General features: G+C 74.0%; 50 protein-coding genes (1 of these 50 only partly in view). 13 read left to right on the top strand and 37 right to left on the bottom strand.

Annotated elements, in window-relative coordinates:
• The 3 genes from ACIQUQ_RS29420 to ACIQUQ_RS29410 all read right to left on the bottom strand — a co-directional run.
• Positions 1-861: the 5' portion of a rhodanese-like domain-containing protein gene (locus ACIQUQ_RS29420; RefSeq protein ID WP_403981861.1), read on the bottom strand. Its footprint begins 489 nt before the window's first position; only the first 861 of its 1,350 coding nucleotides appear in the window; its start codon is at positions 859-861; the stop codon falls past the left edge of the window.
• A gap of 15 nt (positions 862-876) precedes the next feature.
• A complete protein-coding gene (locus ACIQUQ_RS29415) occupies positions 877-2,040 on the bottom strand; it encodes a sulfite oxidase (protein WP_403981859.1) in 1,164 nt (387 codons plus the stop codon).
• 577 nt (positions 2,041-2,617) lie between these two features.
• Positions 2,618-3,202 carry a TetR/AcrR family transcriptional regulator gene (locus ACIQUQ_RS29410; RefSeq protein WP_403981857.1) on the bottom strand — a complete coding sequence of 195 codons (585 nt, stop codon included), beginning with the start codon at positions 3,200-3,202 and terminating at the stop codon, positions 2,618-2,620.
• Between the two features lie 90 nt (positions 3,203-3,292).
• Here ACIQUQ_RS29410 and ACIQUQ_RS29405 point away from each other — a divergent pair, with 90 nt between their 5' ends.
• Positions 3,293-3,739 (top strand): anthrone oxygenase family protein, encoded by a 447-nt coding sequence (locus tag ACIQUQ_RS29405; protein WP_403981855.1) that lies wholly within the window; start codon positions 3,293-3,295, stop codon positions 3,737-3,739.
• Positions 3,740-3,795: 56 nt separating this feature from the next.
• On the opposite strand, the gene ACIQUQ_RS29400 is transcribed toward ACIQUQ_RS29405, so the two are convergent.
• Together ACIQUQ_RS29400 and ACIQUQ_RS29395 are read right to left on the bottom strand one after the other, a co-directional pair.
• Positions 3,796-4,977, bottom strand: coding sequence for an aromatic amino acid transaminase (locus tag ACIQUQ_RS29400; RefSeq protein ID WP_403981852.1), 1,182 nt, complete (start codon positions 4,975-4,977; stop codon positions 3,796-3,798).
• A complete protein-coding gene (locus ACIQUQ_RS29395) occupies positions 4,970-6,034 on the bottom strand; it encodes a DMT family transporter (protein ID WP_403981849.1) in 1,065 nt (354 codons plus the stop codon). Before ACIQUQ_RS29395 ends, ACIQUQ_RS29400 begins: the two co-directional genes overlap by 8 nt.
• A gap of 227 nt (positions 6,035-6,261) precedes the next feature.
• Between ACIQUQ_RS29395 and ACIQUQ_RS29390 the strand changes: the two genes are divergently transcribed.
• The 4 genes from ACIQUQ_RS29390 (at position 6,262) to ACIQUQ_RS29375 (ending at position 8,428) form a co-directional block, all read left to right on the top strand.
• A complete protein-coding gene (locus ACIQUQ_RS29390) occupies positions 6,262-6,744 on the top strand; it encodes an Lrp/AsnC family transcriptional regulator (RefSeq protein WP_403981846.1) in 483 nt (160 codons plus the stop codon).
• A gap of 84 nt (positions 6,745-6,828) precedes the next feature.
• Positions 6,829-7,443 (top strand): hypothetical protein, encoded by a 615-nt coding sequence (locus ACIQUQ_RS29385; protein WP_403981844.1) that lies wholly within the window; start codon positions 6,829-6,831, stop codon positions 7,441-7,443.
• Positions 7,440-7,706 (top strand): BON domain-containing protein, encoded by a 267-nt coding sequence (locus ACIQUQ_RS29380; RefSeq protein WP_403981841.1) that lies wholly within the window; start codon positions 7,440-7,442, stop codon positions 7,704-7,706. The genes ACIQUQ_RS29385 and ACIQUQ_RS29380 overlap by 4 nt, the downstream gene beginning before the upstream one ends.
• Positions 7,703-8,428 carry a metallophosphoesterase gene (locus tag ACIQUQ_RS29375; RefSeq protein ID WP_403981838.1) on the top strand — a complete coding sequence of 242 codons (726 nt, stop codon included), beginning with the start codon at positions 7,703-7,705 and terminating at the stop codon, positions 8,426-8,428. Before ACIQUQ_RS29380 ends, ACIQUQ_RS29375 begins: the two co-directional genes overlap by 4 nt.
• 133 nt (positions 8,429-8,561) lie before the next feature.
• Here the strand turns inward: ACIQUQ_RS29375 and ACIQUQ_RS29370 are convergent, their stop codons facing one another.
• The 11 genes from ACIQUQ_RS29370 to ggt form a co-directional block, all read right to left on the bottom strand.
• Entirely contained in the window at positions 8,562-8,756 is a 195-nt protein-coding gene (locus ACIQUQ_RS29370; RefSeq protein ID WP_403981835.1) for a CsbD family protein, read from the bottom strand.
• Between the two features lie 73 nt (positions 8,757-8,829).
• A complete protein-coding gene (locus ACIQUQ_RS29365) occupies positions 8,830-10,248 on the bottom strand; it encodes a phytoene desaturase family protein (RefSeq protein WP_403981832.1) in 1,419 nt (472 codons plus the stop codon).
• A 65-nt stretch (positions 10,249-10,313) separates the two neighbouring features.
• The gene (locus ACIQUQ_RS29360; protein ID WP_403981829.1) at positions 10,314-11,141 is read right to left on the bottom strand and encodes an inositol monophosphatase family protein; all 828 of its coding nucleotides are present in this window, start codon (positions 11,139-11,141) and stop codon (positions 10,314-10,316) included.
• 92 nt (positions 11,142-11,233) lie between these two features.
• Positions 11,234-12,790 carry an NCS1 family nucleobase:cation symporter-1 gene (locus ACIQUQ_RS29355; RefSeq protein WP_403981827.1) on the bottom strand — a complete coding sequence of 519 codons (1,557 nt, stop codon included), beginning with the start codon at positions 12,788-12,790 and terminating at the stop codon, positions 11,234-11,236.
• Between the two features lie 32 nt (positions 12,791-12,822).
• On the bottom strand, positions 12,823-13,839 hold the full coding sequence (locus ACIQUQ_RS29350; RefSeq protein WP_403981824.1) for a TIGR03842 family LLM class F420-dependent oxidoreductase: 1,017 nt from the start codon (positions 13,837-13,839) through the stop codon (positions 12,823-12,825).
• 60 nt (positions 13,840-13,899) lie between these two features.
• Entirely contained in the window at positions 13,900-15,300 is a 1,401-nt protein-coding gene (hydA, locus tag ACIQUQ_RS29345) for a dihydropyrimidinase (protein ID WP_403981822.1), read from the bottom strand.
• A 65-nt stretch (positions 15,301-15,365) separates the two neighbouring features.
• Positions 15,366-16,616, bottom strand: coding sequence for an aspartate aminotransferase family protein (locus ACIQUQ_RS29340; RefSeq protein WP_403981998.1), 1,251 nt, complete (start codon positions 16,614-16,616; stop codon positions 15,366-15,368).
• A gap of 38 nt (positions 16,617-16,654) precedes the next feature.
• Complete coding sequence (locus ACIQUQ_RS29335) at positions 16,655-17,497, bottom strand: nitrilase-related carbon-nitrogen hydrolase (protein WP_403981819.1); 843 nt, start codon at positions 17,495-17,497, stop codon at positions 16,655-16,657.
• Between the two features lie 1,401 nt (positions 17,498-18,898).
• Positions 18,899-21,451 (bottom strand): hypothetical protein, encoded by a 2,553-nt coding sequence (locus ACIQUQ_RS29330; protein ID WP_403981816.1) that lies wholly within the window; start codon positions 21,449-21,451, stop codon positions 18,899-18,901.
• Positions 21,452-21,613: 162 nt separating this feature from the next.
• Positions 21,614-22,780 carry an alginate lyase family protein gene (locus ACIQUQ_RS29325; RefSeq protein WP_403981996.1) on the bottom strand — a complete coding sequence of 389 codons (1,167 nt, stop codon included), beginning with the start codon at positions 22,778-22,780 and terminating at the stop codon, positions 21,614-21,616.
• A gap of 277 nt (positions 22,781-23,057) precedes the next feature.
• Entirely contained in the window at positions 23,058-24,950 is a 1,893-nt protein-coding gene (ggt, locus tag ACIQUQ_RS29320; RefSeq protein WP_403981813.1) for a gamma-glutamyltransferase, read from the bottom strand.
• A 111-nt stretch (positions 24,951-25,061) separates the two neighbouring features.
• Here ggt and ACIQUQ_RS29315 point away from each other — a divergent pair, with 111 nt between their 5' ends.
• Positions 25,062-25,787: a hypothetical protein gene (locus ACIQUQ_RS29315; protein WP_403981811.1), complete on the top strand. Its 726-nt coding sequence runs from the start codon at positions 25,062-25,064 to the stop codon at positions 25,785-25,787.
• On the opposite strand, the gene ACIQUQ_RS29310 is transcribed toward ACIQUQ_RS29315, so the two are convergent.
• The 6 genes from ACIQUQ_RS29310 to ACIQUQ_RS29285 all read right to left on the bottom strand — a co-directional run bounded on the left by ACIQUQ_RS29310 (position 25,747) and on the right by ACIQUQ_RS29285 (position 32,740).
• The gene (locus ACIQUQ_RS29310; RefSeq protein ID WP_403981808.1) at positions 25,747-27,012 is read right to left on the bottom strand and encodes a cytochrome P450; all 1,266 of its coding nucleotides are present in this window, start codon (positions 27,010-27,012) and stop codon (positions 25,747-25,749) included. The genes ACIQUQ_RS29315 and ACIQUQ_RS29310 overlap by 41 nt on opposite strands.
• 130 nt (positions 27,013-27,142) lie before the next feature.
• Positions 27,143-27,766 (bottom strand): hypothetical protein, encoded by a 624-nt coding sequence (locus ACIQUQ_RS29305; protein WP_403981806.1) that lies wholly within the window; start codon positions 27,764-27,766, stop codon positions 27,143-27,145.
• Positions 27,763-29,211 (bottom strand): ATP-binding protein, encoded by a 1,449-nt coding sequence (locus tag ACIQUQ_RS29300; RefSeq protein WP_403981803.1) that lies wholly within the window; start codon positions 29,209-29,211, stop codon positions 27,763-27,765. Before ACIQUQ_RS29300 ends, ACIQUQ_RS29305 begins: the two co-directional genes overlap by 4 nt.
• Positions 29,208-29,888 carry a response regulator gene (locus tag ACIQUQ_RS29295; RefSeq protein WP_403981800.1) on the bottom strand — a complete coding sequence of 227 codons (681 nt, stop codon included), beginning with the start codon at positions 29,886-29,888 and terminating at the stop codon, positions 29,208-29,210. The genes ACIQUQ_RS29300 and ACIQUQ_RS29295 overlap by 4 nt, the downstream gene beginning before the upstream one ends.
• 39 nt (positions 29,889-29,927) lie before the next feature.
• Positions 29,928-31,577, bottom strand: a complete 1,650-nt coding sequence (gene murJ, locus ACIQUQ_RS29290) for a murein biosynthesis integral membrane protein MurJ (protein WP_403981797.1) — start codon at positions 31,575-31,577, stop codon at positions 29,928-29,930.
• Entirely contained in the window at positions 31,574-32,740 is a 1,167-nt protein-coding gene (locus ACIQUQ_RS29285) for a lipid II:glycine glycyltransferase FemX (protein ID WP_403981795.1), read from the bottom strand. The genes murJ and ACIQUQ_RS29285 overlap by 4 nt, the downstream gene beginning before the upstream one ends.
• Before the next feature lie 213 nt (positions 32,741-32,953).
• Between ACIQUQ_RS29285 and ACIQUQ_RS29280 the strand changes: the two genes are divergently transcribed.
• Positions 32,954-34,177 (top strand): Ig-like domain-containing protein, encoded by a 1,224-nt coding sequence (locus tag ACIQUQ_RS29280; RefSeq protein WP_403981793.1) that lies wholly within the window; start codon positions 32,954-32,956, stop codon positions 34,175-34,177.
• A 260-nt stretch (positions 34,178-34,437) separates the two neighbouring features.
• Here ACIQUQ_RS29280 and ACIQUQ_RS29275 read toward each other — a convergent pair whose 3' ends face one another.
• From ACIQUQ_RS29275 to ACIQUQ_RS29240, 8 genes are all read right to left on the bottom strand, one after another.
• Positions 34,438-34,878: a DUF6278 family protein gene (locus tag ACIQUQ_RS29275; protein WP_403981790.1), complete on the bottom strand. Its 441-nt coding sequence runs from the start codon at positions 34,876-34,878 to the stop codon at positions 34,438-34,440.
• Positions 34,879-34,942: 64 nt separating this feature from the next.
• On the bottom strand, positions 34,943-35,722 hold the full coding sequence (locus ACIQUQ_RS29270; RefSeq protein WP_403981788.1) for an exodeoxyribonuclease III: 780 nt from the start codon (positions 35,720-35,722) through the stop codon (positions 34,943-34,945).
• A 71-nt stretch (positions 35,723-35,793) separates the two neighbouring features.
• Positions 35,794-36,426: an MBL fold metallo-hydrolase gene (locus ACIQUQ_RS29265; protein ID WP_403981786.1), complete on the bottom strand. Its 633-nt coding sequence runs from the start codon at positions 36,424-36,426 to the stop codon at positions 35,794-35,796.
• Between the two features lie 20 nt (positions 36,427-36,446).
• The gene (locus ACIQUQ_RS29260; protein WP_403981783.1) at positions 36,447-37,028 is read right to left on the bottom strand and encodes a hypothetical protein; all 582 of its coding nucleotides are present in this window, start codon (positions 37,026-37,028) and stop codon (positions 36,447-36,449) included.
• Positions 37,025-38,212, bottom strand: coding sequence for an ROK family glucokinase (locus ACIQUQ_RS29255; RefSeq protein WP_399940909.1), 1,188 nt, complete (start codon positions 38,210-38,212; stop codon positions 37,025-37,027). The genes ACIQUQ_RS29260 and ACIQUQ_RS29255 overlap by 4 nt, the downstream gene beginning before the upstream one ends.
• A gap of 16 nt (positions 38,213-38,228) precedes the next feature.
• Positions 38,229-39,089: an ATP-binding cassette domain-containing protein gene (locus tag ACIQUQ_RS29250; protein ID WP_403981779.1), complete on the bottom strand. Its 861-nt coding sequence runs from the start codon at positions 39,087-39,089 to the stop codon at positions 38,229-38,231.
• Positions 39,086-40,120, bottom strand: coding sequence for an ABC transporter permease (locus tag ACIQUQ_RS29245; protein WP_403981777.1), 1,035 nt, complete (start codon positions 40,118-40,120; stop codon positions 39,086-39,088). Before ACIQUQ_RS29245 ends, ACIQUQ_RS29250 begins: the two co-directional genes overlap by 4 nt.
• Positions 40,117-41,127 carry a sugar ABC transporter substrate-binding protein gene (locus ACIQUQ_RS29240; RefSeq protein ID WP_403981775.1) on the bottom strand — a complete coding sequence of 337 codons (1,011 nt, stop codon included), beginning with the start codon at positions 41,125-41,127 and terminating at the stop codon, positions 40,117-40,119. The genes ACIQUQ_RS29245 and ACIQUQ_RS29240 overlap by 4 nt, the downstream gene beginning before the upstream one ends.
• A gap of 223 nt (positions 41,128-41,350) precedes the next feature.
• Here ACIQUQ_RS29240 and ACIQUQ_RS29235 point away from each other — a divergent pair, with 223 nt between their 5' ends.
• Entirely contained in the window at positions 41,351-42,373 is a 1,023-nt protein-coding gene (locus ACIQUQ_RS29235) for a Gfo/Idh/MocA family oxidoreductase (protein ID WP_403981773.1), read from the top strand.
• Between the two features lie 159 nt (positions 42,374-42,532).
• Here the strand turns inward: ACIQUQ_RS29235 and ACIQUQ_RS29230 are convergent, their stop codons facing one another.
• The gene (locus tag ACIQUQ_RS29230) at positions 42,533-43,717 is read right to left on the bottom strand and encodes a cytochrome P450 (protein ID WP_403981770.1); all 1,185 of its coding nucleotides are present in this window, start codon (positions 43,715-43,717) and stop codon (positions 42,533-42,535) included.
• Between the two features lie 77 nt (positions 43,718-43,794).
• Positions 43,795-44,724 carry a DMT family transporter gene (locus ACIQUQ_RS29225; protein WP_403981767.1) on the bottom strand — a complete coding sequence of 310 codons (930 nt, stop codon included), beginning with the start codon at positions 44,722-44,724 and terminating at the stop codon, positions 43,795-43,797.
• 261 nt (positions 44,725-44,985) lie between these two features.
• Here ACIQUQ_RS29225 and ACIQUQ_RS29220 point away from each other — a divergent pair, with 261 nt between their 5' ends.
• The gene (locus ACIQUQ_RS29220; protein WP_403981765.1) at positions 44,986-45,837 is read left to right on the top strand and encodes an SDR family oxidoreductase; all 852 of its coding nucleotides are present in this window, start codon (positions 44,986-44,988) and stop codon (positions 45,835-45,837) included.
• A 259-nt stretch (positions 45,838-46,096) separates the two neighbouring features.
• Here the strand turns inward: ACIQUQ_RS29220 and alc are convergent, their stop codons facing one another.
• A complete protein-coding gene (gene alc / locus ACIQUQ_RS29215) occupies positions 46,097-47,215 on the bottom strand; it encodes an allantoicase (protein ID WP_403981763.1) in 1,119 nt (372 codons plus the stop codon).
• Between the two features lie 2 nt (positions 47,216-47,217).
• Positions 47,218-48,573, bottom strand: a complete 1,356-nt coding sequence (allB, locus tag ACIQUQ_RS29210) for an allantoinase AllB (RefSeq protein WP_403981761.1) — start codon at positions 48,571-48,573, stop codon at positions 47,218-47,220.
• A gap of 314 nt (positions 48,574-48,887) precedes the next feature.
• Between allB and ACIQUQ_RS29205 the strand changes: the two genes are divergently transcribed.
• Positions 48,888-49,691, top strand: coding sequence for an IclR family transcriptional regulator (locus ACIQUQ_RS29205; RefSeq protein ID WP_399940884.1), 804 nt, complete (start codon positions 48,888-48,890; stop codon positions 49,689-49,691).
• Positions 49,692-49,846: 155 nt separating this feature from the next.
• Here ACIQUQ_RS29205 and ACIQUQ_RS29200 read toward each other — a convergent pair whose 3' ends face one another.
• Positions 49,847-50,545 (bottom strand): ABC transporter ATP-binding protein, encoded by a 699-nt coding sequence (locus tag ACIQUQ_RS29200; RefSeq protein WP_403981758.1) that lies wholly within the window; start codon positions 50,543-50,545, stop codon positions 49,847-49,849.
• Positions 50,542-51,621, bottom strand: coding sequence for an ABC transporter permease (locus ACIQUQ_RS29195; protein WP_403981756.1), 1,080 nt, complete (start codon positions 51,619-51,621; stop codon positions 50,542-50,544). Before ACIQUQ_RS29195 ends, ACIQUQ_RS29200 begins: the two co-directional genes overlap by 4 nt.
• Before the next feature lie 135 nt (positions 51,622-51,756).
• Between ACIQUQ_RS29195 and ACIQUQ_RS29190 the strand changes: the two genes are divergently transcribed.
• Together ACIQUQ_RS29190 and ACIQUQ_RS29185 are read left to right on the top strand one after the other, a co-directional pair.
• Positions 51,757-52,908, top strand: coding sequence for a sensor histidine kinase (locus ACIQUQ_RS29190; protein WP_403981753.1), 1,152 nt, complete (start codon positions 51,757-51,759; stop codon positions 52,906-52,908).
• Positions 52,905-53,543 carry a response regulator gene (locus ACIQUQ_RS29185; protein WP_403981750.1) on the top strand — a complete coding sequence of 213 codons (639 nt, stop codon included), beginning with the start codon at positions 52,905-52,907 and terminating at the stop codon, positions 53,541-53,543. Before ACIQUQ_RS29190 ends, ACIQUQ_RS29185 begins: the two co-directional genes overlap by 4 nt.
• Before the next feature lie 118 nt (positions 53,544-53,661).
• Here ACIQUQ_RS29185 and ACIQUQ_RS29180 read toward each other — a convergent pair whose 3' ends face one another.
• Entirely contained in the window at positions 53,662-55,137 is a 1,476-nt protein-coding gene (locus ACIQUQ_RS29180) for a PLP-dependent aminotransferase family protein (protein WP_403981747.1), read from the bottom strand.
• An 87-nt stretch (positions 55,138-55,224) separates the two neighbouring features.
• Here ACIQUQ_RS29180 and ACIQUQ_RS29175 point away from each other — a divergent pair, with 87 nt between their 5' ends.
• Positions 55,225-55,401 (top strand): hypothetical protein, encoded by a 177-nt coding sequence (locus tag ACIQUQ_RS29175; RefSeq protein ID WP_403981743.1) that lies wholly within the window; start codon positions 55,225-55,227, stop codon positions 55,399-55,401.
• The last annotated feature ends 726 nt before the right edge of the window (positions 55,402-56,127 follow it).

Here is a 56,127-nt window from a genome sequence, read left to right as displayed (position 1 = left end):
GGGCAGGTGGGCGGCGGCGAAGGCGGCCCGGTCGCGGCCGTCGACGACCTGCGCGCCGCCGCCGACCAGCCCCTCGACCACCGATGGGGTGAGCGGCCTGGGCGCGGGCGGGCCACCGAGCACCGGGGGTCCCTGCCGGTTCACGGGTGCCATGTAGTGGTAGTAGGCGGGGTACGGCGGGAGGCCGAGCCGGTCCCGTACGAAGTGCTCCTCGTCCCGGGCGGTGAGCGCCGGGTTGCCGTGCCGCTCGGCGCCGACGGTGGTGGTGCGCTCCGCCGCGGCGGGGCCGGCGGAGCAGGAGCTGCCGGCGCCGTGGGTGGGCAGGACGCGGGTGGCGTCGGGCAGCAGGGCGAGGCGGCGCAGGGAGCGGTACTGGGCGCGGGCGAGTTCCTCGGTGTGCGAGGCGCCGGAGAGGTCGGTGCGGCCGGCGGTGCCGACGAGGAGGCTGCCGCCGGTGAAGACGGCGGTGGGTGCCGGGCCCGCGCCGTCGTGGTCCTCGTAGACGAGGTAGGCGGTGTGCTCGGCGGTGTGTCCGGGGGTTTCCATGGCGCGGACGGTGACGTCGCCGACGCGGATCTCGTCGTCCTCCGCCAGGCCGAGGTGCTCGAAGGCGTACGGGGCGCGGGCGGGCCCCGCGATGGTGGCGCCTGTGGCGGCGCGGACCTCCAGGGCGCCGGAGAGGTAGTCGTTGTGGACGTGCGTTTCGAGGGCGTACCGGATCCGTACGCCGCCGGCGGCGCAGGCGGCCAGCATCTCCCAGCTGTCGCGCTGGGGGTCGACCACCGCGGCCTCGTCACCGCTGACGAGGAGGTAGCTGGTGTCGCCGAGGGAGGCGGTGGTCATGATCTCGATCTGGCTCATCGCGGCACCGGGCTTTCATACGACGACCACGTCCACGCCCGCCACCGGGTTGCAGCCGTAGCCGTGGGCGTTCCAGGGGGCGTGCGGCGGCTGGGTGTGGCCGTCCGAGTCGGTGGCGCGGGACTGGAGCCGGTACGGGCCGGGCCGCTCGGGCGTCCAGCGGTGGGTCCAGCCGGTCCAGGCGTAGGGGCCGGCGGGCGGGTCGAGGACGGCCTCGTGCCAGGGGGCGGCGCCGTCGGCGCGGGACGGGCCGGTGGCGTCGGGCGGTTCGGGCGGTTCGGGCGGTTCGGGCGGTTCGGGCGGGGCGTCGGCGTCCTCCAGGGGGACGGCCCGTACCTCGACGCGGCGGACGGGGACGCCGCCGCCGGTCCAGGCGCGGCCCGTGACGAGGACCTGGCGGCCGCGGCGCAGGGCGGTGTCCGGTTCCGGGGTGGTGATGAGGGACTTCACGCGCAGGGTGGTCACGGGGCCTTCGGGGGTGCCGCGGGAGGCGGTGTACACGTACTCCTCCGCCTGGAAGACGCCGGTGAACGGCTCGGTCACGGCCCGCGCGCCGGCCAGCCACTTGACGTCGGCGACGGCGTACCGGCCGGGGACGACCAGGCGTACGGGGGCGCCGTGCTCGGGGGTGAGGGGCTCGCCGTTCATGCGGGTGGCGAGGAGGGTGTCGGGGTGCAGGGCGACGGCGAGCGGGAGGCTGCGCTCGAAGGCGGTGCGGCGGCCGTGGACGGTGCCGGAGTCCGCGCCGGTGAAGACGATCTCGACGGTGCGGGGGTCGATGCCGGCCCGGGCGGCGAGGGTGGCGAAGGGGACGCCGGCGAAGCGGGCACAGCCGACGGCCCGCTGGCCCCAGGGGAGGCCGGGCGGGAGGGGGCTCATGAGGGTGCGGCCGTTGCCGGCGCACTCCAGGAGCACGTCGAGTTCGCGGTGCGGGAGGGCGAGCAGGTCGGCGTGACCGATGGCGAGGGGGTGGGCCACGGCGCCGCCGAGGTGCAGCCGCCAGGCGGCGGGGTCGGTGCGGGGGACGCCGAAGTGTTCGCGTACGAAGAGGGCGTCGGCCGGTGTCAGCGGCTCGGCCAGCGCGGCCGCGGGGGTCTCGGCGTTGTACGGGGCGTCCGTGACCGTCTCCGGTGCCCAGACGGTGGCACCGGACCCGAGGGGAACAGGGCGTGCCGTCATGGCGGCGCCTCCCGTAGGCCCGACTGCGGGTGGGACGCGGATCCCTCCCAGTTTACGTCCGGGGGACTGCGGGGGCCGCCGGGGCGGCCTGCCTCCCGCCCCCCTGGGGGCCGCCTCGCCCGCCCCCGGAGTCGGCGGGCGGGGAAGCCGGCCGGGGCCGGCACCCCACCGCTCCCCCAGCCCGCCGGGCACCCGCCCAACAACCGGAACAAATCACCCCAAACCCCTTGACTCGGCCCGGATCCGGAGGACACTCGTCATTACACCGGAATACCGGATAGAGCCACACCGCCTGCTGGAGACGTCCAGTGGCCCGCGTGACTTTCTTCCAGGCTCTGGCCAGGCCCCCGGCAGACGCTGCCGACCACGGGAGCCATCGGCGACGGCGGATGGCTCATGGTCCGACAAACCTGCCGGGGACTGCCTTGCCGCCGGAAGCTCATCCGGCCGACGCCCCCTAGCCGAGCCCCGTCGACGGTTGCCCGCGCCACGGCGGGCGAACGGTGAGCCGCCGCTGCAGCGGAGTCATCCCGCGTGAGACGCCACCCGCCGCGCCGGAGCGAAGTCGGCCGGACCGTCAGAGCACCGCCAGGCGGTTGACCAGGAGTTGGATGCGGGGCTCCGTGTCGTGCGGGGGGAGGCGGCCGGCTCTGGTGAGGGTGGCCAGGCCGTGGAGGGACGCCCAGAACAGTTCGGTGAAGAGGCCGGGGTGGATGCCTTCTCCGGCCACCTCTCCGAGGCTTTCCAGCAGCGCCGCGAAGGCGTCCTTCAGCGGCTCGGGGGTGTCCTCGTGCGCGAAGGCCAGGCCGTTGTCGAGCTGGAACAGGGCGTCGTAGACCGCCGGGTTGCGGGCGGCGAAGTCGAGGTAGGTGCGGGCGAGGGCGGTGACCCGGGCACGGGGGCCGTCCGCTGCGGCGGCCGCGGCCGCGGCCCGCAGCTCCACCGCCATCTCGGCGGCGCCTTGGAGCGCCACGGCGCCGATGATCTCCCGCTTGCCGCGGAAGTGGCTGTAGAGGACCGGCTGGCTGTACTCGATGCGCTCGGCGAGCCGCCGCGTGGTGACCGCGTCCCAGCCCTGCTGCTCGGCGAGTTCGCGGGCCGTCGCCACGATGAGGCGCTCGCGCTCCGCCCGTTCGCGCTGCTTGCGTTCCTGTACCGACATGCCTTGATGCTAGCACCGCTAGACAATCAAGCGGCGGCAGTCTAGCGTTGAACCATCAGCTAGCAACGCTAGATGCCAGGAGGGGTCGTCATGCTCAGCGCACTCGAGGTGTTCACCACCGTGGTCGTCGGCCTGATGGTGGGGGTGGAGTTCTCCGTCGCCTTCGTCGTCAACCGGATCCTCAACGCACTCCCGGAAGACAGCGGCCAGCTCGGCCGCGCCCACGGCGGCCGGATGCTCGGCGCCCTGATGCCGGTCTGGTACATCGGCTCGCTCGTCCTCGTCGCGGTCTGGGCCGTCGCCGGCCGGGACCACCACGGCGCAGGCCTCGTCGTCACCGCCGGGGCCCTGTTGATCGTCAGCGTGATCATGTCGGTGCTGCTGCTCGTACCGATCAACAACCGCGGCAAGACGTGGACCCCCGAGAACCGGCCCGCGGACTGGAAGGAGCAGATGAACCGCTGGGACCGGTACCACTACGTCCGCGTGGCCGTCATCATCGCCGCCTTCGCCCTGCTGGTCGTCGCCCTCGTCTGACCGGCGGCCCCGAGGGCCGTGGGTGTCAGGAGCCCGTGGCCGCCCGGTCGGACTCGCTACTCGGAGACCGCCGCGATGCCGCGGGCCAGGCACGGGATGCGGTGGGCCGGGAGGCCGGCGATGTTGAGGCGGCCGCCCGTGGTGCCGTAGACGGCGAACTCGCCGCGCAGCCGCCGCATCTGGTCCGGCGTGAACGGCAGCATCGAGAACATGCCGCGCTGCCGGCCGAGGGTGGCCGCCAGGGACTCGCGGCCCAGGGAGCCCAGCTGGGCGGCCAGGTCGGCGCGGTTGGCGGTGATCCGGCCGCGCATGGCGTCCAGTTCGGCCCGCCAGGCGACACGCAGACCCGGGTCCTCCAGGACCGTCGTCACCACGGCCGCACCGTGCTCCGGCGGCATCGAGTACAGCGTGCGGGCGGCGTTCTGCAGGGCCGTCTCGGCGTGCCGGACCGCGGGGGCGGAGGCGCCGAGGACGATGGCGCAGCCGGTGCGGTCGGCGTAGAGGCCGAAGTTCTTGGAGCAGCTGACGGCGATCAGCATCTCCGGCACCCGCGAGGCCAGCAGCCGGGTGGCCCGGAGGTCCTCCTCCAGGCCGTCGCCGAGACCGTGGTACGCGAGGTCGACGAAGGGCACCCAGCCCTCCCGCACGGCGAGCACCGCCAGCTCCTCCCAGGCCTCCGGGGCCGGGTCGACGCCGGTGGGGTTGTGGCAGCAGCCCTGGAGGAGGACGAGGTCGTCGCGGCGCGCCTCCGCGAGGTCGGCGAGCATGGCGGCCGTGTCGAAGCCGCTCCCCGAGTCGTGCCAGCGGTACGTACGGACCTTCAGCCCGGCGGCCTCGAGGATCGGCCGGTGGTTGACGTACGCGGGGTCGCTGATCCACACGGTGCCGCCCGGGCGGCTCCGGCCGGCCAGGTCGGCCAGCAGCCGCAGGGCGCCGGTGCCGGCCACGGTCTGCACCGCGGCGGCCCGCTCCCGGGGGCCCTCGGCGCCGAGCACCATGGTCAGCAGGGCGCGGTTGAAGGCGAGGTTGCCGGAGAGGCCGCGGTACTCCTTGGACTCCGACCGCTCGGCCAGCCGTATCTCGGCCTGGCGGACGGCGGTCATCACGGGCGTGGCGCCGGTGTGGTCGCGGTAGACGCCGAGGACCAGGTTGAGGCGCTCGGGCCGGCTGTCGGCGCCGAACTCGGCGGTCAGGTCCCACAGCGGGTCGACGGGCGGCGGCGGGAGGAGCTCAAGCATCTGCGGAAACCTTGCTTCGCTGGGGCCGGTTGGCGAGGATGACGCCGGCGGTGATCAGGGGGACGCCGGCCAGGACGGCGACGGTCGGGGCCTCGCCCAGCAGCGGGATGGCGAGCAGGACGACGGCCACCGGGCTGAGGCTGCCGACGACCGAGGCGCGCTCGGCGCCCAGCCTGCGGATCGCATAGGCGTACGTGAGGCCCGCGCACAGGCCGACACCGAGGCCCTGCACCACCAGGAACAGCGCGATGTCGCCGCCGGTGGCGTGGGCGAGGCCGGTGGGCAGCACCCCGGTGAGGACCAGCAGGCCGATCACCACGAAGGAGGGCACGCAGAGCAGCCCGATCGAGCCGACCGGGTCGAGGTCCACGTCGCGCAGGCCCACCGTGTACAGCGCCCACAGGCCGCTTGCCACGAGCAGTGTGCCCGCGCCCTCCAGCACCTCGGGGTCGACGGGGACGACGTACCGCCAGACCAGGGCCGCCACCCCGGCGACGATCAGCGCCAGTCCGGCAGCCTGGCTGCCGCGGGGCAGACCACGGCCGCGGGCGGCCATCAGCGCGCTCACGAAGAGCGGGACCATGCCGGGTACGAGCGAGCCGACGAAGGCCGCGGAGGTGAGGGCGCCGCCGTGCATCGCGGCCAGGAAGAACGGCACCCCGGCACCGCACGCGATCTTCGCGGCGGCCGCCGGCCGCACCGCGGCGATGCGGTGGCGCCGCCGCCACAGGGCGGGGGCGAGCAGCAGCGGCGGGAGGCCGAAGCGCAGCAGCGCGGCGTCGGCGGGGAGCAGGGACGAGGCGCTGAGGGCGCGGGCACTGAGCGCGAAGGCGGCCCAGATCGCGACGGTGACCAGCAGTGCGGCCATGCCGCGCGCCTGCGGCGACAGCCGCGTGCGGCGGGCGGCACCGGCGTCGGCGGGGGCCGGAGCGGCACCGGCGGCACCGGCGGCGCCGGTGTCCGTACCCGGAGCCTGGGCATCGGCATCGGCGACAGCCGGGCCGGTTGCCGGAACGCCGGCGCCGGCCGGTCCCCGCAAGGTGTTCGTCGCGACCAAGGAAGGCTGCTCCCGCCTCGTAGAGCGTGGTTTCTCCGTACCCGGCAACGCTAGGGCCTGGGGCGGGGCAGGCGATTGCCAGTTCTGCCCCTCGGACGTACGTTTGGGGCAGGATCTGCCAAGGATCCGCCGGGGAGCGGCCGGGATCGCCCCGAAAAACCGCCGGAACCACCGCAGACCCCCCGCACACCTCCCGAAAGCCCCCGAAGTCCCGCCGAGGAGCCACGATGGACGCGGTCGACCTCCAGATCATCCGGGAGCTGCAGGCCGACGGCCGGCTCTCCAACCAGGACCTCGCCGACCGGGTGCGCCTCTCCCCCTCCCCCTGCCTGCGCCGGGTGCGCCGCCTGGAGGAGGCGGGCCTGATCCGCGGCTACACGGCCGTGGTCGACCAGGTCTCCTTCGGGCTCCCGATCACCGTCTTCGTCCGCATCCGCCTGGAGCGGCACACGGCGGAGGCGGTCCGCACCTTCGAGGAGCACGTCTCGGTCATCGAGCACATCCAGGACTGCTACCTGATGGCCGGGAGCAGCGACTACCTGCTGCGCGTGGTGATCGAGGACCTGGAGGCGTACGAGTCCCTGGTGCGGCACCGGATCCACGCCATCCCCGGCATCGCCTCGATCGAGTCGAGCTTCGCCTACGGCAGCGTGAAGCGGTCCCTCACCTACCCCAAGCCCGCGCCGGGCCCGGCCGCCCGGCCACGCTGAAGCGGCGTTTCAGGGCCCGCCCGCCGGGCAGACGCGGCGTGTGATCTTCCACCTGTCGACGGCCCGGCGACGAGGAGGCGGGGCATGAAGGAGCGAACCGCGTCCCCGGCCTCCGTCGGGAACCCCCTGCCGCGCGACCACACCCAGGCGATCCTGGAGATCACCAAACATGTGGCCGCCCTGCTGAAGGGCACGGAAAAGCCGTTCGCGCTGGCCGGCAGCGTCGCCGCCTTCGCGCACGGCGTCCCCGCGAACTTCCAGCACGACACCGACTTCTGCCTCCGCCGCGCCGACGCCGACGCCGCGATCGAGGCCCTGGAGTCCGGGGGCATCGAGATGCGCCGGGCCGCCGAGGACTGGCTGGTGAAGGGCCGGGCCGGCGGCGAGGAGATCGACCTGATCTTCGAGCTCGCCCGGCGGCCGGTGAGCACCGAGCTGCTGGAGCGGGCCGAGGTGCGCTCGGTGGACTCGGTGTGGATGCCGGTCCTGTCCCCCACCGACCTGATGGACAGCCGGCTCGCCGCGCTGACGGAGCACTACTGCGACTTCGGCGACCTGCTCCCGATGGCGCGCACCCTGCGCGAGCGCATCGACTGGCCGCTGCTCGACCGGGCGCACCGGGACTCGCCGCTCGCCGACGCCTTCCTCTACCTGCTGGAACGCCTGGACGTCATCGGACCGAGGAGCACGACGACATGAACGGGTTCGACCCGGCGGGCCTGCTGGGCTACCGCATGGAACACCTGCGGGACCGGCTGGCCCACGAGGAGATCGCCGAGCTCGGCGTGCGCGTCGAGCAGCACGGTGGCGGGGTGCTGCTGTGGGGCGTCGTCACGACGGAGGCCTGCCGGGAGGTCGTCCTCTGCCTCGCGGCCGAGGAGCTCGCCGGCCTGCCCTGGCGGCACGACCTGCGGACCGCCTGCGCCGACGGGCCCGCCCACCGGCCCGAGGAGCTGCAGTGATCCGGGTGGCGGCGGTCGGCGACATCCACCTCGCACCGGGTGCCGAGGGGCTGCTCCGGCCCGCCTTCGAGACCCTGGGCACGCAGGCCGACGTACTGCTCCTGGCCGGTGACCTGACCCGGCACGGCACCGAGGAGGAGGCCCGGGTGGTGGCCGGGGAGGTGTCCGGGCTGCCGGTCCCGGTGGTCGCCGTACTGGGCAACCACGACTACCAGAGCGACGCCCAGGACGAGGTGTCCCGGGTGCTGACGGAGGCCGGGGTACGCGTGCTGGAGGGCGACTGGGTACGGCTGGAGGCCGACGGCACGACGGTCGGCATCGCCGGCACGAAGGGGTTCGGCGGCGGCTTCGCGGGCCGCTGTGGCAGCGACTTCGGGGAACCCGAGATGAAGTCCTTCATGCGGTACACGCGGAGCTGCGCCCAGTCCCTGCACCGCTCGCTGAGCGAACTGGAGGAGGAGGGCTGCGGCGTACGGATCGCGCTGACCCACTACGCGCCGGTGCCGGACACGCTGGCCGGCGAGCCCCCGGAGATCTTCCCGTTCCTCGGCAGCTACCTGCTCGCCGAGGCCATGGACGGGGCGGGCGCGGATCTCGCGGTCCACGGCCACGCCCACCTGGGCACCGAGCACGGGATGACGGAGGGCGGGGTGCGGGTGCGCAACGTGGCGATGCCGGTGATCGGCGGCGCCTTCGCCGTCTACCACCTGCACACGCCCTGACCGACGGGCACCCCGAGCCACCGGGACCCGGCCCCACCCGGGCCGCTCACCCCGACCGGCGGCAAAGCGAGGCGGCAAAGCGAGGACCCGCGCACCACGCGGCACGCGGGTCCCCGTCCCCCTCGCACAGGGGTCAGTGGCCGGCCTTCCGGATCCGCTCCATGGCCTCCGCGGCCGACTCGTGCGTCTTGCCGGACATCTCCTCGGCCTTGCCGGCCACCTTCTCGGAGGTGCCCTCCGCCTGCATCTTCTTGTCGTCCATGACGTTGCCGGCGGTTTCCTTCATCTGTCCCTTGGCCTGCTTGGCCTTCGCCTTCGCCTTGCCCATGGCCGGTCCTTCCGGTGCGGGTGTTCCGTCCCCGCGCGCCTGCCCCGCGAGGGCCCGGGTATGCCTGCGCCGCTCAGCCGGCGCTGCGGAGGTGACGCCAGACGGCCTTGGCCGCGTTGTGGCCGGACATGCCGTGGACGCCGGGGCCGGGTGGGGTCGCGGAGGAGCAGAGGAAGACCGCAGGGTGCGGGGTGGCGTACGGGCGGAGCGAGAGCTTCGGGCGGAGCAGGAGCTGGAGGCCCGAGGCGGCGCCGCAGGCGATGTCGCCGCCCACGTAGTTGGGGTTGCGGGCGGCCAGGACGGCCGGGCCGGCCGTGGCGCGGGCCAGGACCAGGTCGCGGAAGCCGGGCGCGAAGCGTTCGAGCTGCTTCTCGACGGCGCCGGTGAGGTCGCCGTCCCAGCCGTGCGGGACGTGCCCGTACGCCCAGAAGACGTGCTTGCCCTCCGGGGCCCTGGTGGGGTCGACCAGGCTGGGCTGGGCGGTGATCAGGAAGGGGGTGGCGGGTGCGGTGCCGGCGGTCGCCTGGCGCAGGGCCGTGCCGATCTCCCCGCTGGTCGGGCCGATCTGTACGGTGCCGGCGCGGCGGGGCTGCTCGGCGGTCCAGGGCACCGGACCGTCCAGCGCGTAGTCGATCTTGAAGGCTGCGGCGCCGTAGCGGTAGTGCTCGTAGACCCGCCCCAGCCGCGCGATCCGGGCCAGCGCCGTCGGCGAGGTGTCGAAGACGTACGCGCGGGCGGGCGGCAGGTCGTCGAGGCGCTTGACGTCGTACCCGGTGTGCACGACCCCGCCCAGGTCCTTCAGGTAGGCGGTCAGCGCGTCCGGGATCGCCTGCGAGCCGCCGCGGGGCATCGGCCAGCCGCGCTCGTGGGCGGCCAGGGCGAAGACCAGGCCGACGGCCGAGGTGGCCAACCCGCCGAGCGGCGCGATGACATGGGCGACGAGCCCCGCGAACAGCGCCCGCGCCCGCTCGTCCCGGAACCGCCGCAGCAGCCAGGTCGAGGGCGGCAGGCCCTGCAGCCCGAAGCGCCCCAGCAGCACCGGGTCGCGCGGCAGCGCGGTCGAGGGCAGGGACATGAAGTCCCGTACGAGCGTGTCCCAGTGGCCCAGGAACGGGGTGACCAGCCGCCGGTACGCCCCGGCGTCGCGCGCCCCGAAGGAGGCCGCGGTCTCGGCGACCGAGCGGGACAGCACGGCCGCGGTGCCGTCGTCGAAGGGGTGCGCCATCGGCAGCTCGGGGTGCAGCCACTCCAGCCCGTACCGCTCCAGCGGCATCGTCCCGAACACCGGCGAACCGACGCCGAGCGGATGCACCGCGGAGCACGGGTCGTGACGGAAACCGGGGAGCGTGAGCTCCTCGGTGCGGGCCCCGCCGCCCACGGTCGTCCCGGCCTCGAACACGGCCACGGAGAAGCCCCGCCTGGCCAGTTCGACGGCGGCCGTCAGCCCGTTGGGCCCCGCTCCCACGACCACGGCATCGAGAATCGACGGCACCTCGGACTCCTCACGTCACGCGGCAGTGCCTTCCAGGATATTCCGGCGCACCAGGGCGCCCGGCGTCACTCCCCGCCGCGCAGCAGGTCGCGGATGCGGACCGCGGTGGCCTCGTCACGGGCGACGGCGAACGGCAGCTCGTTGTCCCGGTCCACCCGGAAGGGCTCACCGCCGACGGTGTACTGCGCCCCGCCGGCCTCCCCGACCAGCAGCAGCCCGGCCGCGTGGTCCCACGCCGAGGGCCAGCTGAAGGCGAGCGCATCCACTTCACCGCGGGCGACCCGCAGATACTCCAGCCCGGCCGAGCCGCACGGCCGGGGGCTCACGCCCTCGACGTTCAGCCGCCCCAGCACCGCCTTGGTCTCGGGGCTGGTGTAGTCCGGGTGCGCGGTGGCCACCCGCAACGACGCCCCCGGCTCCGGCGAACCGCACTCCAGCCGCACCCCGTTGAGGTACGCCCCCTTGCCCCGCACGGCCGTCGCCAGCTCCCCCAACGCCGGCGCGTACGTCCAGGAGGCGAGGATCTCACCGTGCTGGGCCAGCGCCACCAGGGTGCAGAAATGGGGATCGCCGTGCACGAACTGACGCGTGCCGTCGACCGGGTCGACGATCCACACCGGCGCGTCGCCGCGCAGCGCCCCGTACACGCCGGGATCCAAGTGCACCGCCTCCTCCCCCACCACGGCCGAGCCGGGGAGCAGCTTGGTCAGCGATGCGGTGAGGTGCTCCTCGGCCAGGCGGTCGGCAACGGTGACGAGGTCGTGGGGACCGGTCTTGGACTCCACCTCGTGGTCGGCGAGCTGCCGGAACCGCGGGGTGATCTCGGCCGCGGCGGCCTCGCGCACCGCGTCCTCGACGGCGTCCAGGCCGTGGGTCAGGAAGTCTTCGATCATGCCCCCAGCAAAGCACGCCCCGCCGACATTCCCCACCACTGCGCATGGACGCCCGATGAAGACGCGCTGTGGCGGATCTCCGCGCCCTGCCCCTACTCCCCGCCCCCCGCGCGCCCGGACCGCCGCATGAGCAGCACGTACAACAGCAGCGAAGCCCCCAGCCCCACCGCCCAGCCGTAGTCGGCGAGCGGTTTGAGGAACGGGATCAGGCCCTCCTCGGGGAAGGGGCCCTTGCCGGGGGCGGAGTGCGAGCCGCCCACGGCGAGCACGCCGCCCAGGACGAAGGCGGACAGCGCGGCCGGGTTCCAGCCGCCCCGGTACCAGTAGCGGCCGTCGGGCCGGTACAGCTCCGCGAGCTCCAGCCGGGTGCGGCGGACCAGCCAGTAGTCGGCGATCAGGATGCCGGCGACGGTGCCCAGCAGGCCGCCCACCAGGCCGAGCCAGGTGAAGATGTACAGCTCGGGGGTGGAGGTCAGCTTCCACGGCATGCACAGCACGCCGACCACCCCGGTGATCAGTGCCCCGCGGCGGAAGTCGATGTGCCGCGGAGCCAGGTTGGCCAGGTCGTAGGCGGGCGAGACGACGTTGGCCGCGATGTTCACCGAGATCGTCGCGACCAGGACGGTGACCAGCGCGAACAGCAGTCCGAAGACGCTGTCGGCCTTGGCGGCGAGCTGTACCGGGTCCCACACCGGCGCCCCGTACACGGCCTGCGAGCCGGAGGTGACCAGCACCGACAGCAGCGCGAACAGCGTCATCGTCGTGGGCAGGCCCAGGGTCTGGCCGTAGACCTGGGCGCGCTGTCCGGCACCGAAGCGGGTGAAGTCGGGGATGTTGAGGGACAGGGTGGCCCAGAAGGCGATCATGCCCATCAGCGCGGGGAAGAAGACCTGCCAGAAGTCGGCGCCCCAGCCGAGCTGCGAGGGCTGGTCGAGCAGGGGGCCGAGGCCGCCCGCCTTGGCGGCGATCCAGCCCAGGAGCACCAGCGCGCCGACGATGACGAAGGGCGCGGCCCAGTTCTCGAAGCGCCGCAGGGTCTCCATGCCCCGGTGGATGATGGCGAGTTCCAGGGCCCAGAACAGCAGGAAGCAGACCCAGAGGGCCCAGGGCTGGCCCGCGATGTGCGCGCCGCCCGACCAGCCGCCGAAGAGGGTGCCGAGCAGGACGAAGATGCCGGAGCCGCCGATCCAGGTCTGGATGCCGAACCAGGCGCAGGCCACGCCGGCCCGGATGAGCGCCGGCAGGTTGGCGCCGCGCAGTCCGAAGGACGCGCGGGCGAGGACGGGGAAGGGGATGCCGTACTTGGGTCCGGCGTGGCCGGTGAGCAGCATCGGGACCAGGACGATGAGGTTGGCGGCGGCGATGGTGAGCACCGCCTGCCGCCAGTCCATGCCGAGGGCGATGAGGCCCGAGGCGAGCATCCAGGAGGGGATGTTGTGTGCCATGCCGACCCAGAGGGCGGCGAAGTTGTACGTGGTCCAGCGGCGTTGGGCCACCGGCACCGGCAGCAGGTCGGCGTTGACGAACCGGCCGTCGGAGGGCGTCTCGGCGGGCCCGAGCTCGACGCGGTCCGCACCTCCGTCGGGTATCCGGTCACGCAGGGGGCCGCTCCCCGCGGGTCTGTTGCCTTCGGCACTGGCTCCGTTCATGGCGACACCTGGCCCTTCGGTCGGATGACACGTCAGGAATTGAGCGCCGGGATGACCTGCTGCCCGTAGGCGTCGATGGTGGCTTCCCGGGCGTCGTGCATGTCGTAGACGGCGAACTGGTGGACGCCGAGGCCCTTCAGGTGGCGGAGCTTCTCGACGTGGGCCTCGGCGGGTCCCAGGAGGCAGAAGCGGTCGACGATCTCGTCCGGCACGAAGTCCGTCGAGGGGTTCCCGGCGCGGCCGTGGTGGCTGTAGTCGTAGCCCTGCCGGGCCTTGATGTACTCGGTCAGCGCCTCGGGGACCAGGCCGGAGTGCTCTCCGTAGCGGGCGACGAGGTCGGCGACGTGGTTGCCGACCATGCCGCCGAACCAGCGGCACTGGTCGCGGGCGTGGGCGAGGGCTTCGGGGGAGCCGTCGGCCGTCACGTACGCGGGGGCGGCGACGCAGATGTAGACGGACTCGGGGTCGCGGCCGGCCTTGGCGGCGGCTTCCCTGACGGCGTGCACCATCCATTCCGTCAGGAAGGGGTCGGCGAGCTGGAGGATGAACCCGTCGGCCTTCTCCCCGGCGAGGGCGAGCGCCTTGGGCCCGTACGCGGCCATCCAGACGGGCAGCCGGCCGTCCTTGATCCAGGGGATGCGGACCGGGTTGCCGTCCACGAGGGCCTCGCGGCCCTCGGCCAGGTCCCGGATGACGTCGATGGCCTCGCCGAGCCGGGCCAGGGTGTTGGGCCGGCGGCCGGCCACGCGCATGGCGGAGTCGCCGCGGCCGATGCCGCACACCGTGCGGTTGCCGTACATGTCGTTGAGGGTGGCGAAGGTGGAGGCGGTCACCTCCCAGGTGCGTGTGCCCGGGTTGGTCACCATGGGCCCGACGTGCATCTTCTGGGTGTTGGCGAGGATCTGGCTGTAGATGACGAACGGTTCCTGCCACAGGACGGCCGAGTCGAAGGTCCAGCCGTAGCGGAAGCCGTGGCGCTCGGCGCGCCTCATGAGGCTGACCACCTGGGAGGCGGGCGGGTCGGTCTGCAGGACGAGCCCGAAGTCCATGCGTTGCTCCTTGCGGGGGCGGGGCGTGCGGGCGCCGGGGCGTTTCGGGCCCCGGCGCCCTCAGAGGTACTGGCAGGTGGAGCGGGGGATGAAGGCGCCGTGGCCGGCCCGGCCGGTGTACTCCCGCCGGTCGATGACCGTTTCGCCGCGGGAGAGGACGGTCTCGACGCGTCCGGTGATCCGCTTGCCCTCGTACGCCGAGTAGTCCACGTTCATGTGGTGCGTCCCGGCGGAGATGACCTGCTCGGCGTGCGGATCGTAGATGACGACGTCGGCGTCGGAGCCGGGCGCGAGGGTGCCCTTCTTCGGGTAGAGGCCGAACATCCGGGCCGGGGTCGCGCAGGCGATCTCGATCCAGCGGCGGCGGCTGATGTGCCCGTCGACGACGGCCTGGTGGAGGAGGTCCATCCGGTTCTCGACGCCGGGCAGGCCGTTGGGGATCTTCGAGAAGTCCCCGCGGCCCAGGTCCTTCTGGCCGGTGAAGCAGAACGGGCAGTGGTCGGTGGAGACCACCTGGAGGTCGTTGGTCCGCAGCCCCCGCCACAGCGCTGCCTGGTGCTCGCGCGGCCGCAGGGGCGTGGAGCAGACGTACTTGGCGCCCTCGAAGCCGGGCTCGGCGAGGTTGTCGGTGGACAGGAACAGGTACTGCGGACAGGTCTCGCCGAAGACCGGAAGCCCCTTGTCCCTGGCCGCGGCGAGCTCCGCGACGGCCTCCTCCGCCGAGACGTGCACGACGTACAGGGGTGCGCCGGCGACGCGGGCGAGCTGGATGGCGCGGTGGGTGGCCTCGGCCTCCAGCAGGGCCTTGCGGACCTCGCCGTGGTAGCGGGGGTCGGTCTCGCCGCGGGCGAGGGCCTGCTCGACGAGGACGTCGATGGCGATGCCGTTCTCCGCGTGCATCATGATCAGTCCGCCGTTGGCGGCGGAGCGCTGCATGGCGCGCAGGATCCTGCCGTCGTCGCTGTAGAAGACGCCGGGGTAGGCCATGAAGAGCTTGAAGGACGTGATGCCCTCCTCGACGAGGAGGTCCATCTCCTTCAGGGTGCCCTCGTTCACGTCCGAGAGGATCATGTGGAAGGCGTAGTCGACGGCGCAGTTGCCGTCGGCCTTGGCGTACCAGGTGTCGAGGCCCTCGCGCAGGGAGTGGCCGACGCTCTGGACGGCGAAGTCCACGATGGTGGTGGTGCCGCCCCAGGCCGCGGCGCGGGTGCCGGTCTCGAAGGTGTCGGAGGCGAAGGTGCCGCCGAAGGGCAGCTCCATGTGGGTGTGGCAGTCGACGCCGCCCGGGATGACGTACTTCCCGGTGGCGTCGATCGTACGGTCGGCGGTCCAGCTCGCGGCGGCCGCCGAGCCGTGGGCGGCCAGGGCCGCGACGCGGCCGTCCTCGATCAGGACGTCCGCATGGACCTCGTCGGCGGCGGTGACGACCAGTCCGCCGCGGATCAGGGTGCGGGAACTCATCGGGGTCTCCTCCCCCAGCTGAAGGGTGCGCGGGGCCCGTTGCCGATGTGGCGCAGGGCCCGCTGCTACAGGGCGCGCAGGGCCCGTTCGAGGATCTCGGCGCCTTCCTCGGCCTCGCCGACGGTGAGGCTGAGCGGGGGCGCGATGCGGATCACGCTGGTGTTGTGTCCGCCGCCCTTGCCGAGCAGGAGTCCGTCGGCACGGGCCGCCTCCAGAACGGTCGCCGCGGCCTCGGGCCAGGCCTGGTCGGTGCCGGCGCGGGTGAGTTCGATGCCGGCCATCAGTCCGCGGCCGCGGACCTCGCGGACGGCCGGGATGCCGGCGCCGATGGCGCGCAGGCGTTCCAGCAGCAGGCCGCCGACGCGGCGGGCGTTGCCCTGGAGGTCGTGTTCCAGCAGGTAGCCGAGGTTGGCGAGGCCGGCGGCCATGGTGACCGGGGAGCCGCCGAAGGTGGAGATGGAGTTGGCGTCGAGGCAGTTCATGACCTCGGCACGGGCCACGACGCCGCCGATGGACATGCCGTTGCCGATGCCCTTGGCGAAGGTGAGGATGTCCGGCGGGCCGTTCTGGGCGTGGGCCTGCCAGCCCCAGAAGTGGTCGCCGGTACGGCCCCAGCCGGTCTGCACCTCGTCGCTGATCCAGAGGATGCCGTGGCGGTCGAGCACGCGGCGGAAGGCGGCGTACAGACCGTCGGGCGGTGAGGTGAACCCGCCCACGCCCTGGACGGGTTCGGCGATCAGGGCGGCGACCGAGCCGCGGGCCTGGCCGAGGATGTCTTCCAGGTCGGCGAGGGCGGCCTCGGTGAAGGCCTCGTCGGTCAGCTCGGCGAAGGGGCCCCGGCCGCGGACCGCGCCGTGCACGTACAGGGTCTGGAGCGGGGAGAGGCTGGTCGGGGACCAGCTTCGGTTGCCGGTGACGGAGACGGTGGAGAAGGACCGGCCGTGGTAGCTGTTCCGCATCGCCAGGATCTGGTTGGAGCGGCGGTACGTGGTCGCGAGCAGCAGGGCCGTGTCGTTGGCCTCGGTGCCGGAGGTGGTGAAGAAGACCCGGGCGTCGGGGATGCCGGAGAGGGCGGCGATCCGTTCTGCCAGCTCCACCATGGGGCGGTTGAGGTAGAGGGTGGACGAGTGGATGATCCGCCCGGCCTGGTCGGCGACGGCCTTGGTGACCTCGGGGAGGGCGTGGGCGGTCATGGTGGTGAGGATGCCGCCGAAGAAGTCGAGGTAGCGGTTGCCCTCGGCGTCCCAGACGTGCCGGCCCTCGCCGTGGGTGAGTTCGACGGGGCGGTCGTAGTAGAGGGTGAGCCAGTCGGGCATGACGGTCCGGTGGCGCTGGTGCAGGCTGAGGGGGGAGATCACGGCTGAACCAGTCCTCCGTAGGCGTCGGGGCGCCGGTCGCGGTAGAAGGCCCACTGGGTGCGGACCTCGTCGATGAGGTCGAAGTCGAGGTCGCGGACGAGGAGTTCCTCCTCCTTGTCGCCGGCGGTGTCGCCGACGAACTTGCCGCGGGGGTCCACGAAGTAGCTGGTGCCGTAGAAGTCGTTGTCGCCGTACTCCTCCTGGCCGACGCGGTTGATCGCGGCGACGAAGTACTCGTTGGCGACGGCGGCGGCGGGCTGTTCCAGCTGCCAGAGGTGGGCGGAGAGGCCGCGGTGGGTGGCGGAGGGGTTGTACACCAGCTGGGCGCCGGCGAGACCGAGCTGGCGCCAGCCCTCGGGGAAGTGGCGGTCGTAGCAGATGTACACGCCGACCCTGCCGACGGCGGTGTCGAAGACGGGCCAGCCGAGGTTGCCGGGGCGGAAGTAGTACTTCTCCCAGAAGCCCTTGACCTGGGGGATGTGGTGCTTGCGGTACTTGCCGAGGTAGCTGCCGTCGGCGTCGATGACGGCGGCGGTGTTGTAGTAGAAGCCCTGGCTCTCGATCTCGAAGACCGGTACGACGATCACCATGCCGGTCTCTCTGGCGAGCGCCTGCATCCGCTGGACGGTGGGGCCGTCCGGGACGGGCTCGGCCCAGCGGTAGTGCTCCGGCTCCTGGACCTGGCAGAAGTACGGGGCGTTGAACACCTCCTGGAACCCGATGATCTTCGCACCCTGCGCGGCTGCGGCGCGGGCGTGCTCCTCGTGTTTGGCGATCATGGATTCGGTGTCGCCGGTCCAGGTGGCCTGGACGAGTGCGGCGCGGACGACGTGAGCCATGAGCTGCTCCTTCGACGGGACGTCAGAGAGCCTCTACGCACGTAGACGGAATGCGTAGGTACGTGACCGTAAGCCCCGTCACACTCCGGGGCAAGACCATCTCCGTCAACCGGCAGAGTCGATCATGTTTCGCATTTCGCCGGTCGTTTTCGACCGCCCGACGAACAAGGGCGGGCGGGGGGGGTGGGGGTGCCGGGGCGCCGCTTGGATGGGCGCGGAGGAGGGGGCTGGTGGGCGCGGCCGGGTGTGCGGGGCGCCGGGTGCGGGGTGCGGGGTGCGGGGTGCCGGGGGCGGGGCGCGGTGGTGCGCGGGCAGGCAGGGCGGGCAGGGCGGGCCCTGACGGCGCGGACCGCGGGCGGCCGGCAGGGCTGGGACGCCGGCCAGGGCCACCAGCCACGGCAGGCCAGGCCGGCTCACTGCGTCGCGGCACGAGCGTAGGCAGAGGCTGGGGCCGGCCGGCGGACCAGCGCGCGGAGCGGGAAGTTGGGCGGGGGGCGCTGGACGGCGGCACGGGCCGCCGGCGGGCTGGGGCTGACGCGGCGCGGCGCGCCGGGCGCAGCGGCACGAGCCACGAGCGGCCGGGGGGCCAGGCGCAGCCCGGCCGGCACCCGCCGCCGCCGGCCGGCGCTGACACGACGCGGCGCGCCGGGCGCAGCGACACGAACCACCACCAGCCGGGAGACCACTCGCAGCCCGTTCGGCACCCGCCGCCGACCGGCGGCCTGACACGACGCAGTAGGGCACAGCGGCACGAGCCACCACCGGCCAGGAGACGAGGCGCAGCCCGGTTGGTACCCGCCGCCGGCCGGCTGGGGCTGACGCGACGCGCCGAGCGCAGCCGCACGAGTCACCACCAGCCGGAGACCAGGCGCAGCCCGGTCGGCACCGGCGGCCGGCCGGCGCTGACACGACGCGGCGCGCCGGGCGCAGCGACACGAACCGCCACCGCCGCGAGGCCAGGCACGGCCGGTCGGCACCCACCACCGGCCGGCCGGGGCTGACGCGACGCGGCAGGGCACAACGGCACAAGCCAGAAGACCAGGCACGGCCCGGCGGCACCCGCCGTCGGCCGGCCGGGGGTGACGCGACGCGCCGGGCGCAGCGGCACGAGCCACCACCGGCCGCGAGGCCAGGCACGGCCCGGTGAGTACCCGCCACCGGCCGGCCGGCGGCGCTGACACGACGCAGCGAGCGCAGCGACACGAACCACGCCGGCCAGGAGGCCCGGCGCGCACGGGCCGCGGCCGGGCACTTGTGCGGTGGTTGGTGCGGGCTGGTGGGATGGGCTGCGTTCGAAGCGGGGAGCCCCGTCGTGGGCATGGGCATGGGCATGGGCAGGGGTCGGCGGCGGCGCGTGCCGGCCGGCGGCTCCCGGGGCGGGTCCGCGGAGGTGGGCTGGGGTCAACGGAGGGGGACGCCGGCTACTCGGAGGGCGTGGAGCAGGTCGCGGTGGCGGCTGTCGGAGACGGCCCGGGCGGCCGCCAGCAGTCGGGGGGCGAGGCGGGGCGGGTCGGTACGGGCGAGCCGTGCGGCCTCCTCGGGGGCCCGGACCCGTACGAACGCCCCCAGCAGCGCACCGGCCTCCTGGTCCCGGCCGTCGGCGGCCAGCGCCAGCGCCGCGTCGGCGATCTCGGCGGCCGGCCGGGAGACGCCCTGGCGCAGCAGCTGGACGCAGTCGGCGGCCCGGCCGGCGGCGCTGAGCGCGGCGGCGGCCGCGGCGAGCCGGGCCGGCGGCAGGGAGGCGGCCTCCCACAACAAGGTGGCCCAGTCCGCGGCGAGCCCGGCGCGCTCCAGCTCCCCGGCGAGGGCGGGCAGCCGCTCCGGGGACCAGCCGGCAGCCTCGCAGAGCAGCGCGTGCGCCTCGCCGGAGCGGCCCTGGGCGCGGAGGCCGATCAGTTCCTCCACCAGCTTCGCCACGGCCTGCCGGGCGGGTGCGGGAGCCGGTCGCCCCGCCTCCGTGTCCGTCCGCTCCGGCTCCGCGGCCGGCTCCGGCACCGGCTCCTCGGGGGCGCCGCCGAAGCGGGCTCCGCGCGGGGCCGGCGCCGCGGCCATGCCGGCCGGGAAGGGAGTGGGGGCGGGCCCCGCGTCCTCGCCCTCGGGGGCCCCGGCGAACCTGGCCCCGCGTTGCCGGGGCACCTTCCCCCCGGGCGTCCCGGCCGGCCGCCCGGACCGGAACCACCTCCCGAAGGCGGGCCCGGCGGCGTCGGGCCGCCGTTCCCCGGCCGCGTGCCCCTCCGGGTCCGGAGCACCCTCGCTGCCGGGCCCGATCGGGTCACCCGGCGTGGCTACGTCCGGGCCGGCCGGGTCACCCGGCGTTCCGGCGTACGAGCCGGAGCCGGCCATGTCACTAGGCGTGCCGGCGTACGGGCCCGTCGGGTCACCCGGGGGGCCGGCGTAGGGGCCGGCCGGTTCACCCGGCGTGCCGGCGTACGGGCCCGTCGGGTCACCCGGGGGGCCGGCGTAGGGGCCGGCCGGTTCACCCGGCGTGCCGGCGTACGGGCCCGTCGGGTCACCCGGGGTGCCGGCGTGCGGGCCGGGCGGGTCACCCGGGGTGCCGGCGTGCGGGCCGGGCGGGACGCCCGTTCCGGATGTCCCACCCTGCCTGGCCGGCGCGCCCCGGCCCTCCGGTTCACGTCGGCGGGCCGCTCCGGCCCGTCCCGGTGGGACGCCCGGTTCCAGCGGGCCCGCACCGGCGCCCTGTGTTCCGGCTGCCGTGAAGGCGGGGCGGGGCGGGGTGTGCGCGGTGCCCTGCGGCGTGGCGGGCCCCCACCCGGCGCCGCTGCGGGGCGTGAAGACGTCGGGCTCCGTCCACGGGTACGACCCCCCGGGCTCGGAGGCGCCGGGAGGCGCGGGCGGGGTGCCGGCAGCGGCGGCGGGGCGTGGGCCGGCATACGACGCGGCAGCTCCGGAGGCTCCGAGGTGCGGAGCAGGAACCGCCGCCGGGTCCCCGTACGCCCCGGCGGCCGATGCCGACGAGCCCGCAGCGCCCTGACCAGTACCGGCCGCCCCGTACGCCCCGGCCGCGGCGCCGGCCGACGCGCGCCGGGCGCCCCCTCGCTCGTCCGGCCCCGGAAGCCACGGGTGCCGAGCAGGAACCGCCGCCGGGTCCCCGTACGCCCCGGCGGCCGGTGCCGACGAGCCCGCAGCGCCCTGACCGGTACCGGCCGCCCCGTACGCCTCACCCGCGGCGCCGGCCGGCGCGGGCCGGGCGGGCCCTCGCTCGTCCGGCCCCGGAAGCCACGGGTGCGGGGCGGGAGCCGGCGCCGGGTCCCCGTAGGCCCCGGCGGGCGGCGTCGGCGAGCCCGCAGCAGCGTGACCGGTACCGGGCCCGGCGGGCGGCGCGGGCAAGGCTCCCGCGGCGGGCGGTGCGTACGCCTCGGCCGTACGGGCGGGACGGGGCGCGGGGCGGGGGTGCCCGGCCGGCACCGCCGGGCCCCCCGCGCCGGTGCCCGCGGGCGGTACCGCGGCCAGGCGGGTCGCGAAGTCCCCGCAGCGGGCGGCGGCGCGGGCGTGGTCGTCACGGGTCCAGGAGAGTTCGCGGGTGAGGCGCTCCGCCTCGGCCGGCGGCGGGGCCGCGCGCAGGCGGTCCCTGAGCGTGCCCAGTGCCGCCTCGGCCGCGGCGCGCTGCGCCTCCGCGCCCGCCAGCTGGTCCCGCAACTCCCCCGCGCCGCCCGGCCGCCGGTCGTACGCGGTCACCGCGGCACCCCGCAGCCGGGCCGCCTCCGCCGTCCAGGCGCGGGCGGACTCCTCGCCCCGCACGGCCGCGAGGTCGGCCAGCAGGGAGGCGAGCACGTCCCACGGCGGAACGGCCGCGCCGTCCAGACAGGCCCGCACCCCTTCGGGATCCCGCCGCAGGAACTCCGCGTACCACCCCGTTCCCGGATCGAGAAGGGCGACCAACTCGCCCATCAGGTCAGCGAGTTGACGTACAGCACCGATTCCGACCCTGTCCATGGCCCGCATTGCATCGCACCAGTGTTACGGGCGCGCTACGGGAGTCTCAAAGCTTGACGGCTTTCCCGCGGCCACGACCCGGGCCCCGCGCGCCCTCGCGCCCCCTGCGCCCGTCCCCGCGCCCTCCCCCGCGCCCGCCCCGCGGCCGGCCCTCCGCCGCCCCTACGCCGGCCCGTGCTTCTCCGCGTGCGTGAGGGTCTCCCAGGCCACGAACAGCTCGTCCGTGCCCGCCGGCCTGGCGCGGTCCACCAGCCGCCGGGTGTACGGCAGCCGGGCGCCCGAGCGGCCCTCGTAGTGGGCCAGGGCCACCTCCAGGTCGGGACCCATCGAGCGCTCGACGCGGCCCCCGCAGAGCCAGCCCGGGGGCTTGTCGCCGAGCTGGTAGCGGGAGTGGAACTCCAGGGCGGCCTTGAGCCGTTCGGCCTCCTCGCCGTACAGGTCGACGCCCTGGTGCCAGGCGGTCTCGGCGATGTGCGCGGTGGCGGCCAGCGAGTAGCCGACGTGCTTGAGGTTGCGGCAGGTCTCCTGGCCGAGCCCGTCCACGTACGTGCCCTGTCCGAACCAGTACGCCCTGACCTTCTCCCCCGTGTCCAGCGCGGTCCGGGCCGGCACCCGGGGACGCTCCCCGTCGGACCTGAGGTAGAAGTACGCCGGCACGCGCGCCCGGAAGCGGTCCAGCGCCTCCCCGAAGACCGTCTGGTCCTCCAGGAACACGGCGATCGCGATGGACGCGTCGGTCATCGCCAGCTCCCAGTTGCCGTTGAAGCCCGGCACCTGGTCGCGGACGGTCGTCAGGTACGCCTTGCGCAGCATCCACTTGAAGCGCTGCACCCGGGGGCCGGGCCAGCCCGGGTACCCCGCGTGCACGATGTCGGCGGCGCGGGCCCAGGTGGAGCCGGCCCAGGCCGCCTGGAGTCCGGCGTTGTCGTCGGTGTGCCGTTTCATGACGGCCGACCAGGCGTCCATGATCTCGGCGGACTTCCGCGCGTACACGGGCTTGCCGGTGACGCCCCAGAGCAGGGCGTGCGTGTACGCGGCGATCGCGTCCTGCCGCTCGGCCACGCAGGCCGGGGGGCCGCCGTCGAAGGGGCACGCGACGGTCTCGGCGGGGTGCGGCACGTACTCCAGGGAGGCGTACGGGCTCTTCAGCACCGCCTCGTAGGCCGAGTTCCAGGGTTCCTCGCCCTGGGCGACCATGGCCCTGGCCCGGTCGAGCTGGGTGCGGCTGACGACCACCCCGGGATGGTGGAAGACCACGGCAGTGGGAGCCTCCGCGGCAGGGTCCTCGGGGGCCGCGCAGGCGGCCAGCAGCAGGCCCGCCGCGAGCAGGCCGCCGAGCAGGCCGAGGCCCAGGGCCTGCCGGCCGGACCGTGCCGGGCCCGCGGCCGGCCCGCGCCGCTTGGGTGCGTTCTGTGCAGACACGCTTTCACGGTTGCCCGGCGCCCGGCGCGCCGCACCGCTGGTTGCGCCGAACGGCCGCCGATCCCGCCCCGGGTGCCGGGTCGGCCGCACTGCACGTGGGCCCCGCCCCTGGACTCCCGGCCCCCCGGACCCCCGGCGTCCCGCCCCCGCCACATTGCGGCGGGGGCGGGAGGCCGGGGTCCCGTCACGGCGTGCCGGAGGGCCGTACGACCATGGCCGAGCCTCCGCCCCGCCGGGTGGTCTCGGCGGCGGCGAGCCAGCGGCCGTCGGGCAGCCGCTGCACACCGGTCGCCGCGCCGATCTCCGGGTTCTGCCGGAAGCCGTGGCCCAGCGCCTGGAGCTCGGCCCGCAGCGGGCTGTTCCACAGGCCGGGCTCCAGCTCGGTCGTGGTCTGGTTGCGCTGGCTGGCGCGCGGCGCCGCGATGGCGTCGACCAGCGGCAGGCCACGGTCGAGGTGGCCGATCAGGGTCTGGAGCACGGTGGTGATGATGGTGGCGCCGCCCGGCGACCCGACGGCGAGCACCGGCCGGCCGTCGTCCAGCACGATGGTCGGGGACATCGAGGAGCGCGGGCGCTTGCCCGGCCCGGGCAGGTTCGGGTCGGGCACGGACGGGCTGGCCGGCGCGAAGGAGAAGTCGGTCAGCTCGTTGTTGAGCAGGAAGCCGCGGCCCGGGACGGTGATGGCGCTGCCGCCGGTGGACTCGATGGTGAGGGTGTAGGACACGACGTTGCCCCAGCGGTCGGCGACCGTCAGGTGCGTGGTGTTCTCGCCCTCGTACGTGGTGGGGGCGGCCCGGCCCGAGGTGCCGCAGTCGGCGGGGTCGTCGGGGTCCCCGGGGGCGAGCGGGCTGGTGAGCACCGCGTCGTCCTTGATCAGGCAGCCGCGCGAGTCGGCGAACCGCTGGGAGAGCAGCCCGCGGGTGGGCACGTCCTCGAAGGCGGGGTCGCCGACCCAGCGGCCCCGGTCGGCGAAGGAGATCCGGGACGCCTCGATGAAGCGGTGCAGGTACTGCGCCTCGCTCAGCTCGCCCACGTCGGAGCGCTCCAGGATGTTGAGGGCCTCGCCGACGGTGGTGCCGCCGGAGGAGGAGGGCGCCATGCTGTAGACGTCCAGGCCCCGGTAGCGGACCCGGGTGGGGGTCTGCGCCTTGGTGCGGTACGCGCGGAGGTCCCCGGCCGTCATGTCGCCGGCCCGGACCTTGCGGGTGGCGGCGGGGTCGACGGGGGGCTTGCGCACGGCCTCGACGATGTCGTCGGCGATCGGGCCGCGGTAGAGGGCGCCGGTGCCCTTGCGGGCGAGTTCGGCGTACGTGTCGGCGAGGTCGGGGTTCTTGAAGACGGTGCCCACGACGGGCGAGTCGCCGCCGGGCAGGAAGAGCTCGGCGGTGGCCGGGAAGTCCTTGAAGCGGGCCTTGTTGGCCTCGGTCTGGGCGCGGAAGGTGGCGTCCACGGTGAAGCCGTCGCGGGCGAGCCTCTCGGCGGGGGCGAGGAGCCGGCCGAGGGAGCGGGTGCCCCAGGCGTCGAGGGCGGACTTCCAGGTGGCGGGGGTGCCCGGGACGCCGACGCCGAGGCCGCTGGTCTGGCCCTCGGCGAACGGGATGGGCGTGCCGTTCTCCTGGAAGAGGTGCTGGTCGGCGGTCCGCGGGGCGGTCTCGCGTCCGTCGATGGTGTGCACCCTGCGTTGTCCGGCGTCGTAGTAGACGAAGTACCCGCCGCCGCCGATGCCGGCCGAGTAGGGCTCGGTGACGCCGAGGGCGGCCGCGGTCGCGACGGCGGCGTCGACGGCGTTGCCGCCGGATCTGAGCACGGCGATGCCGGCCGCGGAGGCGTCCGCGTCCACGCTGGCGACGGCGCCGCCGTACCCGGCGGCCACCGGGACCTTCTCCGGGGTGCCGGCGGCGGCCCGTACCGGGGTGGCGTCCGCGTCCCGGACCGCGGTGCCGGCGGCGGCCCCGCCTCCCGGCGCGCGGTCGGGGCCCGCCGTGCCGGCCGCGACGACCGGGGCCGCGGCGGCCGCTCCGGTCAGGGCGGTGGCCAGGGCGAGCAGGGCTAACGTCCGTGCGGCGGACCGGGGCATCCGTACCTCCACTCAACGGGGTTTGGCGCAGCGTAACTTCACCATGTCCATCGCGTCAGGACGGCAACCCGCCAGGGTCCGGCCGGGTCGTCAGGCAATACCATCCCGCGCATGAACGATGACGTGCGCAACATCGTGCTCGGCGTGGCGGCGACCGCGCTGAGCGGTGGTCTCGGCTGGTTCGGGCGTACCTACCTGTGGCGGCGCAGGCTCCGCCGGAAGCAGGCCTTCTTCGGGCTGCCCACGGGGGCCGACTGCCTGTTCGTCGTCAACCGGCAGATGGGCGGCACCGACAGTTCGGTGCACCGGCACGACGCGTTCGCGCTGCTGGAGATATCGGCACTGATCAAGGACTGCGGGGCGACGGTGCAGATCGTCACCCACGACGGCGCGCGGCAGGGCTTCGGCGAGCGCACCGAGTTCTGCGTGGGCGGGCCGGTGTCCAACGCCCGCACCACCGCGCACCTGGCGTCCATGCTGCCGGGGGTGGAGGTGGACCAGTCGGCCGAGGAGGGCCCGGACCGGGGGGCGATCCGGGTCGGGGGCGAGACGTACCGGTGGGAGAAGAACACGTCCGAGTACGTGCTGCTCGCCCGGCTGACCACGCCCGAGGGCACCCGTCCGGTGTTCCTGATCAGCGGTCAGACGGCGGTCAGCAACCAGGCGGCGGCCCGCTACCTGGCCCGGCACCACGAGGCGCTGGCCCGCAAGCACGGCAACCGGCCGTTCTGCCTGGTGCTGAAGGTGGTCAACTCGGCCGCGTACGGTCCGGACGTGACGGAGCTGGTCGCGGACGTCACGCAGCCCGCGCGGACACCCGCAGCGGCAGTCGCGTGATCCCGTTGATGAAGTTGGACACCAGGCGGCGGGGCGGGCCGGTGAGTTCGGGCGCCGGCATGGCGGCGGCCCACTCCTCGTAGAGGACGCGCAGCTGGAGGCGGGCGAAGTGCGCGCCGAGGCAGACGTGCGGCCCGTCGCCGAAGGAGACGTGGGGGTTGGGCCGGCGGCCCAGGTCGAGCCGGTGGGGTGCGGCGAAGACCCGCTCGTCGTGGTTGGCGGAGGCGTGGAAGACGACCACCTTCTGCCCGGCCCGGATGGTGGTGCCGGCGAGTTCGGTGTCGGTGGCTGCGGTGCGGCGGAAGCTGAGCACCGGCGGGTGGACGCGCAGCAGTTCGTCCACGGCGGTGGCCGGGTCGGCCGCGCCGGAGCGCAGCCGTTCGTACTCGGCGGGGTGTTCGGCGAGGGCGAGCAGTCCGCCGGGGGCGGCGCTGCGGACGGTGTCGTTGCCCGCGACGGTCAGCAGGAAGAAGAACATCTCCAGCTCGGGCTCGTCGAGGCCGGCCTCGGCGAGGGCGGTCATCAGGTCGTCGCCGGGGTGCCTGCGCTTGTGGGCGGCGAGTTCGCGGGCGTACGCGAACATCTCGGCGAGGAGGGCGGGCGAGCGCGGGTTGAGGGGCTTGCCGTCGGGGCCGAGGAGCGGGGCGGGGGTCTCGTCGGGGTCCTGGTACCCGATGACGCGTACGGTCCACTCCAGCAGCAGGCCCCGGTCCGCGGCCGGTACGCCCATCAGGTCCGCGAGGTTCAGCAGGGCGTACTCGTCGGTGACGGCGCGGACCAGGTCGGCGGTGCCGTCCTCGGCGTCCTCCCGGGCCCGGCGCAGCAGGCCGGCGGCGCGTGCGCGGACCCGGCCGGCGAAGGCGTCGACGCGGGCGGGGGTGAAGGCCCGGGAGACGACGCGGCGGAGCGTGCCGTGGCCCGGAGGGTCCTGGTTGAGCATGGTGCGGCGGATGAAGGGCAGGTCGGCCGGGTCGGGGTCGCGGATCTGGGTGGCGCCGAGGTACGAGGAGTAGGTGCGGGCGTCCTTGAGTACGCGGACCAGGTCGGCGTGCCGGGTGACCGCCCAGAAGCCGGGCCCGGCGGGCCAGCCGAGGACCTCGGGCTCGGGCTGCCAGGCGACCGGGTGGTGGTCGCGCAGGGTCCGGTAGGCCGCGTGGGGCGGTCCGGCGGCGTAGACGCGCGGGTCGAACACGTCGGGCAGGTCGGCACGGCCGGGCAGGTCCACGCGGGCTCCGTTCACGAGGCGGGGAGAGGGAGTCCGCCTCTGGTCCGCCGGACTCCCCCTGGTGACCACCGTGGCCGGAGAGGGGCCGTGGGGCAAGGGTGCGGGGCGGGTCCGCCGCGCGCTCCCGCGGTCAGTACGAGGAGCGCCGTACCCGGCAGGATTCCGCCTCCAGCGTGCCGTCGGTGCCGGACAGGGTGACGGTGGCCTCGCGGCCCTGGGCCAGGTCCGTGGCGAGGGTGCACACCAGTTGCTGGCGGGCGGCCGCCGACAGCGGCCGGACCTGGATGCCGAGCGTCAGCCGGATGGAGGTGGTCTCCGGCTCGCTCTCGCTGCCGTCCTGGCCGGCACCGGTGCCGTCCTGGTCGATCTGCAGGCCCTCCAGCCGTTTGACGACCGGCAGCCCGGTGGTGAGCCCGGCGCCCTTCTCCCCGTCGGTGGGCCCGGCCATCAGCAGCCTGACCAGCGGGTCGGGCCCCAGCTTGTACTCGGCCCGGCTCGCGTCCATCCCGAAGGGGTTGGAGCGGATGACCGGCGTCAGCTCCCCGCGCGGGCCGAGCAGGTACAGCAGGGGCCAGGTTCCGCGCGCGTCCGCGACGCCGATGCCCGCGGGGGCGCCGGCCTCGATGACGTCCGTGCCCTGGATCCCGCAGCCCGCGGCCAGCACGGCGCAGGCCCCGGCCGCCAGCGCGGCCCGCAGCCGCCCGGCCGCCCGGAGCCGTCCCGTCCGGATCCTCGGTGTGCGGCGTTCCCTCACGCGCCCGCCTCCAGCGGCATCTCGACGGTGAACACGGCCCCGCCGGAGAGGGCGTTGGCCACCCGGACCGTCCCGCCGTGCAGCCGTACGTTCTCCATCGTGATGGCCAGTCCCAGGCCGCTGCCCGCGGACCGGGTACGGGCCGAGTCCGCCTTGAAGAAGCGGTCGAAGATGTGCGGCAGCACCTCGGGGGCGATGCCGGGCCCGCTGTCGGCGACCTCCGTGACCAGCCACGTGCCGTCCTCGCGGGCCTCCGGGTACGCGCGGACGCGGACCGGCGCCCCGCCGTGCCGCAGGGCGTTGCCCACCAGGTTGGCGAGGACCACGTCGAAGCGGCGCGGGTCGAGCCGGGCCCGTACGCCGGGTGCGAGCTCGGTGTAGACCTGGGCGGGGTCGGTCCAGTGCCGGCGCCGGAGCGTGGCGTGGATGGCCTCGGCCACGTCGACGGTGTCGGGGTTGAGCTCGGCGGCGCGGGCGTCGAAGCGGGAGATCTCCATCAGGTCCTCGACGAGCACGGCCAGCTTGCCCGTCTCGGTGCTGACCAGGCGGACCGCGGCTGCGGTGTCGGGGTCGAGGTGTTCGGCGTCCTCGTCGAGCACCTCGGTGACGGCGAGCATGCCGGCCAGCGGGGTGCGCAGTTCGTGGGAGACGTCGGCGGCGAACCGGCGGGCCCTGGCCTCGGCCCGCTGGAGCTCCTCCACGGAGCGTTCGAGCTCGACGGCGGTCTCGTTGAAGGTGTGCGCGAGGTCGGCGATTTCGTCGCTGCCCCTGACCTCGATGCGGGTGTCCAGCTTGCCGCGGCCCAGGTGGCGGGCGGCCTGGCGCAGGTCGCGGACCGGGCGCAGCACGCCGCGGGCGGCGAGCAGGGCCGGTACGACGGCGATGGCGAGGGCGGGTACGGCGCCGTCGCGGGCGGCGCCGACCATCGCGGCGACCGTGCTCTCCTCGACGGAGAGCGGCATGGTGGCGTAGAAGACGAGGCCGGTGTCCTGCTGGACGCCGCTGTGACCGAAGACGGCGGGCATGGCGACCGCCAGCATGGGGTGGCCGTCCTGGACGACCCGCTGGAAGGCGCCGTGCGGATGGGCCCTGACCTGGTCGCGGAGGGTGTCGGTGACGACCGTGGAGGTCTGTCCGTCGCCGTTGGAGGAGACGGTGAGGTCGCCGTACTCGGCGAAGACGGTCCAGGGGTGGGGCTTGCCCTTGCGGGCGATCTCCTGGACGACCGACTGGAGTGCGGGGAGCCTCGGAGGCAGCGTGGTGGTGAGGGCCTCCACCTGGTCGCGCAGGGTGGCGACGGCGGTGTCCTGGGTCTGTTTGAGGACGGCCGTGCGCGCCTGCCGGTAGGTGAGTGCGGCGGTGGTGCCGGCGCTGATCGCGGCCACCAGCAGGAACGCGGCGATGAGACGGGTGCGCAGGCCCAGTCTGCCGGTCAGTCTCCTCACAGGGGGCCGAACCGGTATCCGAAGCCGCGCACGGTCTGTATGTAGCGGGGGCTGCCGGACGCGTCCTCGATCTTGTTGCGGAGGCGGCGTACGCAGGCGTCGACCAGCCGGGCGTCGGCGTGGTAGCTGTGCTCCCAGACGTACTCCAGGAGCTGCTGGCGGCTGAAGACCTGCTCGGGCGAGGCGGACAGGTGGAGCAGCAGCTTGAGTTCGCTGGGGGCGAGCGGGAGGCGTTCGCCGTTCTTGGCGACGGTCAGGCCGGCCCGGTCGATGGCCAGCTCGCCGTGGAAGTCGGTCTCGACGCGGGCCGCGGGGTCGTTGAGGCGGCGGAGCACGGCGCGGATGCGGGCCTCGATGACCTCGGTCCTGGCGGGCTTGACGATGTAGTCGTCGGCACCGGCCTCCAGTCCGATGACGACGTCGAAGTCGTCGCCGCGTGCGGTGAGCATGATGATCGGCAGCTGGCTGGTCTCGCGGATCCGGCGGCAGACCTGCACCCCGTTCATGCCGGGCAGCATCAGGTCGAGGAGCACGAGGTCGGGACGGAACTCGCCGAGGGCGGCGAGGCCGCCCTCGCCGGTCTCGGCGGCCCGGACCTCGTGGCCGCGGCGGCGCAGTCCGAGGCCGACCCCTTCCCGTACGGACGGGTCGTCCTCGATCAGCAGTACGCGTGGCATGGCGTCAGTATCCCAAGCGGTCGGGTGGCAGACGTCCGCCTATCGGCGGAGACGCCTGCGGGCGGAGTCGAGCAGGTCGGTGATCGCGGTCACGCCCATGGGACGGGCGACCACGACGAGGGCGGCGCAGAAGGCGAGGGTTCCCGCGGCGAGGGCCGCGACGTCGCCGAACCGCTCGGCGCCGCGGGCGGCCCAGGCGCCGGCGGCGGCGACGAGCACGCAGGCGGCGGCCAGGCGCAGGTGTACGGCGAGGGTGGGCGAGCGGAGCACGCCGCGCCCGCCGAGCCGCCGGGAGAGGGTGTACCCGGTGACCGCGAAGCCGGCGAAGAGCGCGACGGAGTACGCCGCGGCCATGCCGGTGACCGCCCAGCGGGGCGGCAGCAGCAGGTAGGCGGCGGCGGACAGGCCGGCGTTCCCGGCGGCGATGACGAGGTTGAGGAAGAAGGGGGTGCGGGTGTCGGAGAGGGCGTAGAAGCCGCGGGAGAGCACGTACTGGCCGGAGAAGGCGATCAGTCCGGGCGCGAAGGCGGTCATGATGCCCGCCATCACCGCGATGTCGTCGGGTCCGGTGCGGCCGTACCCGAAGACGCTGCCCATGATCCACGGGGCGAGGGAGCCGAGCAGGAAGGCCGCGGGGACGATCACGGCCGCGCTGGAGCGCAGGGCGTACCCGACGTCGCGGCGGACGGCGGCGAGGTCGCCGTCGGCGGCGGCGGAGCTCATCCGCGGCATCAGGGCGGTGACCAGGGAGACGGTGACGATGCCCTGGGGGACCATCCAGATCAGGTAGGCGTTGCTGTACGCGGTGTAGCCCGCGCCGCCCGCGACGCCCTCGGCGACGGCCCGTACCCCGGTGGTGGTGGAGAGGCGGGTGACCACCCAGTAGGCGAGCTGGTTGGTGAGGACGAGCAGCACCAGCCAGCCGGCGTTGCGCAGGGGACGGGCCAGGCCGCTGCCGCGCCAGTCGAACCGGGGCCGGAAGCGGAAGCCGGAGCGGCGCAGGGAGGGCAGCAGCGCGAGGGCCTGGACCACGATGCCGGCGGTGGTGCCCCAGCCCAGCAGGCGCAGCTCGGCGGCGGACAGGCCGGCGTCGGCGTCGTGGGCGACGGTGAGGTAGAGCCCGAAGACGGCGATCACGACGATGTTGTTGAGGACCGGGGTCCACATCATGGCGCCGAACCGGCCGCGGGCGTTGAGCACCTGCCCGAGGAGGGTGAAGAGGCCGTAGAAGAGGATCTGCGGCAGGCAGTAGCGGGCGAGGGCGACGGTGAGGTCGGCCTGGGCGCCGGAGTAGTCGGCGTACGCCGCCACGAGCGCGGGTGCCGCGAGCACGGCGGCGGCGGTGAGGACGAGCAGTGCGGCGGTGCAGGCCGTCAGCAGCCGGTCGGTGTAGGCGGTCCCGCCGTCCTCGTGCTCCTTGGCGGCCCGGACCAGCTCCGGGACGAAGACCGCGTTGAGGGCGCCGCCGATGAGGAGGATGTAGAGGATGTTCGGGACCGTGTTGGCCACCGCGTAGCCGTCGCCGAGCAGGCCGGTGCCGAGGGCGGCGACGACGACCGCGGAGCGGACGAAGCCCGTGGCGCGGGACACGACGGAGCCCGCGGCCATGAGCGCGCCGCTGCGCAGCACCGAGCCCTTGCGGGGCGCGGCGTGGGCGGGACCTCCCGGTCTGGTGACGGTGGCGCTCACCGGCGGGCCAGGTACGCCTGGAAGGCGCGGTACAGCGCGTGGTTGGCGGCTCCGGCCACGGGGATCTCCCACTCTCCGAGGGTTTCGACGACGTGTCCGCCGGTGCCGAGCTTCCAGCGCAGCAGCCCGAAGGAGCGGTCGTCGGGGTCGAGGGTGGAGGGTACCCCGCGCATGTCGTATTCGTCCGCTCCGAGGGCATGTGCGTCGCACAGCATGCGCCACTGCAGGGCGTTGCTGGGCCGCACCTCGCGCCGGTGGTCGGCGGAGGCGCCGGTCTGGTACCAGACCCGGCCGCCGGCCACGATCATGGTGTGGGCGGCGAGCACCTCACCCTGGTGGACGGCGAGGTAGAGGCGCATGCGGCCGGATTCCTCGGCGTTCAGGACCTCGTACTGGCGCTGGTAGTAGGCGAGGGAGCGGCCGAGACGGAAGCCGTCGCGGCTTTCCGTGATCTCCAGCAGCCGGTAGAACTCGGGCAGGTCCCCGGCGGTGCCGGTGACGGTCTGGACGCCGGCCTTGCCTGCCTTGCGGACGTTGCGGCGCCATTCCTGGTTGAGCCCGGACCACAGGTCGTCGAGGGAGCGGCCCTTGAGGGGGACGCGGAAGACGTGGCGGGGCTGGGCGTCGCCGTCGCTCTCCCCGCCGCAGCGCTGCCAGCCGCGGGAGCGGAGCCGGTCGGCGAGTGCGGCGCCGAGGGGGTCGACCTCGGTGGCGAGCACGTCGGATATCCGGCGGCCGGGTCCGGTGGCGGATTTGAGCGCGGCGGCGTCCCAGCGGCGGTAGGCGGGGCTGGGGCCCATGCGGACCGCGAACGCGCCCTGCCGGCGGAGGTGGCGCATCAGGGGGTCGAGCCAGCGGTCGATCGCGGGGTCGGCCCAGTCGGCCACCGGCCCTTCCGGCAGGTACGCGAAGTATTTGCGGGTGCCGGGGAATTGGCGATAGAGAACGAGCGCGGCGCCCACGATCTCGCCCGAGGGCAAGTGCCATCCGACCTTTTCCGAGCGCCATTGGTCCTTGACGTCCGCCCATGACGGGTACTGGAGGAAACTCGCGTCGCGGCGCGTGGCGAGGAACCACTGGTACTCGTCCGCGGTGAGGGTCCGGATCCGGAGTTCCCCGTTCTGCTGCCGCGGGTCGTCCGTGGTGACGAGCAGAGCGCACACGGCGGATTCCTTCCTCTGTGCCAAAGGTGAACACACAGGACTCTCACAGGAGTCCGTGACCGGACCGCGCGGCGAATGTGACCGGACGATGACCGTTCTGCTGCGGTCGACGTCACAACCGAAAGACCGATTTTTTCGGCGGAATCGGCAACCTAAAGTGCCTGAAGTCCGCTCTTCGTTTGCGGACATACACACCTGGGAGGGGTTTCCACCTTGAGCCGCACACGCCGTACCGCATCCCTGACGCGCCGCCACGTCCCGTTCGCGCGCGGCCGCCGGGCCGCGATCGCGGGGACCGCCGTCCTCGCCGCCGCGCTGACCGCCTGTTCGGGCGGCGCGGACGCCGGCGGTTCGGGCAAGGCCGCGATGAAGGAGAAGGCCCCGATGGCCATCACGGTCAACCTGACCGGCGCCAAGGCCAAGGCGGGCGAGCCGGTCACCGTGAAGGTGGCGGAGGGCCGGCTGACCTCGGTGAAGGTGACGGACGCCAAGGGCGGGGAGCTGACGGGGCAGATCGCCGCGGACGGCCGGAGCTGGACCTCGCAGCGCAATGCGTCGCCGGGCACCTCGTACAAGGTCGAGGCGAAGAACGACGCGAACGGCACGGCGGGGGCGCAGTTCACCACCGCGGAGGCCGACAAGGTCAACAAGATCACCATCTCGCCCCAGAAGGGCGGCACGTACGGCATCGCGCAGCCGATCTCACTGGTCTTCGACAACCCGGTGAAGAACAAGGCCGAGGTGGAGAAGCAGCTGAAGGTCACCACCTCGAACGACACCGAGGGGTCCTGGGGCTGGATGAAGGACTACTCGGGGCAGGACCGGGTGGACTGGCGGCCCAAGGAGTACTGGAAGCCGGGCACCGAGGTGAAGCTCCAGATGAACCTGAACGGGGTGGACTCGGGCCAGGGCGGCGGCTACTTCGTGCGCGACTACAACACGAACTTCTCCATCGGCAAGGACCAGCGGATCAAGGTGTCCCTGGACGACCACCAGCTGACCATGACCCGCGACGGCAGCGAGATCAAGCAGATCCCGATCTCGGCCGGCACTCCGGGCGGCAAGAAGGCGTCCTGGCAGGGCAAGCTGGTGGTGATGGCGAAGGAGGGCACCATCCGGATGGACTCCCAGACGGTGGGCCTGGGCGACGCCTACGACAAGATGGTCGACTACTCGATGCGGCTGACCTGGTCGGGCATGTACGCACACGCCGCGCCGTGGAACTCCGCCAACTTCGGCCGCGCCAACACCAGCTCGGGCTGCGTGGGCATGAGCAACGCCAACGCAGCCGACTTCTACGCGGCCGTGCAGCCCGGCGACCCGTTCGAGGTGGTGGGCAGCGGTTCCAAGGGCAAGCCGGAGATCGGCAACGGGTACGGCGAGTGGAACGAGTCCTGGTCCGAGTGGACCGCCCGGAGCGCCCTCCACGGCTCCTGACGCACCCGGCCCGCGCCGTCAGCCCCACGGGCGCGCAGCTGACCTTCTCCTCACCCGGGGCCGAACCCTCGTACGTCTCGGTCCCGCTGCGCGAGCAGTGATCGCGGCTGGCGCCGGTGCGGCGAGGCCATCTGCCCATGTCCTCCTGACGTGTGGCGCATCAGGGCCCAGCGCAAACTATCCAGCCCGGCACGGGACTTCGACTCAGACACGCATAAACGAGACATAAAGGAGACATTGACCCTGCGGGGTGCCTCCGGTCAGCCCTCGGAGGCCTCCGCGTACGCCTGGGACAGCTCGGGGGACCCCGTCATCGCCCAGGCGATCCCCGACTCGACCACGTTCAGCTCGCGCCCCGAGGCCAGCCGGATCACCGGCTGACCGCTGGGCCAGATACGCCAGCCGGCGCCCGGCACGGTACGGATGATCACCGTGCCGAGGTAGAGCCCCGCGTCGTTGCCGAGCCAGGGCGCCGCCTCCGGATCCCGGCGCCAGCGGGGCATCAGCTGGTCCAGCGCCTCCAACGACGCCGGGGTCTCGTCCAGTTCGAGCCCCGCGGAGCCCGCCTGCGCGCGCAGCAGTTCGCACTCCGAGAGCAGCTCGACCACCCCCTCCGGGTCGCCCGCCAGGGCGGTCGCCAGGGCCGAGCCCTGTCCGGTTTCGTGTCGCTTTCGCCAGTTGTCCAGGAAGGGGATGTTCATACCGCCCAGCGTCGCACCCGTGTCCGCCCGTAGGCCATAGGCGCGCCTGAGCCACCGCGCCCCGCTACACGTCGAGGTCGACCACCACCGGAGCGTGGTCGGACGCGCCCTTGCCCTTGCGCTCCTCGCGGTCCACGTACGCGTCCTTGACCGCTCCGGCGAAGGCCGCGTTGCCGTACACCAGGTCGATGCGCATGCCGCGGTTCTTGGGGAACGCCAGCTGGCGGTAGTCCCAGTAGGTGTACGGGCGGTCGTACTTGAGCGGGCGCGGCACGACGTCCGAGAGGCCGGCGGCACGCAGTGCCTCCAGCGCGGCGCGCTCCGGCGGGGTGACGTGGGTGAGGCCGACGAAGGCCGCCGGGTCGAAGACGTCCTCGTCGGTCGGCGCGACGTTGAAGTCGCCCATCACCGCGAACGGCCGCTCCCCCGCCGCGTCTTGGGCCACGGCGGTGGTCAGCGCACGGAACCAGTCGAGCTTGTAGCCGTAGTGGTCGTGCTCGGGCTCCCGGCCGTTGGGCACGTACACCGACCAGACGCGGACGCCGCCGCAGGTGGCGGAGAGTGCGCGGGGCTCCTGGACGCCCTCGTAGTCGGGTCCGTCGGCCAGCCCGGCCACCACGTCCTCCATGCCGACCTTGGAGAGCAGGGCCACGCCGTTCCACCGGCCGGTGGCGTTCACCGCGGAGTCGTAGCCCAGTTCCCGCAGCTCGTCGTGCGGGAACTGGTCGGCGGAGCACTTGGTCTCCTGGATGCACAGCACGTCGGTGCCGCTGCTCTCCAGCCAGGCCAGCAGCCGGGGCAGCCGAGCGGTGATCGAGTTCACGTTCCAGGTGGCGATGCGCATGTACCCCAACCTACCGCCCGGCTCCGACAGTCACCTTCCGGCGCGGGCCGGTCACGGCCCGCGCGGGCCGGTCAGAGCTCGGTCGTGCCGCCCGGGCCGAGCCGCGAGTGGTCCGCGCCGCCCAGGGCGCCGATCTGGCCGTCGTAGATCGGGCGGGCGAGGTCCGCGAGGTAGGCGTCGTGGATGTCGATGGCCCGGCGCGGCTTCACCTCCCGCACGTAGTCGATCACTTCGGCGATCTTGTTCCAGGGGGCGTGGACCGGGAGCATCAGCGTGTCGACGGGCCGGTCCGGCACGGTCAGGGCGTCACCGGGGTGGAAGAGGGAGCCGTCCACCAGGAAGCCGATGTTGGTGATCCGCGGGATGTCCGGGTGGATCACGGCGTGCAGCTCGCCGTGGACCTGTACGTCGAAGCCGGCGGCGGTGAAGGCGTCGCCGTGCCCGACCGTGTGCACCCGGCCCGGGTACGCGGGGGCCAGCCGCTCGGCCACGGACCGCAGGGTCCAGATCTCCGCCGCGGGGTTCGCCTCCAGGGCAGTCCGCAGCCGGCCCTCCTCGAAGTGGTCCGGGTGCTCGTGCGTGACCAGCAGCGCGTCGGCGCCCAGTCCCGCGTCGGGCTCGCTGAAGGCGCCCGGGTCGATGACGAGCGTCCGCCCGTCCTTCTCCACCTTGACGCAGGAGTGCCGCAGTTTGGTGAGCTTCATGGGGACCATCTTGGCCCGGGTCAGGGCGTCGCGGTGGAGACCACGTACACGCGGGCCGAGTTCGGGTCCGTGAAGTCGACCGTGATGTCCTGCGTGGGGCGCGGGTCGGCCTGCTCGTGGGTGGTGCCCTGCCAGGTGCGGTCGGCGGGGAACTTCCAGCCGGCCACCGTGGCGTCCTTGCCGCCGATGGTGACGCCGGGCTTCAGGGCGGACCGGCCGGTGCCGGTCTGCACCAGGAAGGTGTCCAGGTCGGCGTGGGTGACGGTGAAGGCGACGTACAGCCGGCTCGTGCGCCAGTTGTTCGTCTCGTAGAAACGGACGCTCCACGCCTTGTCCGGCACCGGCACCTCGTAGATGCTGCGCTGCACGCGGGACGGCCAGCCGGCCCTGACCTGGGTCGCGGCGGCCTTGGCTGCCTTGTCGCGGCCGCTGCTGCGGCTCTGCTCGGCGGAGATCGCGAGGTAGCCGGCCGGGACGCCGATCAGCAGCACGATGATGATCGCGGTCAGCCAGCGGCGCCTGATCACGTGGCGGCGGTCCTCGACGGACGTGGCCGCGTCGCTCTCGGGGGCCGGGGCCTGGCGGGGCAGGGTGGGCGTCACTGCGGGTCCTCGGGGGTCTTGCCGGTGGGGCGGGTGCCGAACGCCCCGCCGGGGCTGAACAGGCGGCCGGTCTGGGCGTAGCGCTCGTACCGCTCGACGCGACGGCGGTTGGCGCGGCGGAAGCGGCGGGCCACCAGGCGGGCCAGGTCGGCGGCGCCGACCATGCCGGCCTCGGGGCCCAGCTGGGCCTTGGCGATCCGGGCCTCGGGCCGGTAGCCGCGGCCGGTCAGGTGGCGCCGGAAGGCGTCCCTGGCCGGGCCGATGAGCAGGTCGTCGGCCGCGCTGACGCCGCCGCCGATGACGAAGCAGGAGGGGTCGAGGGCGGCGGCGAGGTTGGCGATGCCGACGCCCAGCCACTGGCCGATGTCCTGGAGCAGCTCGACGCACATGGCGTCGCCCTCGCGGGCGAGCTCGGTGATGAGCGGCCCGGTGATCTCCGGGACGTTGCCCTGGACGCGGTCGATGATGTTGTACGCGACCGGGGAGTCGGCGGCGGCCAGCTCGCGTGCCTCGCGGACCAGGGCGTTGCCTGAGCTGTACTGCTCCCAGCAGCCGCGGTTGCCGCACGGGCAGCGGTGGCCGCCGGGGACGACCTGCATGTGGCCGAACTCGCCGGCGACGCCGTACTTGCCGCGCTTGACCTGGCCGTCCTCCAGGATGGCGCCGCCGATGCCGGTGCCCAGGGTGATCATCACCAGGTGGTCCTCGCCGCGGCCGGCGCCGAACCGCCACTCGGCCCAGGCGGCCGTGTTGGCGTCGTTGTCGACCATGACGGGTACGGCCAGCCGGGACTGGAGGGCGTCGCGCAGCGGCTCGTCGCGCCAGGCCAGGTGGGGTGCGAAGAGGACGCGGGAGCGGTTGGCGTCGACCCAGCCGGCCGCGCCGATGCCGACGGCGTGCACGTCGTGCCGGTCGGAGAGGTCCAGGACCAGCTCGACGATGGTGTCCTCGACGACCTTGGGGCTCTTGGACTTGTCGGGGGTCTCGGTGCGCAGCTTCTCCAGGATCACGCCGTCGGCATCGACGACCCCGGCCATGACCTTGGTGCCGCCGATGTCGATGCCGACCGTGGGGACGCGCGGGGCGGTCAGGTGGGACCGGCGCTCCCGGGACCCGACGGTCCGCAGGACGGTGCCCCGCGCAGCGCCGCGGTGGGCGAGCGTGAAGTCCCGGTACGTGCTCATCGAGTGCTGGTGTCCCTCAGTGGTCGGGGGTGGCGGGTGTGGTGGCGGTGTCCTCGGGGGGTTGCCGTGCCCCGTGGGGCGCGGGTCCCCTGTCTGCCGATTCTGCCACCCGCTCCAGTTCGTGGCTCAGTTCCTCGAGCTCCGATCCGCCCGCCATCTGGCGGGTCAGCTCGTCGAGGGTGATGGAGTCGCGGGTGTGGCTGCCCGCCATCGTGCCGCGTTTCAGCAGCACGAAGCGGTCCCCGACGAGGTGGGCGTGGTGCGGGTTGTGGGTGATGAGGACCACGCCGAGACCCGCGTCACGGGCCGCGGCGACGTACTTGAGCACGACCCCGGACTGCTTCACGCCGAGGGCAGCGGTGGGTTCGTCGAGGACCAGCACCTTCGCGCCGAAGTGGACCGCGCGGGCGATGGCCACGCACTGCCGCTCGCCGCCCGAGAGGGTGCCGATGGGCTGGTCGACGTCGCGCAGGTCGATGCCCATGCGCAGCAGCTCGGACCGGGTGGTCGCCCGCATGAGGGCGGTGTCGAGGCGGCGGAAGGGGCCCCGGCCCCTGGTGGGTTCGGATCCGAGGAAGAAGTTGCGCCATACGGGCATCAGGGGGACGACGGCCAGGTCCTGGTAGACGGTGGCGATGCCCCGGTCGAGCGCGGCGCGGGGGTTGGCGAGGCGGGTTTCCTCGCCCTCGATCCTGAAGGTGCCGGCGTCGTGCTGGTGCAGCCCCGCGATGATCTTGATGAGGGTGGACTTGCCGGCCCCGTTGTCGCCGAGCACGCAGGTGATCTCGCCGGCGGAGACCTCCAGGGAGACGTCGTCGAGGGCGCGGATGTTGCCGTAGTGCTTGCCGACCCGGTCCAGTTCGATGAGCGCGGTCACTTGCTCGCCTCCGCTCGCTTGCGCACCCAGGCGTTGAGCAGGGTGGCGAGAAGGAGCATCGCGCCCAGGAAGAACTTGAACCAGTCGGGGTTCCACTGGGCGTACACGATGCCGTTGCTGGTCATGCCGAAGATGAACGCGCCGACGGCGGAGCCGATGGCCGAGCCGTAGCCGCCGGTCATCAGACAGCCGCCGATCACGGCGGCGATGATGTAGAGGAACTCGTTCCCGACGCCCTCGCCCGACTGGACGACGTCGAACGAGAAGAGGATGTGCTGGCCGGAGATCCATGCGCAGAGCCCGACGCCCATGTAGAGGCCGATGCGGGTCTTCACCACGGGAACGCCCACGGCGCGGGCGGCCGGTGCGCCGCCGCCCACCGCGAAGATCCAGTTCCCGGCCCGGGTGCGCAGCAGGATCCAGGTGGCGAGGGCCACCAGGCCCAGCCACCAGAGGATGGTGATCTTGAGGGTGACCCCGCCCACGTCCCACTGGGAGGCGAAGACGGCGCGGGCGGAGGGGAAGCCCTCCATGTCGGCGATGGACTTCGTGGAGACGGCGCCGCTGATCAGCTTGGTGAAGCCGAGGTTCAGGCCGGTCAGCATCAGGAAGGTGCCGAGGGTGATGATGAAGCTCGGCAGGCCGGTGCGGGTCAGCATGAAGCCGTTGAAGAAGCCGATGGCCAGGGTGACCAGCAGGGACACCCCGACGCCCACCCAGACGTTCGCGGTCATCTGGTAGCTGAACATCGAGGAGACCAGCGCCGAGGTGGTGACCATCACGCCGGCCGAGAGGTCGAACTCGCCGCCGATCATCAGCAGCGCCACCGGCACGGCCATGATCCCGATGGTGGAGGCCGAGTACAGGATCGTGCTCAGGCTGCTGGCCTGCAGGAAGGTGTCCGCGGCGAACGCGAAGAAGACGAAGACGGCGGCGGCGCCCACCACCGCGCCCAGCTCGGGCCGGGTGAGGAGCCTGCGGACGAGGGAGACGTGCGCCAGGCGCTCGTCCGCGGCGGCGGCACTGCTCATCGGGTGCCCCGCTGGATGTACTCGGTGAGCTTCGCGGCGTCGGCGGCGTCCACGATCTGCGGGCCGGTGAGCACCGGCCGGCCGCCGCCGAGCACGTCCGCGTTGTAGCGGTAGAGCCAGAGCAGGTCCACGGCCTCGTACCCCTGGAGGTACGGCTGCTGGTCGACGGCGAAGCCGAGGGTGCCGTCCTTGAGGCCGGCGGCGACCTGCGGGTTCAGGTCGAAGGTGTCGACCTCCGCCTTGCTGCCGGCCGCCTGCCCGGCCTTGACCGCGGTGGCCGCGAAGGGCGCGCCGAGGGTGACGACGGCGTCGACGGATGGGTCGGCCTGGAGCTTGGCCTGGATCGCCGCCTGGACGGAGGGCATGTTGGTGCCCTCGACGTACAGGTTCTCCAGGGTGCCGCCGAAGGTCTTCTTCGCCCCGGCGCAGCGCTGCTCGTGGCCGACGTTGCCCTGTTCGTGCAGGACGCAGACGGCCTTCTTGCGGCCCCGCTCCGTCAGCTCGGTGCCCACGGCCTCGCCGGCGATGGTCTCGTCCTGGCCGATGTGGGTGAGGGCGCCGTACTCCCGGGACTGGGCGGATCCCGAGTTCACCGTGATGACGGGGATGCCGGCCCGGACCGCCTTCCCGACGACGTCCTTGAGGGCCTCGGGCTTGGCGAGGGAGACGATCAGGCCGTCGACCTTCTGGTCGATCGCGTTCTGGACGAACTGGGCCTGCTGCTGTGCCTGGTCGTCGTGGGAGTAGACGAAGTTGATGTTGTCCTTGGCGGCGGCCTCCTTGGCGCCCTTCTGCACGATGTCCCAGAAGGTGTCGCCGTCTCCCGCGTGCGTGACCATCGCGAAGGTCCAGCGCGGGGTGGACACGGCCGGCCGCCCGGCCGCCGCCGCCTTCCGGGCCTCCTCGGCGCGCTTGCCGCCCGTACTGCTGCACCCCGCGAGGGAGGCTCCCAGCACCGTCGCGAGCAGCACGCCCGCGATCCGCGCCCCTGTACCGATCCTGGCCACGTCGCCGCGCCCTTCCCTTCCCTGGTTCCTGGTGTTCCGCCGAGCCGTGGGTACGGCGCGGCGCCTTCCCGTACACCGCTGCAATCCGGTCAAACCGGTGCCAGCCGCCCAAGTATCCGCCACCGGGTGGCCGGCGGCCGTCATCGGGTCAGGGCGGGGCGAAGGCCATGGTCGGAGCGGACCAGACATTGACAGGCGGACCGGCCGGGGCCACGTTGAATCCATGCGTATCGGGCTGATCGGAACCGGCCGGATCGGTACCTTCCACGCGGCGGCGCTCAGCAGGCACCCCCAGGCGGGGTCGCTGCTGCTGGCCGACGCCGAACCGGCGCGGGCCGCGGCCCTCGCCGACCGGCTGGGTGCCACCGCCGCGCCCACCGTGGACGCCGTGTTCACCTGGGGCGTCGACGCCGTGGTGATCGCCTGCTCCACCGCGGCGCACGCCGGGCTGATCGTGCGGGCCGCCCGGGCGGGGCTGCCGGTGTTCTGCGAGAAGCCGGTGGCGGCCGACCTGGCCGGGACGCTGGAGGCGCTGTACGAGGTGTCGGCGGCGGGCGGGGTGCTCCAGCTGGGCTTCATGCGGCGCTTCGACGCGGGCTACCGGACCGCCCGGGAGCTGGTGCGCTCCGGGGCGCTGGGCCGGCTGCACACCGTACGGACGATGACCGCGGACCCGGCGCCCCCGCCGCCCGGGTACCTGCCGACCTCGGGCGGGCTGTACCGGGACTGCCTGGTGCACGACTTCGACATGGTGCGCTGGGTGACCGGGCGCGAGGTCGTCGACGTGTACGCGACCGGGTCGGACGCGGGGCCGCCGGCCTTCCGGGAGGCGGGCGACGTCGACACGGCGGCGGCCCTGCTGACCCTGGACGACGGGACGCTGGTGACCGCCACGGGCACCCGCTGCAACGGCGCCGGGTACGACGTCCGGATGGAGCTGGCCGGGGAGCTGGACCAGGTGTCGGCCGGGCTGGACGACCGTACGCCGATCGCCTCGACGGAACCGCTGGGCCCGCCGCCTGCGCGCAAGCCCTGGACGGGCTTCCTGGAGCGGTTCGCCCCGGCGTACGAGGCGGAGCTGGACGCCTTCGTGCGACTGGTGCGCGGCGAGGGGCCGAACCCCTGCCCGGGCGACGAGGGGCTGGCGGCCCTGCGGATCGCGGAGGCCTGTGAGCTGTCGCGGCGGGAGCGGCGGCCGGTGGCCCTGCCGGAGATCGCCACGGGGCGTCCGTCGGCCGCTGCCTGAGGCGGGGAGGGGCGGGGCTTCGGGGACGGCTGCTCTTCCGGGGGCGGGCGCGCCATCGGGAACGGACGCTCTTCCGGGGGCGGGCGCGCCGTCGGGAACGGACGCGCCTTCGGGAGCGGGCGCGCCTTCCGGTGGTGCCGTGGGGGGCATGGGCGGGGGCTACCAGGTCACCGGGAGCCGCTTCACGCCCCGGATCAGGGTGCCGGGGATCCACTCGGGCGGGCCCGCGTCGGGGTCCGCGGCCAGGTCCGGGAAGCGCTCCAGCAGGGCCCCGACCGCGATCCGGCCCTCCATGCGGGCCAGCGGGGCGCCGATGCAGAAGTGGATGCCGTGCCCGAAGGCCAGGTGGCCCTGGGGGGCGCGGCGGATGTCGAAGGTGTCGGGTGCGGCGAAGCGGGCCGGGTCGCGGTCGGCTGCGGCCAGCGAGATCATCACGGGCTGCCCGGCGGGTATCACGGTGCCGCCCAGCTCCACGTCCTCGCGGGCGAAGCGGAAGGTGGCCGATTCGACCGGTCCGTCGTAGCGCAGCATCTCCTCCACGGCGCCGTCCAGCAGGCCCGGGTCGGCGCGGAGCGCGGCGAGCTGGCCGGGGTGGGCGAGGAGGGCCCGTACCCCGTTGGCTATCAGGTTGACGGTGGTCTCGTGGCCGGCGACCAGCAGCAGGAAGGCCATGCCGACCAGCTCGTCGGGGGTGAGCCGGTCGCCGTCCTCGTCCTGGGTCCTGATCAGGGCGCTGAGCAGGTCCTCGCCCGGGGCCCGGCGCTTGTCCGCGATCAGCTCGGTGAGGTAGCCGCCCATGGCGGTGAGGGCCTGGGCCTCGGGCTCGGCCCCGGTGGGGGCCACCACCTCGTTGGACCAGGCCCGGAAGCTCGCGCGGTCCAGGTCGGGGACGCCTAGCAGCTCGCAGATGACGGTCATCGGGAGCGGGAACGCGAGGGCGCCGACGAGGTCGGCCCGGCGGGCCCCGTCCGCCGCCATGGCGTCGAGCAGCCCCTCGGTGACCTCGTGGACCCGCGGGCGCAGGGCCGCCACGCGGCGGGCGGTGAACTCGCGGGCCACCAGCCCGCGCAGGCGGGTGTGGCGGGGCGGGTCGGACTCCAGCATGTTGGAGTTGACCGCGGCGACCTCGGTGCGGTCGAACAGGCCGGAGATCTGCCAGTTCTTCGACAGGGCGGGGTGGGCGAGTGCCTGCCGGGCCTCCTGGTGGCCGACGACCAGCCAGACGCTCTCGGTCCCCGCGTCCCGGATGCGGTGGACGGGTCCGGACTCGCGGAGCTTCGCGTAGTACGGGTACGGGTTCGCGTTGAAGTCCTCGGCGTACGAGCTGATGTCCATGACCGGCATGCGCGCCCTCCCCTGCCTCCGCTTGCGGTCAGGGTACGGCCCTGCCGCGCGGGCGGGGTCGGGATCCGGACACGCGTTCAGTGCCCCGGGGCGGTGGCGGCGCGGCGGCCCCAGGCGGTGCCGGCGAGTACGAGCGCGGCTCCCGACAGGCCCCAGGCACCGAGGTGTTCGCCGCCGACGAGGACGCCGGCGAGGGCGGCCCAGAGGGGTTCGGTGCCGAGCAGCAGGCTCACGCGGGAGGGCGAGGTGCGGCGTACGGCCCACATCTGCACGAAGAACGCGAAGAGGGTGCAGAAGAGGGCGAGGAACAGCAGTCCGGCCCACTCCCGGGCGCCGAACGCGGCGGCGGCGCTCCAGGGCGCGGCGCCCGAGCCGGGCAGGAGGGCCAGCAGGACGAACAGGGCGAGGGCGCCCCCGAACTGTGCGGTCGTCAGGGGCAGCGCGTCGGCACCGCGGACGGCGGCCATCCGGGCCATCAGCAGCACGTGCACGGTACGGGCACCCGCCGCCAGCAGGACGAGCAGGTCGCCGGTGGAGGGGGCGGTGAAGCCGCCGCCCTGCGTGAGCAGCACGACCCCGGCGAGGGAGAGGGCGGCGGCCGCGAGGAACCCGCCGGAGGGCCGGGCCCGGGTCAGGGCCGCCTCGGCGAGCGGCGTGAGGATCATGGTGAGGCTGATGATCAGACCGGCGTTGGTGGCGCTGGTGTGGACGACGCCGTAGGTCTCCAGCAGCAGGATGACGCCGAGGACCAGCCCGAGCAGCCCCGCGCCCCGCCACTGGGCGGCACTCAGTGCCCGCAGCCCGCGCCGCCCGGCGACGGCGAGCACCGGAAGGGCGACGGCGAACCGGAGGACGAGCACGGCGGTCACCGTGGCGGGGGTGGAGATGTCCTTGGCGGCGAGGTAGCTGCCGCCCCAGACGACGGCGACCAGCAGCACGGGCAGGTCGGTCAGCCAGGCACGGCGGGGCGCGAGGGCGGGGGCGGCGAGGGCGGGAGCGGTCGTCACGGTCCGGGACTCCAGAAGCTGTCGCGGTGCGGCGGGATGCGCGCACGGACGGGTGGAGACGACGGCGGCTCGCACGGAAACGTGATCACGCTATACGGGGGCGGGCCCCGCCGGCACCGGGATTTCCGCCCCGGGGCCGGGCCGGCCCCGGGGCTCCGTACGCCAGGTCGGATTCCTGCCAGCGGTGGCGGGGCGCCGACGATTTCATTGAATGCGCAACCAGTTGTCGGCACGGAGCCGGCGGACGGAAGGAGCGCGGTCATGGGCGAGGACGCGATGGGGACGGCGGGCACGGTGCGGACCGGGGACGCGGCCGGGGACGCGGGGCGCACCGCGGGCACGGTGCGGGCGGTCGGGGTCGCCGGGCCCGGGGGCGGGCGGCTCGGGGGGAAGGTGGCGCTGGTGACCGGCGGGAGCCGGGGCATGGGGGCGGCGGCCGTGCTGCGGCTGGCCGCCGAGGGCGCGGACGTGGCCTTCACCTACGTGCACGACGAGGACGCGGCCCGCGCGGTGGTGCGGAAGGTCGAGTCCGCCGGACGCCGGGGTCTCGCGATCCGCGCGGACGCCGCCGACCCGGCGGCGGTCGCCGGCGCGGTGGACCGTGCGGCCGCGGAGCTGGGGCGGCTCGACGTGCTGGTCAACAACGCCGGGATCGGGGTGCTCGGCCCGCTGGAGGGGCTCGGCCTCGCCGACGTGGACCGGGTGCTGGCGGTCAACGTGCGGGGCGCGTTCCTCGCGGCGCAGGCCGCCGCCGCGCACCTGGGCCCGGGTGGCCGGGTGATCAACATCGGCAGCTGCATCACCCAGCGGGTACCCGGCCCCGGCGGCACGCTGTACGCGATGAGCAAGGCGGCGCTGACCGGGCTGACCAAGGCCCTCGCCCGGGAGATGGGCGAGCGGGGCGTCACCGCCAACGTGGTCCACCCGGGTCCGGTCGACACCGACATGAACCCGGCCGGCGGCCCGTACGCAGGGGGCCAGGCCGCGATGACCGCCCTCGGCCGCTTCGGCGCGCCGGACGAGGTGGCGGCCGTGGTCGCCTTCCTGGCCGGCGACGAGGCCGCGTACGTCACGGGCGCGGAGTTCGCGGTGGACGGCGGCCACGCGGCCTGAGGCGGCGTAGGGGCCGGGGCCTGCCGCACGGCTTGCGTTGCGTACGGGCTTCCGCAGAGCCTGAGGCCTGCCGTACGACCACCCGCCCGCCGCACACCCGGCAGAGGCCCCGGGCCTCCCCGGGTACGCCAAGGGGCGCACCGGTGCTGTCTGCCGGTGCGCCCCGAGGGCTGTCCCTGGGCCGTGGCCGGATGTCGGTCCGGTCACGTCCCGGGTCACGGGCGGGTGTCGCTCCGCCCGGGTCTCATGTGCCGCGGTGTCAGCCGCCCAGCTCCTGGTGGCGGGCCGTCAGGGCGGCCGTGCCGGCCTCCGTCAGCGAGCCGTACAGGCGCAGGCGGGAGAAGCCGCCGTCCGGGAAGATGTCGATCCGGACGTGGGTGCCGACCGCCGGGGTGTCCAGCACGAAGCGGTGGTTGGTGTCGGGCTGCAGGCGGGTGCGCGGGAGGAACTCCTGCCACTCGCCCTCCTCGCCGGTCTTGACGGACAGCGAGGCCCAGCCGGCCGAGTTGCCCTTCAGGTAGGCGGTGTCGATCTCGATCGCGCGGATCTCGGACTCGGCGACGAGCTGGTAGCGGATCCAGTCGTTGCCGTTGTCGCGGCGGCGGGCGGTCTCCCAGCCGTCGTCCATCTTGCGGGAGCGGCCCGGGTTGATGGTGTTGGTCGGCGGCGAGTAGAAGCGGTTGGAGGCGTCCTGGACCGAGCCGCCGTTCTCCAGCGCGACCACGTCGAAGGAGCCCAGGGTGGCGAGCCACTTCGGGTCCGGGAGGACCTCGCCGTGGACGCGCAGGCGGGCGATGCCGCCGTCGGGGTGCTGGTTGACGCGCAGGTGCGTGAAGCGCTGCTCGACGGTCACCTCGAAGCCGTTGGCCGCGTGGCCGCCGACCGGGGTGCGCGGGACGAGGGTCGTCCACTTCACGTCGTCGCCGAGGAGCTCCTCGGGGGTGGGGGCGAGGGCGCCCTCCCAGTTGGTGCCCTCGATGGACACGGCCTGCGGCATGTTGCCGCGGAAGTGGGCGGTGTCGACCACGATGCCGCGGATCACGCCGGGGGCGCCCAGGCGTACGAGGGCCCAGTCGTGGTCCTCGGCGGTGGGCCAGGGCTGGGTGGCGGAGACGCCGCGGCGGCGGCGGGTCTCCCAGCCGTCCATGACCTTGCCCTTGTGGCCGAAGTCCTCGGGGTCGAAGTGGGCGGCCTCGGAGATCAGGAGGTTCTCGCGCTGGGCGAAGAACTCGTCGTTGGCGGCGATGACACCGGCGCCGAGCTCGCGGGCGGCGAGGTTCGCGTACTGGGTGAACGGGAACTCGGCCGTGCGGTAGTCGGCGTACGGGTCGCCGCCTCCGTACGGGTTCGCGTTACCGGTGAAAGAAGGGATCGCCACTGTCAGTTCTGCCTTTCGAGGAGGAGGCCGGTGGGCTCGGTCGGGGTTCCGTGGGCGGCGATCCGGACACCGCGCAGCCAGGTGGACTTCACGACGCCGTGCAGGGTCTTGCCCGCGTACGCCGTGACCTGGTTGCGGTGGTGCAGCTCGCCCGGGTCCACGGTGAAGGTCTCTTCGGGGGCCAGCACGGCGAAGTCGGCGTCCCGGCCGGCCTCGATGGCGCCCTTCTGGGTGAGGCCCGCGAGGCGTGCGGGGGCCTCGGACATCCAGCGGACGACGTCCTCCAGGCTGCCGCCGCGCTTGCGCGCCTCGGTCCAGATGGCGGGCAGGCCCAGCTGGAGGGAGGAGATGCCGCCCCAGGCGGTGGAGAAGTCGTCCGTCTTCAGGTCCGCGGTGGACGGCGAGTGGTCGGAGACGATGCAGTCGATCGTGCCGTCGGCCAGCGCGTCCCACAGGAGGTCCTGGTTGGAGGCCTCGCGGATGGGCGGGCAGCACTTGAACTCGCTCGCGCCGTCCGGCACTTCCTCGGCCGTCAGGGTGAGGTAGTGCGGGCAGGACTCGACGGTGATCTGCACGCCCTCGGCCTTGGCTGCGGCGATCAGCGGCAGCGCGTCGCTGGAGGAGAGGTGCAGCACGTGGACGCGGGCGCCGAGGCGCTTGGCCTGGGCGATCAGGTTGCCGATCGCGGTGTTCTCGGCGTCGCGCGGCCGGGAGGCGAGGAAGTCGGTGTACTTGGGGCCGGGCACGACGGGCGCGGCGTCCAGGTGGTGCGGGTCCTCGGCGTGGACGATCATCAGGCCGCCGAAGCCGGTGATCTCCGCGAGGGAGGCGGCCAGCTGGTCCTGGTCCAGGTGCGGGAACTCGTCGACGCCGGAGGGCGACAGGAAGCACTTGAAGCCGAAGACGCCCGCGTCGTGGAGAGGGGCGAGGTCCTTGACGTTGTCCGGCAGGGCGCCGCCCCAGAAGCCGACGTCCACGTGGGCCTTCTCGCGGGCCACGTCCTGCTTGACGCGCAGGTGGTCCACGGTGGTGGTGGGCGGCAGGGAGTTGAGCGGCATGTCGAGGATCGTGGTGATGCCGCCGGCCGCGGCGGCGCGGGTGGCCGTCCAGAAGCCTTCCCACTCGGTGCGGCCCGGGTCGTTCACGTGGACGTGGGTGTCGACCAGGCCGGGGAGCAGTACGTCGTCCCCGAAGTCCTCCAGGCGGGCGCCCTCGGGCACCTCGGCCTCGTACGGCAGCACGGCGGCGATCTTCCCGGCGGCGACCGCGACCGCAGCGGCGCGGGTCCCCTCGGGGGTGATGACCCGAGTCGAGCGCAGTACCAGTTCCACGTCAGCCGACACCCGGAACCTCCCCATCTACTTCCACAGAGCGAAATTCAACGTTCTGTTGACGGAGTCTTCACGCCGATCCGGGACCCGTCAAGAGCGCCCGGAGGGACGCCCGATCCACGTGAGCCGCAATTGGATGTTTCCACAGAATGGAATTAGGATTTCACTCTACAGAACGTAGCTACCGCCACGGTGAGCTGGAAAGCCCACTCCCCAAGGGCGTGAGCCACCCGGACAAACCCCCTCTGACCGGCGGGTACGGCCGTGACCCTGGCACTAGGGCGCCGGGCGGCCGCCGGGTAGGCTGCTTCCTTGCCTGCCAGCACCGAAAGGACCGCGCCGTGCCGACGTCCAGCGCCAGCACCACCGACGCTTCCGCCAAATCCCCCGCCGCCAGCGGTGGCGTCCAGTCCCTCGAGCGCGCCTTCGACCTCCTCGAGCGGATGGCCGACGCCGGGGGCGAAGTCGGCCTGAGCGAACTCTCCGCCGCGAGCGGACTGCCCCTGCCCACCATCCACCGCCTCATGCGCACCCTGGTCGCCTGCGGGTACGTGCGGCAGCAGCCCAACCGACGGTACTCCCTCGGCCCCCGCCTGATCCGGCTCGGCGAGTCCGCGTCGCGCCTGCTCGGCACCTGGGCCCGGCCGTACCTGACCCGGCTGGTCGAGGAGACCGGCGAGACCGCGAACATGGCCCTGCTCGACGGGGACGAGATCGTCTACGTCGCCCAGGTGCCGTCCAAGCACTCCATGCGCATGTTCACAGAGGTCGGCCGCCGGGTGCTGCCGCACTCCACCGGCGTGGGCAAGGCCCTGCTCGCGTACACCCCGGCCGACGAGGTGCGCGCGCTGCTCGCCCGTACCGGCATGCCCGCCGCCACCGAGAAGACGATCACCACGCCCGAGGGCTTCCTGGAGGCGCTGGAGCAGGTCCGCAAGGTCGGCTACGCGGTCGACGACAACGAGCAGGAGATAGGGGTCCGCTGCCTGGCGGTCTCCGTCCCGGACTCCCCGACCGCCGCCGCGATCTCCATCTCGGGCCCGGCCGGCCGCGTCACCGAGGCCGTGACCGAGCGCTTCGTACCGATCCTCCAGGGCGTGGCGGCCGAGCTGTCGGTGGCGCTCGCCAACCAGAACCCCGCCTGACCCGCGCAGGAACGCGCCAGGGCCCCCGCCTCCACGGAGAGGTCGGGGGCCCTGCGTTTTCCCGGACCGGGTATCCGGGCTCCCGGACCCCGCCGGGTCCGGGCCGGTACGCGCCGCCGCCGTGGCGCGTACGGTCGAGGGGAGGGACGCGGCCCTCACACCGCCCGGAGGCCCGCCTCCGCCAGCCGGCCGTCGGTCATCACCACGGTCCGGTCCATCCGGTCCAGATGGGTGCGGTCGTGCGTGACCAGCACCGTCGCCGTGCCGCGCTCCCGCGTGAGCGTGACCAGCAGGTCCAGCACCGCCGCGCCGCGCTCGTGGTCCAGCGCGCTGGTGGGCTCGTCCACCAGCAGCACGGCCGGGTCGTTCATCAGGGCCCGCGCGATGTTCACCCGCTGCCGCTGGCCGCCCGACAGCTGGTGCGGCCGGCGGCCCGCCTGGGCGGCCAGCCCCACCGCGTCCAGCAGCTCCAGCGCGCGGGCACGCACCTGCCGGTCCCCCCGGCCCGACAGGTGCGCCATCACCTGGAGCTGCTCGGCGCAGCTCAGGGATGCCAGGAGGTTCGGCTGCTGGAAGACGATGCCGATCCGGTCGCGGCGCAGGGCCGCCTTCTCGGCCGCGCCGAGCGCGCCCGTCTCCGTACCGTCGACGACCACCCGGCCGCTGTCCGGCGTGACGAGGGTGGCGGCGACCGCGAGCAGGCTGGACTTGCCCGAACCGGAGGGTCCGACCACGGCCGTCAGCGTGCCCGCGGGCACGGCCAGGTCCACGGCGTCGAGGGCGGTCAGCCGGCCCTCGCCGTCGGGGTAGGTGAGCGTGACGCCGTCGAGCTGGAGGGCGGCGGTGGAGGTCATCGGGCACTCCCGAGGGCGGTGAGCGGGTCGACGGCGGTGATGCGCCGGATGGACAGGGCGGCGCCGAGCACACCGAGGACGATCATCACGGCGGCCGGGACGAGCACGGTGGGCGCGTCGAGCACGAAGGGCACGTCGCTGCCGCCGATCAGCGCGCCCAGACCGGCCGCGAGCGCGGTGCCCAGACCGGTGCCCGCGGCGAGCATCACGACGGCCTGGCCCAGGGCGTCCTTCAGCAGGTACGGGGTGGAGGCGCCCAGCGCCTTGAGCACCGCGACGTCCCCACTGCGCTGGATGGTCCAGACGGTGAAGAAGGCGCCGATGACCAGGGCGGAGATGGCGAAGAGGAAGCCGCGCATCAGCTGGAGCGAGCCGTTCTCCGCCGAGTACGAGCCGATGGCGGTCAGCGCCCGGTCCTTCGCCTCGGTCTTCGTGCCGGCCGCCGCGTCGCCGGCCGCGACGTCGGCCGAACCGGCGAGGTCCAGCGCGATCACGGTGGCCCGCGGTCCGTCCCCTGACGGGCCGCCGGCCGGCTGCTGCCAGTCGTCGAGGGTCACCCAGACGACGGGGGTGTGGCTGTAGGCGGCGTCACCGCGCACCGCGCCCACGGTCGCCTCGGTGGAGCCGAGGCGGATCCGGTCCCCGGCGCGTACGCCAAGCTCCGCCGCGGCCTTCTCGGACAGCACCGCACGGCCCGGCCCCGGCGCCGCGGGGGCGAGCCCGCCGTCCGGCTCGACCCCGAAGACGGAGACGGCGGCGCTCAGCTCGCCCGCGGTGGCGTTCAGGGTGCGGATGCCGATGGGCTGGGCGGAGGTGGTGCCGGGCCGGCCGGCCCAGCTCCGCCAGGCGCTCTCCGGCACCGACGAATTGGTGAAGGACACCTGCTGGCCGCCCGCGGGGGCGGCGAAGGCGAGGTGGGTGGCGGGCAGGCCCGTGACGGCCGAGGTGTTCTCCCGGGCCAGGCCCGAGGTCAGCCCCGACAGCAGGCCCACGAGAAGGGTGATGAGCACGACGACGGTGCCCATGAGGGCGAACCGCCCCTTGGCGAACCTCAGGTCTCTCCATGCGACGAACATGTCCCCCACCCTCGTCCCGGCCCGGCCCCCGGGGCATCGCGCCGTGGGAGCGATCCTCGTATCGAAGGTGGCACCCGGACATCGAACTTTCGGTTGACCGGGGGCCGCCGGTGCCCGGCTTAGGCTGGTTCCACCATGGACTCCCGCCCCCTGACGCCCGTCGCACTCGTGCTCCGGTGCTGCCTGCACGCCCTGTTCGCCGGGCTGCTGGCGCTCGCCGTCGTACGGTCCTCCGGCGCGGGCGACGCGCTGGCCGCCGCCCTCGTGATGGGCGCCGTCTACGCCGTGGGCGTGTTCACCCCCGCGGTGCACCGCTCGCCGCGCGCCGGGGCCCTCTGGCTCGGCGCCCTGTGCGCGGCCTGGCTCGGGCTGCTGGCCGCGTCCCCCGAGGGGCTCTGGCTCGCCTTCCCGCTGTACTTCCTCGAACTGCACCTGCTGCCGGTGCGCTGGGCGCTGCCCACCGTGGCGCTGACCGCGGGCGCGGCCATCGGGAGCTTCGTGTGGCACGGCGCGGCGCTCAACCCGGGGGCCTTCATCGGGCCGCTGCTGGGCGCGGCCGTGGCCGTGGCGACCGTCCTGGGCTACCAGGCGCTGTACCGGGAGAGCGAGCGCCGCCGGGAGCTGATCGAGGAGCTGATCACGACGCGGGCCGAACTCGCCGCCGCCGAGCGGGGCGCGGGCATCATGGCCGAGCGCGAACGGCTGGCCCGGGAGATCCACGACACCCTCGCGCAGGGCCTGTCCTCCATCCAGCTGCTGCTGCGGGCCGCCGAGCGGTCCCTGCCCGAGGGCGCGCCGGCCGCGGAGCACATCGCCCGGGCCCGCGAGGAGGCCCAGGCCAACCTGGCCGAGGCGCGCCGCTTCGTACGGGCGCTCACCCCGCCCGACCTGGAACACGGCTCGCTGGCCGGCGCCCTGGAACGGCTGTGCGCGGCCTCGCCGGGACCCCGGGTGCGCTTCTCGCTCAGCGGCACGCCCGTCGCGCTGCCCACCCCGTACGAGGTGGCACTGCTGCGCATCGCGCAGTCGGCCCTGGCCAACGTGGTCCGGCACGCCGGTGCCGGGCGCGCGGAGATCACCCTGACCTTCATGGACGCCTCCGTGACCCTGGACGTGGTGGACGACGGCAAGGGCTTCAGCCCCGCCTCCGCGCCCTCGGGGGACGGCGGCTTCGGCCTGCCCGCCATGCGCTCGCGCGCCGAGTCCCTGGGCGGCACCTTCACCGTGGAGTCCGCCCCCGGCCAGGGCACCGCCGTGGCCGTGACCCTGCCGCTGGAGGTGCGGTGACCATCAGACTGCTGCTGGCCGACGACCATCCCGTCGTACGGGCGGGCCTGCGGGCCGTGCTCGACACGGAGCCGGACTTCACCGTCGTCGCGGAGGCCGCCACCGCCGAACGGGCCGTCGAACTGGCCGCCGGCCTCGACCTGGACGTGGTCCTGATGGACCTCCAGTTCGGCCCCGGCATGCACGGCTCCGAGGCCACCCGCGCCATCACCGGCCGGCCGGGCGCGCCACGGGTCCTGGTGCTCACCACGTACGACACGGACGCCGACATCCTGGCCGCGGTCGAGGCGGGCGCCTCCGGCTACCTGCTCAAGGACGCGCCGCCGGAGGAACTGGCGGCGGCGGTCCGTACGGCCGCGGCGGGCCAGTCGGCCCTCGCGCCCGCCGTGGCACACCGCCTGATGGACCGCATGCGCACCCCGGCCGAGTCCCTCACCAAGCGCGAACTGGAGGTCCTCCAGCTGGTGGCGGACGGCCTCTCCAACCAGCAGATCAGCAAGCAGCTCTTCCTCAGCCAGGCCACCGTCAAGTCCCACCTGGTGCACATCTACGCCAAGCTCGGCGTGGACTCGCGCACCGCGGCCGTGGCCCTCGCAGCCACCCGCAAGCTCATCCGCACCCCCGGCGCCCCCTGAGCCCCGGGCCTGGACCCTCAGGCCGTCCCCGGGGCTGGACCCTCAGGCCATCCCCGGGCCCGGACCCTCAGGCCATCCCCGGGCCCGGACCCTCAGGCCGTCCCCGGGCCCGGACCCCTCAGGCCACCCAGTGCGGCCGCTCCACGCCCCGCGCGAGGGGCGCCCCGCCGTGGAAGGCGTCCGCGAGCAGCCGCACGCCCCGCGCCAGCTCCTCCTCGCCGAGGGTGTACGGGATCCTCAGCCGGTGTTCGAAGGTGCCCGGGTCGACCCCGAAGCGGGCGCCGCGCCCGATGTGCACCCCCGCCGCCCCGGCACGCTCGGACAGCGCGGAGCTGACGGGCTCCCCGAGGTCCACCCAGAGCGAGAGCCCGCCGGGCGGCACCCTCCAGGACCACTCGGGCACGTGCCGCTCCAGGGCCCCCACCAGCGCCGCCCGCCGCTCGCGCAGCCGGTCGAGCCGCTCCGGCAGGGCCGCGTCCAGGTCCCGGACCAGCGGCACGGCCATCAGCTGGTCCAGCACCGAGCCGGTCATGTCGGACGCGACCCGGGAAGCGGTCAGCTCGGTGACCAGATTGCCGGCCGCCCGCACCCACCCGACCCGCAGACCGCCCCAGTGGGTCTTGCTCAGCGAGCCGATGGTCAGCACGTGGTCGGCGCCGCCGCGCGGCGCCAGCGAGGCGAGCGGCGCCGGCGCGGGCACGTCCAGCGCGATGTCGGCGATCGTCTCGTCGACCACCAGCCAGGTCCCGGTCCTGCGGGTGGCCGCCAGCAGCCGCAGCCGGTCCTCCTCCGGCATCAGCGCCCCGGTGGGGTTGTGGAAGTCGGGGATGACGTAGGCGATCCGGGGCACGGTCTGGCGCAGCGCGGACTCCGCGATCTCCATGTCCCACCCGTCGTCCGACACCGCCACGGAGGCCGTGCGCAGCCGGGCGTGACGCAGCGCGTCGAGGGCGTTGGCGTACGTGGGGTTCTCGGTCATCACGCGGTCGCCGGCCCCGCACAGCAACTGGAGCACCAGCACCAGGGCCTGCTGGGCACCCGCCGTGATCAGGATCTGCTCGGGCCGGGTGGGCAGCCCCCGCCGCGTGAACCGCGCGGCCACCTCCTCCCGCAGCTCCGGCAGCCCGTACGGGTGGTACCCGTGGTGCCGGGCCAGCCGCGCCATCCTGGGCGCGGCCCAGGCCATCGCGGACTCCAGGGCACCCTCCGGAGCCCCCATGGCGGCGATCGCCAGGTCGACGGCCCCGCCCGCCGCCTCGACACCGGCCACGCCGTGCACCCCGACCATGCCGTGGCCCGCCGGGAGTTCCGTCCACGTACCGGATCCGCGGCGCGACCGTACGTACCCGCTCTCGCGCAGCAGGTCGTACGCCGCGGTGACGGTGGCCCGGCTCGCCCCGACCGTCTCGGCGAGGTCGCGCTCGGCGGGCAACCGCACGTGCAGGGGGATCCGCCCGTCGAGGATCAGCTCGCGCACGGCACCGGCCAGCGCCCGGTACCCGGGGCGCGCGGCGACGTCGGGAGGCAGCAGACCGGTCAGCTGCCGGCTCCCGATGAACCTGTCCGCCGTCTGGACCACTCGCCCACTTGCCATGCCAACCTCCCCTGATTGGCCCTGCCGTCCAGGCCAATCCCGGGTCCAGACTCCCGTTATTGGCCCGAGATTGGCAAGGAGACCACCATGCGTAAGGACACGAACACGCCCAGCACCCCCCTCACGGACCGCACCGAGCGCGCCCTCCTCGCCTCCCACGAAGCCCGCATCACGACCCCTCTCCGCATCCGCCTCCCCCGCGCCCTGCGCCTCCCGCGACTGCACCTCTCGGTGCGGACCGGGAGCAGGACGGCCACGGGCTGAGCCCGCCGCCCGGCTTCCGGCCCGGAGTTCCGCCCAGCGGACCGGAGAGCCGGACACCGGCACGCAGCACCGGCGGCGGGGCTCGGACCAGCACCAATCGGCCACCGGCACGCGAAAATCGACGCCGAGGCCTCCCGGCACAAGGGAATCGGCACCTACCGGGCGGTGAGATCCGCTGAGCGGAACTGTCGACAGGTCATCCGCGGGTGCAGACGCCGGGAGGGCTCGGACCGGCATGATTCGCCCGCCGGCACGGCGAAAAGCACGCCGCGACCTCCCGGCACGAGGGAATCGGCACCCACCGGGCCGTGAGATCCGCTGAGCGGAATTGTCGGCAGGTCATCCGCGGGTGCAGACGCCGGGAGGGCTCGGATCCGGCTGCTTCGGGAGTGCCGGCGGCATGATCAGCCCTGGACGGCCTGGCGGCCGCCGAGACGGTCGAAGCGCGTAGCGATCTGTGGCGGCTTATGAAGGGGCACAGACGGCCCGGAGGCCGCTATGCCAAGTAGTGGGCCTACGGACGGTGGTGCGCGCCCCGTGGGGCGGCGGGGTGGGCGGGAGCGTTGGTGGGCGGATGTCGTGCGGGGGAACTGGGGATGCCCCTCCCTTGGTGCCGGTCGCGGCTGTGGGGGTGGTGGGTGGCTTGTGTTCCTCCGGGGCGTTTTTCGGGGGTTGTCCGCCGAGGGATTTTGCCTTCCGGACCGGGGTGGGCGGTCAAGGGTGACC

Source organism: Streptomyces sp. NPDC101118 (assembly GCF_044759445.1).
Lineage (GTDB): Bacteria > Actinomycetota > Actinomycetes > Streptomycetales > Streptomycetaceae > Streptomyces.
Note: the sequence above shows the minus strand (reverse complement) of the source record. Positions and strands in the feature narration are given on the sequence as shown.

Coding starts and splice junctions, on each gene's coding strand:
- hydA (WP_403981822.1), bottom strand. CDS start 15,300: ATGAGTTCCCGCACCCTGATCCGCGGCGGACTGGTCGTCACCGCCGCC.
- ACIQUQ_RS29340 (WP_403981998.1), bottom strand. CDS start 16,616: ATGCCCGACTGGCTCACCCTCTACTACGACCGCCCCGTCGAACTCACC.
- ACIQUQ_RS29360 (WP_403981829.1), bottom strand. CDS start 11,141: ATGATCGAAGACTTCCTGACCCACGGCCTGGACGCCGTCGAGGACGCG.
- ACIQUQ_RS29270 (WP_403981788.1), bottom strand. CDS start 35,722: ATGCGCATCGCCACCTGGAACGTGAACTCGATCACCGCTCGGCTGCCC.
- ggt (WP_403981813.1), bottom strand. CDS start 24,950: ATGCCCCGGTCCGCCGCACGGACGTTAGCCCTGCTCGCCCTGGCCACC.
- ACIQUQ_RS29245 (WP_403981777.1), bottom strand. CDS start 40,120: ATGAGCAGTGCCGCCGCCGCGGACGAGCGCCTGGCGCACGTCTCCCTC.
- ACIQUQ_RS29235 (WP_403981773.1), top strand. CDS start 41,351: ATGCGTATCGGGCTGATCGGAACCGGCCGGATCGGTACCTTCCACGCG.
- ACIQUQ_RS29255 (WP_399940909.1), bottom strand. CDS start 38,212: ATGAGCACGTACCGGGACTTCACGCTCGCCCACCGCGGCGCTGCGCGG.
- ACIQUQ_RS29400 (WP_403981852.1), bottom strand. CDS start 4,977: ATGCTTGAGCTCCTCCCGCCGCCGCCCGTCGACCCGCTGTGGGACCTG.
- allB (WP_403981761.1), bottom strand. CDS start 48,573: ATGGGGAGGTTCCGGGTGTCGGCTGACGTGGAACTGGTACTGCGCTCG.
- ACIQUQ_RS29265 (WP_403981786.1), bottom strand. CDS start 36,426: ATGAAGCTCACCAAACTGCGGCACTCCTGCGTCAAGGTGGAGAAGGAC.
- ACIQUQ_RS29335 (WP_403981819.1), bottom strand. CDS start 17,497: ATGGCTCACGTCGTCCGCGCCGCACTCGTCCAGGCCACCTGGACCGGC.
- ACIQUQ_RS29295 (WP_403981800.1), bottom strand. CDS start 29,888: ATGCCACGCGTACTGCTGATCGAGGACGACCCGTCCGTACGGGAAGGG.
- ACIQUQ_RS29350 (WP_403981824.1), bottom strand. CDS start 13,839: ATGGACTTCGGGCTCGTCCTGCAGACCGACCCGCCCGCCTCCCAGGTG.
- ACIQUQ_RS29380 (WP_403981841.1), top strand. CDS start 7,440: ATGAACGGGTTCGACCCGGCGGGCCTGCTGGGCTACCGCATGGAACAC.
- ACIQUQ_RS29195 (WP_403981756.1), bottom strand. CDS start 51,621: ATGTTCGTCGCATGGAGAGACCTGAGGTTCGCCAAGGGGCGGTTCGCC.
- ACIQUQ_RS29275 (WP_403981790.1), bottom strand. CDS start 34,878: ATGAACATCCCCTTCCTGGACAACTGGCGAAAGCGACACGAAACCGGA.
- ACIQUQ_RS29220 (WP_403981765.1), top strand. CDS start 44,986: ATGGGCGAGGACGCGATGGGGACGGCGGGCACGGTGCGGACCGGGGAC.
- ACIQUQ_RS29190 (WP_403981753.1), top strand. CDS start 51,757: ATGGACTCCCGCCCCCTGACGCCCGTCGCACTCGTGCTCCGGTGCTGC.
- ACIQUQ_RS29230 (WP_403981770.1), bottom strand. CDS start 43,717: ATGCCGGTCATGGACATCAGCTCGTACGCCGAGGACTTCAACGCGAAC.
- ACIQUQ_RS29180 (WP_403981747.1), bottom strand. CDS start 55,137: ATGGCAAGTGGGCGAGTGGTCCAGACGGCGGACAGGTTCATCGGGAGC.
- ACIQUQ_RS29200 (WP_403981758.1), bottom strand. CDS start 50,545: ATGACCTCCACCGCCGCCCTCCAGCTCGACGGCGTCACGCTCACCTAC.
- ACIQUQ_RS29330 (WP_403981816.1), bottom strand. CDS start 21,451: ATGGACAGGGTCGGAATCGGTGCTGTACGTCAACTCGCTGACCTGATG.
- ACIQUQ_RS29315 (WP_403981811.1), top strand. CDS start 25,062: ATGAACGATGACGTGCGCAACATCGTGCTCGGCGTGGCGGCGACCGCG.
- ACIQUQ_RS29405 (WP_403981855.1), top strand. CDS start 3,293: ATGCTCAGCGCACTCGAGGTGTTCACCACCGTGGTCGTCGGCCTGATG.
- ACIQUQ_RS29370 (WP_403981835.1), bottom strand. CDS start 8,756: ATGGGCAAGGCGAAGGCGAAGGCCAAGCAGGCCAAGGGACAGATGAAG.
- ACIQUQ_RS29385 (WP_403981844.1), top strand. CDS start 6,829: ATGAAGGAGCGAACCGCGTCCCCGGCCTCCGTCGGGAACCCCCTGCCG.
- ACIQUQ_RS29175 (WP_403981743.1), top strand. CDS start 55,225: ATGCGTAAGGACACGAACACGCCCAGCACCCCCCTCACGGACCGCACC.
- ACIQUQ_RS29410 (WP_403981857.1), bottom strand. CDS start 3,202: ATGTCGGTACAGGAACGCAAGCAGCGCGAACGGGCGGAGCGCGAGCGC.
- ACIQUQ_RS29355 (WP_403981827.1), bottom strand. CDS start 12,790: ATGAACGGAGCCAGTGCCGAAGGCAACAGACCCGCGGGGAGCGGCCCC.
- ACIQUQ_RS29415 (WP_403981859.1), bottom strand. CDS start 2,040: ATGACGGCACGCCCTGTTCCCCTCGGGTCCGGTGCCACCGTCTGGGCA.
- ACIQUQ_RS29390 (WP_403981846.1), top strand. CDS start 6,262: ATGGACGCGGTCGACCTCCAGATCATCCGGGAGCTGCAGGCCGACGGC.